The organism is Actinoplanes palleronii (assembly GCF_016862315.1).
In the GTDB taxonomy this organism is placed as follows: domain Bacteria; phylum Actinomycetota; class Actinomycetes; order Mycobacteriales; family Micromonosporaceae; genus Actinoplanes; species Actinoplanes palleronii.
This window is the reverse complement of record NZ_BOMS01000019.1, coordinates 1-57,221: the sequence shown is the minus strand read 5'-3', so window position 1 is coordinate 57,221 and position 57,221 is coordinate 1. Positions and strand designations below refer to the sequence as shown.

The 57,221-nt window shown below is 71.8% G+C and carries 52 protein-coding genes, 1 tRNA gene and 1 pseudogene (1 of these 54 running past the window's edge); 26 read left to right on the top strand and 28 right to left on the bottom strand.

Annotated features, from left to right (window positions below):
- The 4 genes from atpB to glyA form a co-directional block, all read right to left on the bottom strand.
- Positions 1-742: the 5' portion of a F0F1 ATP synthase subunit A gene (gene atpB, locus Apa02nite_RS07925; protein WP_203824477.1), read on the bottom strand. 47 nt of this gene lie to the left of the window's left edge; 742 of the gene's 789 nt are visible here — the first part of the coding sequence; the start codon lies at positions 740-742; the stop codon falls past the left edge of the window.
- Between the two features lie 15 nt (positions 743-757).
- Positions 758-991, bottom strand: coding sequence for an AtpZ/AtpI family protein (locus tag Apa02nite_RS07920; protein ID WP_203824476.1), 234 nt, complete (start codon positions 989-991; stop codon positions 758-760).
- 210 nt (positions 992-1,201) lie between these two features.
- Entirely contained in the window at positions 1,202-1,684 is a 483-nt protein-coding gene (locus Apa02nite_RS07915; RefSeq protein WP_203824475.1) for a hypothetical protein, read from the bottom strand.
- Complete coding sequence (glyA, locus tag Apa02nite_RS07910; RefSeq protein ID WP_203824474.1) at positions 1,681-2,970, bottom strand: serine hydroxymethyltransferase; 1,290 nt, start codon at positions 2,968-2,970, stop codon at positions 1,681-1,683. The genes Apa02nite_RS07915 and glyA overlap by 4 nt, the downstream gene beginning before the upstream one ends.
- 83 nt (positions 2,971-3,053) lie before the next feature.
- Between glyA and Apa02nite_RS07905 the strand changes: the two genes are divergently transcribed.
- Both Apa02nite_RS07905 and Apa02nite_RS07900 read left to right on the top strand, forming a co-directional pair.
- Positions 3,054-4,520, top strand: coding sequence for an SDR family oxidoreductase (locus Apa02nite_RS07905; protein ID WP_203824473.1), 1,467 nt, complete (start codon positions 3,054-3,056; stop codon positions 4,518-4,520).
- Positions 4,521-4,623: 103 nt separating this feature from the next.
- Positions 4,624-5,007 carry a RidA family protein gene (locus tag Apa02nite_RS07900; protein WP_067685826.1) on the top strand — a complete coding sequence of 128 codons (384 nt, stop codon included), beginning with the start codon at positions 4,624-4,626 and terminating at the stop codon, positions 5,005-5,007.
- 283 nt (positions 5,008-5,290) lie between these two features.
- Here Apa02nite_RS07900 and Apa02nite_RS07895 read toward each other — a convergent pair whose 3' ends face one another.
- From Apa02nite_RS07895 to prmC, 4 genes are read right to left on the bottom strand one after another with little or no spacing between them, the layout of a single operon-like run.
- Entirely contained in the window at positions 5,291-6,259 is a 969-nt protein-coding gene (locus Apa02nite_RS07895; protein WP_203824472.1) for an L-threonylcarbamoyladenylate synthase, read from the bottom strand.
- A 17-nt stretch (positions 6,260-6,276) separates the two neighbouring features.
- Complete coding sequence (locus tag Apa02nite_RS07890; RefSeq protein WP_203824471.1) at positions 6,277-6,870, bottom strand: arsenate reductase/protein-tyrosine-phosphatase family protein; 594 nt, start codon at positions 6,868-6,870, stop codon at positions 6,277-6,279.
- A 1-nt stretch (position 6,871) separates the two neighbouring features.
- Positions 6,872-7,516 carry an L-threonylcarbamoyladenylate synthase gene (locus Apa02nite_RS07885; RefSeq protein ID WP_203824492.1) on the bottom strand — a complete coding sequence of 215 codons (645 nt, stop codon included), beginning with the start codon at positions 7,514-7,516 and terminating at the stop codon, positions 6,872-6,874.
- A 36-nt stretch (positions 7,517-7,552) separates the two neighbouring features.
- On the bottom strand, positions 7,553-8,425 hold the full coding sequence (prmC, locus tag Apa02nite_RS07880; protein WP_203824470.1) for a peptide chain release factor N(5)-glutamine methyltransferase: 873 nt from the start codon (positions 8,423-8,425) through the stop codon (positions 7,553-7,555).
- A gap of 84 nt (positions 8,426-8,509) precedes the next feature.
- Here prmC and Apa02nite_RS07875 point away from each other — a divergent pair, with 84 nt between their 5' ends.
- Genes Apa02nite_RS07875 through Apa02nite_RS07860 form a run of 4 tightly spaced genes read left to right on the top strand, consistent with a single transcriptional unit; the run spans position 8,510 to position 13,897 of the window.
- Complete coding sequence (locus Apa02nite_RS07875; RefSeq protein WP_203824469.1) at positions 8,510-10,006, top strand: GGDEF domain-containing protein; 1,497 nt, start codon at positions 8,510-8,512, stop codon at positions 10,004-10,006.
- Position 10,007: 1 nt separating this feature from the next.
- Complete coding sequence (locus tag Apa02nite_RS07870; protein ID WP_203824468.1) at positions 10,008-11,285, top strand: outer membrane protein assembly factor BamB family protein; 1,278 nt, start codon at positions 10,008-10,010, stop codon at positions 11,283-11,285.
- Complete coding sequence (locus Apa02nite_RS07865) at positions 11,282-12,592, top strand: outer membrane protein assembly factor BamB family protein (protein WP_203824467.1); 1,311 nt, start codon at positions 11,282-11,284, stop codon at positions 12,590-12,592. The genes Apa02nite_RS07870 and Apa02nite_RS07865 overlap by 4 nt, the downstream gene beginning before the upstream one ends.
- Before the next feature lie 3 nt (positions 12,593-12,595).
- Complete coding sequence (locus Apa02nite_RS07860; protein ID WP_203824466.1) at positions 12,596-13,897, top strand: outer membrane protein assembly factor BamB family protein; 1,302 nt, start codon at positions 12,596-12,598, stop codon at positions 13,895-13,897.
- Here Apa02nite_RS07860 and prfA read toward each other — a convergent pair.
- On the bottom strand, positions 13,881-14,972 hold the full coding sequence (gene prfA, locus Apa02nite_RS07855) for a peptide chain release factor 1 (RefSeq protein WP_067685840.1): 1,092 nt from the start codon (positions 14,970-14,972) through the stop codon (positions 13,881-13,883). The two genes, Apa02nite_RS07860 and prfA, sit on opposite strands and share 17 nt — an antisense overlap.
- A 111-nt stretch (positions 14,973-15,083) precedes the next feature.
- Entirely contained in the window at positions 15,084-15,308 is a 225-nt protein-coding gene (gene rpmE, locus Apa02nite_RS07850) for a 50S ribosomal protein L31 (protein ID WP_067685842.1), read from the bottom strand.
- Between the two features lie 199 nt (positions 15,309-15,507).
- Here rpmE and Apa02nite_RS07845 point away from each other — a divergent pair, with 199 nt between their 5' ends.
- The 3 genes from Apa02nite_RS07845 to Apa02nite_RS07835 are packed head-to-tail and all read left to right on the top strand — an operon-like array spanning position 15,508 to position 18,110.
- On the top strand, positions 15,508-16,584 hold the full coding sequence (locus tag Apa02nite_RS07845) for an RNA ligase (RefSeq protein WP_203824465.1): 1,077 nt from the start codon (positions 15,508-15,510) through the stop codon (positions 16,582-16,584).
- Positions 16,581-17,477, top strand: a complete 897-nt coding sequence (locus Apa02nite_RS07840; RefSeq protein WP_067685847.1) for a phosphatase domain-containing protein — start codon at positions 16,581-16,583, stop codon at positions 17,475-17,477. The genes Apa02nite_RS07845 and Apa02nite_RS07840 overlap by 4 nt, the downstream gene beginning before the upstream one ends.
- A gap of 12 nt (positions 17,478-17,489) precedes the next feature.
- A complete protein-coding gene (locus Apa02nite_RS07835; protein ID WP_203824464.1) occupies positions 17,490-18,110 on the top strand; it encodes an RNA ligase family protein in 621 nt (206 codons plus the stop codon).
- 285 nt (positions 18,111-18,395) lie between these two features.
- Here Apa02nite_RS07835 and Apa02nite_RS07830 read toward each other — a convergent pair whose 3' ends face one another.
- From Apa02nite_RS07830 to Apa02nite_RS07810, 5 genes are all read right to left on the bottom strand, one after another.
- Positions 18,396-19,565: a nitric oxide synthase oxygenase gene (locus Apa02nite_RS07830; protein ID WP_203824463.1), complete on the bottom strand. Its 1,170-nt coding sequence runs from the start codon at positions 19,563-19,565 to the stop codon at positions 18,396-18,398.
- 133 nt (positions 19,566-19,698) lie between these two features.
- Entirely contained in the window at positions 19,699-21,903 is a 2,205-nt protein-coding gene (gene rho, locus Apa02nite_RS07825) for a transcription termination factor Rho (protein ID WP_203824462.1), read from the bottom strand.
- 295 nt (positions 21,904-22,198) lie between these two features.
- Positions 22,199-23,143 carry a homoserine kinase gene (thrB, locus tag Apa02nite_RS07820; RefSeq protein ID WP_067685855.1) on the bottom strand — a complete coding sequence of 315 codons (945 nt, stop codon included), beginning with the start codon at positions 23,141-23,143 and terminating at the stop codon, positions 22,199-22,201.
- 25 nt (positions 23,144-23,168) lie between these two features.
- Positions 23,169-24,419, bottom strand: a complete 1,251-nt coding sequence (locus Apa02nite_RS07815) for an MFS transporter (protein WP_203824461.1) — start codon at positions 24,417-24,419, stop codon at positions 23,169-23,171.
- Positions 24,420-24,514: 95 nt separating this feature from the next.
- Positions 24,515-27,763 (bottom strand): efflux RND transporter permease subunit, encoded by a 3,249-nt coding sequence (locus tag Apa02nite_RS07810; RefSeq protein ID WP_203824460.1) that lies wholly within the window; start codon positions 27,761-27,763, stop codon positions 24,515-24,517.
- A gap of 255 nt (positions 27,764-28,018) precedes the next feature.
- Here Apa02nite_RS07810 and Apa02nite_RS07805 point away from each other — a divergent pair, with 255 nt between their 5' ends.
- On the top strand, positions 28,019-28,447 hold the full coding sequence (locus tag Apa02nite_RS07805; RefSeq protein ID WP_203824459.1) for a MarR family transcriptional regulator: 429 nt from the start codon (positions 28,019-28,021) through the stop codon (positions 28,445-28,447).
- Here the strand turns inward: Apa02nite_RS07805 and thrC are convergent.
- From thrC to argS, 4 genes are all read right to left on the bottom strand, one after another.
- Complete coding sequence (gene thrC, locus Apa02nite_RS07800) at positions 28,433-29,482, bottom strand: threonine synthase (protein ID WP_203824458.1); 1,050 nt, start codon at positions 29,480-29,482, stop codon at positions 28,433-28,435. The genes Apa02nite_RS07805 and thrC overlap by 15 nt on opposite strands.
- A 106-nt stretch (positions 29,483-29,588) precedes the next feature.
- Positions 29,589-30,920: a homoserine dehydrogenase gene (locus Apa02nite_RS07795; RefSeq protein WP_203824457.1), complete on the bottom strand. Its 1,332-nt coding sequence runs from the start codon at positions 30,918-30,920 to the stop codon at positions 29,589-29,591.
- Entirely contained in the window at positions 30,917-32,302 is a 1,386-nt protein-coding gene (lysA, locus tag Apa02nite_RS07790) for a diaminopimelate decarboxylase (RefSeq protein ID WP_203824456.1), read from the bottom strand. Before lysA ends, Apa02nite_RS07795 begins: the two co-directional genes overlap by 4 nt.
- Positions 32,303-32,304: 2 nt before the next feature.
- Entirely contained in the window at positions 32,305-33,966 is a 1,662-nt protein-coding gene (gene argS / locus Apa02nite_RS07785; RefSeq protein WP_203824455.1) for an arginine--tRNA ligase, read from the bottom strand.
- Positions 33,967-34,052: 86 nt separating this feature from the next.
- Here argS and Apa02nite_RS07780 point away from each other — a divergent pair, with 86 nt between their 5' ends.
- The 4 genes and pseudogenes from Apa02nite_RS07780 to Apa02nite_RS07765 all read left to right on the top strand — a co-directional run.
- A complete protein-coding gene (locus Apa02nite_RS07780; protein ID WP_203824454.1) occupies positions 34,053-34,847 on the top strand; it encodes a thioredoxin-like domain-containing protein in 795 nt (264 codons plus the stop codon).
- The gene (locus Apa02nite_RS07775; RefSeq protein ID WP_203824453.1) at positions 34,847-35,500 is read left to right on the top strand and encodes a DUF305 domain-containing protein; all 654 of its coding nucleotides are present in this window, start codon (positions 34,847-34,849) and stop codon (positions 35,498-35,500) included. The genes Apa02nite_RS07780 and Apa02nite_RS07775 overlap by 1 nt, the downstream gene beginning before the upstream one ends.
- Positions 35,501-35,566: 66 nt before the next feature.
- A tRNA-Arg gene (locus tag Apa02nite_RS07770) sits at positions 35,567-35,638 on the top strand.
- Positions 35,639-36,201: 563 nt separating this feature from the next.
- Positions 36,202-36,954: pseudogene (locus Apa02nite_RS07765) on the top strand (TNT domain-containing protein); the annotation flags it as partial.
- A 76-nt stretch (positions 36,955-37,030) separates the two neighbouring features.
- Here Apa02nite_RS07765 and lepB read toward each other — a convergent pair.
- Together lepB and valS are read right to left on the bottom strand one after the other, a co-directional pair.
- Positions 37,031-37,636: a signal peptidase I gene (gene lepB / locus Apa02nite_RS07760; protein WP_239164179.1), complete on the bottom strand. Its 606-nt coding sequence runs from the start codon at positions 37,634-37,636 to the stop codon at positions 37,031-37,033.
- A gap of 62 nt (positions 37,637-37,698) precedes the next feature.
- The gene (gene valS / locus Apa02nite_RS07755) at positions 37,699-40,218 is read right to left on the bottom strand and encodes a valine--tRNA ligase (protein WP_203824490.1); all 2,520 of its coding nucleotides are present in this window, start codon (positions 40,216-40,218) and stop codon (positions 37,699-37,701) included.
- 139 nt (positions 40,219-40,357) lie between these two features.
- Here valS and Apa02nite_RS07750 point away from each other — a divergent pair, with 139 nt between their 5' ends.
- Positions 40,358-42,112, top strand: coding sequence for an FAD-binding dehydrogenase (locus tag Apa02nite_RS07750; RefSeq protein ID WP_203824451.1), 1,755 nt, complete (start codon positions 40,358-40,360; stop codon positions 42,110-42,112).
- Positions 42,113-42,203: 91 nt separating this feature from the next.
- Entirely contained in the window at positions 42,204-43,220 is a 1,017-nt protein-coding gene (locus Apa02nite_RS07745) for a glycoside hydrolase family 18 protein (RefSeq protein ID WP_239164178.1), read from the top strand.
- Here Apa02nite_RS07745 and Apa02nite_RS07740 read toward each other — a convergent pair.
- On the bottom strand, positions 43,217-43,420 hold the full coding sequence (locus tag Apa02nite_RS07740) for a hypothetical protein (RefSeq protein ID WP_203824450.1): 204 nt from the start codon (positions 43,418-43,420) through the stop codon (positions 43,217-43,219). The two genes, Apa02nite_RS07745 and Apa02nite_RS07740, sit on opposite strands and share 4 nt — an antisense overlap.
- Before the next feature lie 22 nt (positions 43,421-43,442).
- Positions 43,443-44,207 (bottom strand): isocitrate lyase/PEP mutase family protein, encoded by a 765-nt coding sequence (locus tag Apa02nite_RS07735; RefSeq protein ID WP_203824449.1) that lies wholly within the window; start codon positions 44,205-44,207, stop codon positions 43,443-43,445.
- Positions 44,208-44,265: 58 nt separating this feature from the next.
- On the opposite strand from Apa02nite_RS07735, the gene Apa02nite_RS07730 reads away from it, so the two are divergent.
- A complete protein-coding gene (locus Apa02nite_RS07730; RefSeq protein WP_203824448.1) occupies positions 44,266-45,228 on the top strand; it encodes an ArsR/SmtB family transcription factor in 963 nt (320 codons plus the stop codon).
- Between the two features lie 108 nt (positions 45,229-45,336).
- Here the strand turns inward: Apa02nite_RS07730 and Apa02nite_RS07725 are convergent, their stop codons facing one another.
- The gene (locus Apa02nite_RS07725; protein WP_203824447.1) at positions 45,337-46,863 is read right to left on the bottom strand and encodes a serine/threonine-protein kinase; all 1,527 of its coding nucleotides are present in this window, start codon (positions 46,861-46,863) and stop codon (positions 45,337-45,339) included.
- A 125-nt stretch (positions 46,864-46,988) separates the two neighbouring features.
- Here Apa02nite_RS07725 and Apa02nite_RS07720 point away from each other — a divergent pair, with 125 nt between their 5' ends.
- Entirely contained in the window at positions 46,989-48,632 is a 1,644-nt protein-coding gene (locus Apa02nite_RS07720; RefSeq protein ID WP_203824446.1) for a CocE/NonD family hydrolase, read from the top strand.
- Positions 48,629-49,087 (top strand): hypothetical protein, encoded by a 459-nt coding sequence (locus Apa02nite_RS07715; protein ID WP_203824445.1) that lies wholly within the window; start codon positions 48,629-48,631, stop codon positions 49,085-49,087. Before Apa02nite_RS07720 ends, Apa02nite_RS07715 begins: the two co-directional genes overlap by 4 nt.
- A gap of 1 nt (position 49,088) precedes the next feature.
- Here Apa02nite_RS07715 and Apa02nite_RS07710 read toward each other — a convergent pair whose 3' ends face one another.
- On the bottom strand, positions 49,089-49,415 hold the full coding sequence (locus Apa02nite_RS07710; protein WP_203824444.1) for a winged helix-turn-helix transcriptional regulator: 327 nt from the start codon (positions 49,413-49,415) through the stop codon (positions 49,089-49,091).
- Positions 49,416-49,484: 69 nt separating this feature from the next.
- Here Apa02nite_RS07710 and Apa02nite_RS07705 point away from each other — a divergent pair, with 69 nt between their 5' ends.
- From Apa02nite_RS07705 to Apa02nite_RS07695, 3 genes are read left to right on the top strand one after another with little or no spacing between them, the layout of a single operon-like run.
- Complete coding sequence (locus Apa02nite_RS07705) at positions 49,485-50,294, top strand: alpha/beta hydrolase (RefSeq protein WP_203824443.1); 810 nt, start codon at positions 49,485-49,487, stop codon at positions 50,292-50,294.
- 42 nt (positions 50,295-50,336) lie between these two features.
- Entirely contained in the window at positions 50,337-50,981 is a 645-nt protein-coding gene (locus tag Apa02nite_RS07700; protein WP_203824442.1) for a TetR/AcrR family transcriptional regulator, read from the top strand.
- A gap of 7 nt (positions 50,982-50,988) precedes the next feature.
- The gene (locus Apa02nite_RS07695; RefSeq protein ID WP_203824441.1) at positions 50,989-52,560 is read left to right on the top strand and encodes an MDR family MFS transporter; all 1,572 of its coding nucleotides are present in this window, start codon (positions 50,989-50,991) and stop codon (positions 52,558-52,560) included.
- Positions 52,561-52,611: 51 nt separating this feature from the next.
- Here Apa02nite_RS07695 and Apa02nite_RS07690 read toward each other — a convergent pair whose 3' ends face one another.
- The gene (locus Apa02nite_RS07690; protein WP_067685901.1) at positions 52,612-52,968 is read right to left on the bottom strand and encodes an STAS domain-containing protein; all 357 of its coding nucleotides are present in this window, start codon (positions 52,966-52,968) and stop codon (positions 52,612-52,614) included.
- A gap of 288 nt (positions 52,969-53,256) precedes the next feature.
- Here Apa02nite_RS07690 and Apa02nite_RS07685 point away from each other — a divergent pair, with 288 nt between their 5' ends.
- Entirely contained in the window at positions 53,257-54,231 is a 975-nt protein-coding gene (locus Apa02nite_RS07685; RefSeq protein WP_203824440.1) for a helix-turn-helix transcriptional regulator, read from the top strand.
- 54 nt (positions 54,232-54,285) lie between these two features.
- On the opposite strand, the gene Apa02nite_RS07680 is transcribed toward Apa02nite_RS07685, so the two are convergent.
- Entirely contained in the window at positions 54,286-54,642 is a 357-nt protein-coding gene (locus Apa02nite_RS07680) for a hypothetical protein (RefSeq protein ID WP_203824439.1), read from the bottom strand.
- 372 nt (positions 54,643-55,014) lie between these two features.
- Between Apa02nite_RS07680 and Apa02nite_RS07675 the strand changes: the two genes are divergently transcribed.
- Entirely contained in the window at positions 55,015-55,197 is a 183-nt protein-coding gene (locus Apa02nite_RS07675) for a hypothetical protein (RefSeq protein ID WP_067685907.1), read from the top strand.
- 48 nt (positions 55,198-55,245) lie between these two features.
- Here the strand turns inward: Apa02nite_RS07675 and Apa02nite_RS07670 are convergent, their stop codons facing one another.
- Positions 55,246-56,142, bottom strand: coding sequence for a Gfo/Idh/MocA family protein (locus Apa02nite_RS07670; RefSeq protein WP_203824438.1), 897 nt, complete (start codon positions 56,140-56,142; stop codon positions 55,246-55,248).
- A gap of 79 nt (positions 56,143-56,221) precedes the next feature.
- Between Apa02nite_RS07670 and Apa02nite_RS07665 the strand changes: the two genes are divergently transcribed.
- Positions 56,222-56,590, top strand: a complete 369-nt coding sequence (locus Apa02nite_RS07665; RefSeq protein ID WP_067685911.1) for a hypothetical protein — start codon at positions 56,222-56,224, stop codon at positions 56,588-56,590.
- A gap of 256 nt (positions 56,591-56,846) precedes the next feature.
- Positions 56,847-57,218, top strand: a complete 372-nt coding sequence (locus Apa02nite_RS07660; RefSeq protein ID WP_239164176.1) for a hypothetical protein — start codon at positions 56,847-56,849, stop codon at positions 57,216-57,218.
- Positions 57,219-57,221 lie beyond the last annotated feature (3 nt).

The window sequence follows — 57,221 nt, the reverse complement described above, 5'->3', positions numbered from 1 at the left end:
CGGTGAAGACGTATGCCTGGAGGCAGATCACCAGGAACTCGAGGAACGTCAGCGCGATCGTCAGGATCCAGGACAGGATCGAGACCGGCGCGAGCAGCGCGTTCGCGTTGATCATCGCGAAGCCGCCGAGCGTGAACACCAGCAGCAGCATGTGGCCGGCGAACATGTTGGCGAACAGACGGACGGCCAGCGAGAACGGCCGCACCAGGAAGTTCGAGAAGAACTCGATCGGGATCAGCAGCGGCAGGATGAACCACGGCGCCGGCGGAATGAGCGAGTTCTTGACGTACTTCACGAAACCGTGCTGCCGGATGCCGACGTAGATGAACATCACGTAGCTGATCACCGCGAGAATCGCCGGGAACGCGATGTGCGAGTTCGGCGAGATCTGGATCAGCGGCACGATACCGAAGAAGTTCATGAAAATGACGAAGCAGAAAAGCGTCGTCAGATACGGAGCGAAGTTGACGCCGCGGGGCCCGATCATCTCGACCGCGATGTTGTTCCGCACGAAGCCGTAGACGCTTTCCGCGAACCACTGCTTCTTGGACGGCACCAACTGGGGCTTCCGGTACGTGACCAGGAAGAACACAATGATCAGCGCAACCGCCACCCAGGCGAGAACCGTGATCTTGGTGAACCAGTAATTGTTCTCCGCGCCCCACGGCAGGATGCTGGGCAGGTAGAAGTCCTCGACGCTGGGCGGGAACTCTGCCGCGAGGACCGTCGACTGAACGATCACCTGGGCCCTTTCCTGTCAGGCGCCGAGCCGGCGCACGATGAGGTACACACCTAAGCCGATCCCGAGGACTGCGCCGATACCGGCGAAAATACCCTGGGTTCCGACATAGCGGTCGATCAGCCAGCCGATTCCACCCCACACCAACATGCCCGCGATGAGGTATGTGACAGCCGTCATGCCCGCGCCCGTATCGGGCGGGGGGCTGCCGTCGTCACCGCGTTTGTCGGGGGGAGGTTCTTGGCCGGTCATGACGGCCCGAACGATATCAGCAGGAAACACGAGGCTAAGCGGGACCCCCCGCACAACCGTAGTTGTCCAGGCGTCAGGGGTCTCGCAGCTGGAAGGACACGGTACTCCTGTCCTGCCATCGCGGAACACGGCACGGGCGGACACATCACCGGTTCGGGGTATTCCCCCGGCCAAACGTGCGCTGGCCAGGGGTGATGCACGTGGCTCAGGTCACCGGCGGAGCGTCTGGCGTGTCACCCACCACGCCTGCACGCCGGTCCACACCACCACGCCGGCGACGATGCCCAGGCCGAGAGCGTCCTTGCCCGACCAATCGGACGAAACGCCGAACGCAAGAATAACGCCGAGCAACGAGAATTTGACGACATACGTCAGCATTCCGATCGGCAGGACGAGGGCCGGGCGAACGGTGTCCACCACCGCCACGACCAGGGTCGTCAGGCTGTAGCTGACCGTGACCATCAGCACGCCGCCGGCCGCGGCGAGCGCGGCGACCGGGCCGGAGACCAGGAAGCCCACCGAAGCGGCGCACAACAGCAGCGCGAACGAGACGACGGTGAGGAACCCGAGGTGCTCGACCCGCCAGCGGGGGTCCTTCGGCAACGGCGGCAGGTCGGGCAGCGGGAGGTCGTCGTCCGTCTCCGGGACCCGCCCCGAACTCTGCTCAGCCGCCGCGGGCGATACGCCGCTCAAGCCAGAACCTCCTGCTCCTGATAGAAGGGGAAGCGCCGCACCAGGCCGGTCACCTCCTCGCCGATACCGGCCAGCCGGGACGTCCCGGCGGCGGTCTGCGGATCGCACCGCACCGCCAGCCCGATCAGCTCCGCGATCCGGCGCATCTCGTCCTCCCGCATCCCCTGCGAGGTGACACTCGGTGCGCCGACCCGGATCCCGGACGCCACGGCGGGTTTCTCCGGGTCGTACGGAATGACGTTCTTGTTGAGTGCGATCCCGGCGGCGGCGCAGCGCGCCTCCGCCTCCCGGCCGCTGACGCCCACCTCGCGCAGATCCAGCAGGGCGAGGTGCGTGTCGGTGCCACCGGTGACCGGGCGCATCCCCTCGGCGGTCAGCCAGCTGGCCAGCGCCTGAGCGTTACGCACGGTCTGGTGAGCGTACTCCTGGAAGGCCGGGGTGCCCGCCTCGCGGAGGGCCACCGCCTTGGCCGCGACCGCGTGCATCATCGGGCCGCCCTGCGCGAACGGGAAGACCGCCTTGTCCACCCGCTGGGCCAGTTCCTCGCGGCAGAGGATCATGCCGCCCCGGGGCCCGCGCAGCGCCTTGTGGGTGGTGCAGGTGACCACGTCGGCGTACGGCACCGGCGACGGCACCGCCCGCCCGGCCACCAGGCCGATGAAGTGCGCCGCGTCGACCAGCAGGTACGCGCCCACCTCGTCGGCGATCTCCCGGAACCGGGCGAAGTCGATCAGACGCGGGTACGACGTCGCGCCACAGATGATCAGTTTCGGCCGGTGCGCGAGAGCCAGGTCCCGCACCTCGTCGTAGTCGATCAGCTCGGTGTCCGGCGCCACCCGGTAGGCGATCGGGTGGAACCACTTGCCGGAGAAGTTCGCCCGGCTGCCGTGGGTCAGGTGCCCGCCGTGCGGCAGCCCCATCGCCAGCACCGGGTCGCCCGGCTCGGCCAGCGCGGCGTACGCGGCCAGGTTCGCCGACGCGCCGGAGTGCGGCTGCACGTTCGCGTGGTCGGCGCCGAAGAGCTCCCGGGCCCGCTCGACCGCCAGTTCCTCGGCCCGGTCGGCCTGGGCGCACCCGCCGTAGTAGCGGTGCCCCGGATAACCCTCGGCGTACTTGTTGGCCAGCGTCGACCCGAGCGCCGCCAGCACGGCCGGCGAGGTGAAGCTCTCGCTGGCGATCAGCGTCAGGGTGTCGCGCTGGCGGGCCAGCTCGTCCAGCAGCACATCAGCGATCTCCGGATCATCGCGTTCCAACGCGCCGAAATCCGGACCCCAGAACGTCCTCACCTGGGCCCTCCCCCGTGCTTGTCGAACGCGGCCGGATCGAGCATATGGCTGAATCACCCCCGTTCGGGGCACAGTCTGAAGTTATGCAATGTCTTGTCACCGGCGCGACCGGCTACATCGGGGGACGGCTGGCGCCCCGGCTGGTCGATGCCGGCCACCAGGTCCGTTGCCTGTCCCGGAGCGCGGCCCGGCTGCGCGACGTGCCCTGGGCCGATCAGGTGGAGATCGTCGAGGGCGACCTGTCCGACCCGGCCACCCTGCGCCCGGCCTTCGACGGCGTCGAGGTCGCCTACTTCCTGATGCACTCGCTCGGCCAGAAGGACTTCGAGCGCCGCGACCGGGAGGCGGCCGCGAACTTCGCCACCGCGGCCCGGGCCGCCGGGGTCCGCCGGATCATCTACCTGGGCGGCCCCGAGCCGCCGCCCGGCGACCGCCCGTCACCGCACCTGCGCTCACGCGCCGAGGTGGCCCGGATCCTGCTGGCCAGCGGCGTGCCGACGGTGGTGCTGCGCGCCCCGGTGATCATCGGTTCCGGCTCGGCCTCGTTCGAGATGCTGCGCCACCTGACCGAGCGGCTGCCCGCGATGGTCACCCCGCGCTGGGTCTTCAACCGGATCCAGCCGATCGCGGTCCGCGACGTGCTGCACTACCTGATCGGCGCGGCCGGGCTGCCGCCGGACGTGCACCGCGGCTTCGACATCGGCGGCCCCGACGTGCTCAGCTACGCGACCATGATGCAGCGGTACGCCGCGGTCGCCGGGCTCCCTCGCCGGGTCATCCTGCCCACCCGGGTGCTCAGCCCGTGGCTCTCCGCGCACTGGGTCGGCCTGGTCACCCCGGTGCCGAACGCGATCGCCCGGCCCCTGGTGGCCAGCCTGGTGCACGAGGCGGTGGCCCGGGAGAACGACCTGGCCGCCCTGCTGCCCGGCCCGCCTCCGACCGATTTCGATCAGGCGGTGCGGCTGGCGCTCGGCAAGATCCGTGACGCGAACGTGGAGACCCGCTGGTCCACCGCGTCCGGCCGGGACGCCGCCGCCGAGCCGCTGCCCAGCGACCCGGACTGGTCCGGCGGCAGCGTCTACACCGACGAGCGGACCCGTCCCGTGCACGCGCCGGCCGACCGGCTGTGGCGGGTGATCGAGGGCGTCGGCGGCGACAACGGCTGGTATTCGTTCCCCTTGGCCTGGTCGGTGCGCGGCTGGCTGGACCGGCTGGTCGGCGGCGTCGGGCTGCGCCGCGGCCGCCGGGACCGGCACCGGCTGCGGGTCGGCGAGGCGCTGGACTGGTGGCGGGTCGAGGAGATCGTGCCCGGCGAGTTGCTGCGGCTGCGCGCCGAGATGCGGGTGCCCGGCCGCGCCTGGCTGGAGATGCGCGCCGAACCGGACGGCGCCGGCGGCTCGGTCTACCGCCAGCGCGCGGTGTTCCTGCCCCGCGGCCTGGCCGGCCACCTCTACTGGGCCACGGTCCTGCCCTTCCACGGCGTCGTCTTCAACGGCATGGCCCGCAACATCGCCCGCGGCGCCGAGTCGACCCCCACCACGAGCGTGTGACGTTACGGTGCGCTCCGCACCACAACTCCCCACGCTCAGCACCGCCGCGCCCAGTGTGTGAAATTGCGGCGCGCTCCGCACCACAACTCCCCACGCTGGCCTCATGACCGAACGACGCTCGATCCTCAGCGGGTCCGCCTACGAGGACGATTACGGCTACGCCCGGGCGGTGGTCGCCGGCGACCACGTCTACGTCTCCGGCACGACCGGTTTCGACTACGCCACGATGACCATCGCGGACGACCCGGCGGAGCAGGCCGCGCAGACCCTGCGCACCATTGCGACCGCGCTGGCCGAGGCCGGCTGCACGCTCGCCGACGTGGTCCGGGTCCGCTACCTGCTCCCCGACCCGGCCGACTTCGAGGCGTGCGCCCCGGTGCTGCGCGCGGCGTTCGGCGACGTCCGCCCGGCCGCCACCATGCAGGTCTGCGGCCTGCTCGACCCCCGCATGCGCATCGAGATCGAAGTCGACGCTCTCCGCCGCTGACGACCGAGGCGTCCCCGCCGGATCCGCATCCTTTTCCGGTACGAGTACGGAGCGCCCGTCCGCAGGCTACGAGCCACGCTCACTGATGGTCTCGCGCCACACCGCGGCACTCCGGGCCCGGCCGCGCCCCCGGGCATTGGCTGGCTCCCAGGGGTGTCTCCGCAGCGCGGAGACACCCCTGGGGACCAGCCGAAAAGCGGGAGCCGCGCTGCGGCCGGGCACTGCGGCGACCTCGCGCGCCCCCGCGGCGGTCTCGTTTCGGGCGCGGGCCGGGCGGCGCGGGTCAGGCGGCGGCGCGGGTGAGGCGGTCGCGGACGGCGAGCCAGTCCTCCGTGTGCGGGGGTTCCTGGATCAGGATGGTGGCGGCGCCGGCGTCGTCCAGGCGGTGCAGCGCGGCGTAGAGGTCCGCCGCGTACTCCCGCGGGTCGGCGGAGAGGATCTCGACGGTTCCGGAGCTGTCGGTCGCGGGCTGACCTTCGTACGTCAAAGTCGCCAACGGCGCCGGCAACCCGGACCGATCCGCCTGCCGCAAGTCCCGCATCAGCACGACCTTGGCGCGCGGGGCGTAGTGCCGCCGGCTCATCCCGGGCGACGGCCGGGCCGTGCCGTCCGCGGCCTCCGCGTCGCGCACAGCGATCGACCCGGTCACGTCCCGCAGCGCGCGCAGGCTCAGCGCGCCCGGGCGCAGCAGCGTCGGCACCTCGGTGGTCAGGTCCAGCACCGTCGACTCGATGCCCCACGAGCACGGGCCGCCGTCCAGCACCAGCGGCACGTCGGGCAGGCTGCGGATCACGTGCTCGGCGGTGGTCGGTGAGATCGACTCGGAGCGGTTCGCGCTGGGGGCGGCGAGCGGCAGGCCGGACGCCTCGAGCAGGCGCAGCGCCACCTCGTGCGCCGGGATCCGGATCGCGATGGTGTCGTTGTCGGCGCCGACACCGGCCAGGTGCGCGGCCCGGCGGACGACCAGGGTCAGCGGACCCGGCCAGAAGCGGGCGGCCAGCTCGTCGGCGACGGCGGGCCACGCGGCGGCCAGCTCGCGGGCGGCCGGGACCGAGGCGACGTGCACGATCAGCGGGTTCCAGCTGGGCCGGTTCTTCAGCCGGTAGATCTCGCCGATCGCCCCCGGGGAGAACGCGTCGGCGCCGAGGCCGTAGACGGTCTCGGTGGGAAAGGCGACGACCGAGCCGGCACGCAGGATCTCCACGGCGCGCCCGATACCTACGGCGTCCGGTGCGATGACACGAGGATTCACGGAAGCGACAACAGGGTTCACGGAAGCAACAACGTGGCGAGCGGGACCGTGGTGTCCTCGATCTCCTCACCGACCCGCTGGAACGTCTGGTCGCCACGGCCCCACGGGTCGTCGAGATCGTCGCTGATCAGCGGGGTCTCGCCGGCGCGCAGCCGGTGCACCGCCGCGACGATGGCCGTGCCGCGCTCCTGCACCGCGTCGGGTTTCGCCTCGGCGGCGGGCAGCGCGGCCGCGTCGACCCCGTTGAGCAGCCGGCCGAACTCGCCGAGCACAAACGTGCGGGCGGCGGCCTCCGGGCGCAGCGCGACCACGTAGTCGTACTGGTCGGCGGTGGCGGTGAGGATCAGGTCGGCCTCGTCGATGAAGCCGCCGCGCAGCTTGCGGGCCTCGAAGCCGTCGGTCGAGCCACGCCGGGCGCGGACCTGGCGGGCCGCCGGCGGGTTCATCTCCTCGCCCTCGTGCCAGCCGCCGGTGCCGGCGCTGACACTGCGGACGAGCGGCTCGGTCGCGTCGCCGGCGCGGTCCCGGACCGCCCGGGCGAGCAGGCGCTCGGCCATCGGGGACCGGCAGATGTTGCCCATGCAGACGTGCAGAACGGTGAACGGCGCCACCTCAGGCCTGCCCCTCGACCAGCTCGGGCACCACGTCGCGGAGTTTCTCCACCGGGATCGAGCCGGTCCGCAGGACCCGCGGCACGTCACCGGTCACGTCGACGACGGTGCTGGGCCACGGATCGCTGGCCGGGCCGGCCTCCAGATAGACGCGCACCGAATACTCCAGCTGCTCGCGGGCTTCCTCGGCGGTCAGCGGCGACGGCGAGCCGAGCTTGTTGGCGGTGGTCACCGCCATCGGGCCGACCTCGCGCAGCACCTCGAGGGCGACCGGGTGCAACGGCATCCGGACCGCGATCACCCCGCCGGTGTCGCCGAGATCCCACTGCAGGCTCGGCGAGTGCTCCACGATGATGGTCAGCGCGCCCGGCCAGAACGCGTCGGCCAGCTCCCGGGCGGCCCGGGGCAGCGAGTAGACCAGACCGTCGAGCGTGTGGCGGGAGCCGACCAGCACCGGCGGCGGCACCCGGCGGTCGGAGCCGCGGGCATGGTGCAGCTGGGTGATCGCATGCGAGGTGAACGCGTCGGCACCCACCCCGTACACCGTGTCGGTGGGGATCACCACGAGCTCACCGCTCTTGGCCGCCTCGACGGCCGCGGCGATCCCGCGATCACGATCGGCGATGGCCGCGCAGTCGTAGAGCATCACGGGATGCAGTCTGCCATGTGACTACCTGATAGTTCACTGGCGGCGGGCGGTCGCGTACCTCGGGCGGCCGGTGAGGTCGTCGTGGGCGGTCACCTCGGTGAACCGGCCGTCCGCGCGGAGCAGCGCGGGCACCGCCGCGCCGTGCACGTCGTCGTGTTCGATACCGACCCATCCGCCCGGTTTGAGCAGGGCGGCCGCGAGCGCGATCACCGGGCGGATCACCGACAGCCCGTCGGCGCCGCCGAAGACCGCGTCGGCCGGGTCGTGATCGGACACCTCGGGCGGGACCGGGGTGCCGACCGGGACGTACGGCGGGTTGCAGAGCAGCACGTCCACCTGTCCGCGCAGCTCAGCCAGCAGATCAGGGTCGGTCACGTCGGCCTCGAGCACCTCGACCGTGTCATGTCCCGTGGCGTTGCGCCGCAGCCACGGCAGCGCCTCCGGCGAGCGTTCCACCGCGATCACCCGCCCGGCCGGCGACTCGTCGGCGACCGAGAGCGCGATCGCGCCGCTGCCGCTGCACAGGTCGACCACCGTCGCCCCCGGCACGGTCCGCTCGATGCCCCAGCCGGCCAGCAGCTCGGTCTCCGGGCGGGGCACGAAGACACCGTCGCCGACCGCGAGTTCCAGATGGCGGAACGCCGCTGTGCCAACCAGGTGCTGCAACGGCACCCGCTTCGCCCGCCCGGCGACCAGCTCCCGGAACCGGCCGGCCTCCTCGGCCCGGATGGTGTCGACGAGCACCAGCCGGCCCCGTGGCACGTCCAGGACGTGTGCGGCAAGCCATTCGGCGTCGACACGGGGCGACGACACCCCGGCCGCCGCGAGTTCGGCGGCCGCCGATGCCAGCTCCGGAGCCAGCCGGGTCCGATCCGGACGGTCTCGGGGGTGTTCGTCACGCGCCATCACGGCATAATCATGAGACGTCGCGCACGCCGGGGATCGGCCGGGTCACCCAGCGAGCGCGCCGTAGGCCGTGGGAGGCGCCTGGTGGGTTGGTTGGACCAGCTCGCGGAACATGTCGATGATCTGCATCGGGCTGGGCAGCTGCAGCAGGACGGACGCTCGGCGCAGGCCCTGCCCATCCTGGACGCCGTGCTGGCCACCAGCTCCGATCCGACCACCCGGGCGTACTCGCTCGTGCAGCGCTTCGGTGCGCTGATCAACCTGGGCCGGGTGGCGGAGCTGGCGGCCGCGATGGCCGCCGCCGCCGAGGCGGTCCGTGAGGTGCCCGACCCCTACCTGCGCGGCCAGATGCACGCGTTCGCCGCCCTCGGCGCGCACCTGCAGAGCAACCTGGACCGCGGGGTGACCCACCTGGTGCAGGCGTCCCGGGCGCTGGCCGCGGTGCCGGAGGGTGACGCGGAGACCGCCTGGGGCTGGCACGACCTGGCCATGGCGTACTCATATCTGGGTTTTCACGGTCAGGCGCTGACCGCTATCGAGCAGGCCCGCGAGGTCGGCGCGAGCGCCGGGCTCACCCCGGAGGTGTTCGCCGCTCCCGGCATCCGGCTGCGCAACGCGGTCTCGCTCGACCACCAGGGCGACACCGACGGCTGCCTGCGGGTGCTGCGCGACATCGACGCCGAGCTCTCCCGGTACGTCGCCACCGACCAGCTGCGCCCCGGCAGCCGCGCCGTCTACGGCTATGCCCTGGCCCGCCGCGCCGCCCTGGGCGAGCCCACCGAGGCCGACGCCGCGAAGTGGCTGACCGGCGGCGGCGACAGCGTGCGCACCCGCGACCTGCGGCATCTCGGCGCGGTCTGCCTGACCATCGCGGCCGGCAAACCGGAGCGGGCGCTGACCATGCTGGAGGCGATCCCGGTCTCGGCCGAGGTGCTCGGCGCCCCGGAGCCTGCCCGTTTACGCAGCATCTGCCACGCCAGCGCCGGTGACCACGCCGCCGCGCACGCCGCCGACCGGTACGCGTTCCGCCTCGCCGCCCAGCGCATCGACCAGCTCCGCGACGGCTACCTGGACGGCGTCGCGGCCCGTCTGGACGCCCAGGAGACCCAGCGCGACCCGCACCGGTACGGCGACGAGACCCTCGTCGACCCGCTCACCGGCCTGCCCAACCGCCGCCAGCTGGAGCACTACGTCGACGGGCTGCTGGCCCGGGGCGAGCGCGCCGCCGTCGGGGTCTGCGACATCGTCGGCTTCACCACGGTCAACATGCGGCACGGCCGGCACTGCGGCGACCTGGTCCTGCAGCGGATCGCCGGCGTGCTGGCCCGGGTGATGCGCCGCGGCGACTTCGCGGCCCGGTTCGCCGGTGACGAGTTCGTCTTGGTGCTGCCGGGCGCCGGCCCGCAGCACGCGGCCGAGGTGTCCCGCCGGATCAGCGCCGCCGCAGCCGCGGAGAACTGGCAGGTCCTGGTGCCGGGCACCCCGATCGCGCTGGCGGCCGGCTGGTCCGAGGTGGGCACCAAGGGCCGCGGGCTGAGCGCCGCCCTGGCCGCCGCCGCGGCGATCCGCAAGCCGACCTGAGATGGCGGTGATCGAGCTGGGCGAGCCGGCCCCGGTCACCGACGAGCCCACCGCACCGCACCGGTGGCGGCCCCGCCCCTGGCTGATCACCGCCGTGGCCCTGCTCTGCGTCGTCGCGCTGACCGGTTCGGCCCGGCCCCACGGCGGCCGGCCGGGCCGGATCCTCTGGTCCGCGCCGATCGCCGCCGAGGACCAGATCACCGTCGCCGGCGACGCCGTCCTCCAGCAGCGCACCGGCTGGACCTCCGAGCTGACCGTGTACGACCTGGCCACCGGCGCCCTGCGCTGGCGCACCGGCGACGCCCCGCTGACCCGGGTGCTGCCCTCCCCCGCGGACGCCGTGGTGCTCGTCGTCGACGACCAGGGTGTGGCGACCCCGAACCGGGACGGCGGCACCGTCACCGCGCGGCGCAGCGCCGACGGCGCCACGGTCTGGCAGCAGCCCGGAACGGTGCTGACCGCCGACGCCGGGCTCGCGCTGATCGCCGACCACGACACCCGGGGCTGGGTGATCCGGTTGCGCCAGGTCCGGGTCGCCGACGGCGCCGCGCTCTGGCGCCGTTCGATCGCGCCGGCCCGGGACGTGCTGGTCGAACCCACCCGGGACGGCCACTTCGGCCGGGTGCTCACCGTGACGAACGGGCGGATCGACCTCTACCGGTGGGCCGACGGTGTCCCGTCCGCCTCCGGCCGGGTCACCCTGGCCCCCGACAGCCTGCTGAGCGCCGTGCACGGCCGGCTCCGCGCCGACCGGTACGCCACCGCCGGGATCACCTCCACCTGGTACGACCTGACCGACTTCCGGCAGCTCGGCACGATCGACGCCGGCACCGTGCCGGCCGTCGAGTGCGGCCCGCTGGTCTGCCGGGCCGGGCCGGCCTCGGTGACCGCCACCGAGGCGGGCACCGGGCGGGAGGTGTGGCGGCGCACCGACGTGGCCGGTTTCGCGCTTGTCACCGCGGACCGGCTGCTGCTGATCGCGACCGACGGCTCGACCCGCACCCTCGTCGACCCGGCGACCGGCCGCGCGCTGGCCACCCACGTGCCGGGTGAGGCTGTCGCCAACGACACCGTCCGGGACTCGGTGCTGCTGCTGCACGACACCCGGTCGCCGGCCGGGCGCAGCGCCGCGGTGCGGCTCGACCTGACCACCGGAGCGTGGCGCACGCTCGGCCTGCTGCCGTCGATCCGCGATCCGCGCCGGTGCGTCGGCACCGCGGCCGGGCTGCTGCTGTGCCAGGACAACAACCGGATGCTGGTGGCTACAGTGCCGGTATGAGCGTCATCGACCTCGGCGAGGTGCGGGCCCACGAGCCCGCCGAGCACCCGGTCGCCGAGCCGCTGCCGCTGCGCGGGTTCCGCCGTGCCGCGGTCGCGGTCGTCGCGATCGCCTGCGCGCTCACCCTGGGTGCCGCGGCGCCGGTGCCGCCCCCGCTGGTCCGCGACGTCTGGTCGACGGCCGGCCCGCGGGACGGCGCGATGCTGGTCGGCACGGACACCGTCTATCTCACCGGCAGCCAGGGCGAGATCACCGCGCACGACCTGGCCACCGGGACGGTCCGGTGGAGCCGGACGCTGGACGCCGGCGGAGGGCCGAGCGAGGAGGTGGCCGGCCTGCTGCTGGTCCTCGGCTCGCTGAAGACCGTCATGCTCACCGGCGAGGATCAGAGCTCCACGCTGATGTGGTCGGACGGCGTGATCATGCTGGACCCGGCCACCGGCGCCGAGCGATGGCGCGGTCCCGGCGACCAGCTGGCGTCGACGCCCGACACGATGCTGCTGGCCGACCGGGGCGACGACGGGGAGGCCCGGGCCATGCGGCTGGTCACGACCCGCACCGGCGACGTGCTCTGGACACGGCCGCTGGCACACGCCGCGGACGCGCAGATCCACTACGACGACGGCCGGCCCGCGCGGATCGTCACCACCGCACCCGACGAGATCAACATCTATCGGTACGCCGACGGCGCGCCGCTGGCCCACCGCGGGTTCACCTGGACCGACGACACCCGGCCGGAGAGCGCCCGGGCCACGATCGCCGGTGACCGGATCGTGGTGACCTGGACCGACCGGCGGGGCTCCACCGTCACCGCGTTCCGGCCGGACGACCTGGACACCCCGCTCTGGAGCCTGCGCACCCTCCGCTATGCCCTGGTCACCCCGTGCGGACCGGTGGTCTGCCTCGCCGAGGGCGCCGAGGTGTCCGGCCTCGACCCGGCCACCGGCGCGTCCCGCTGGCAGCTGCCCGGGCCGGCCGGCATCAACGAGGCCGGCACCGGCCGGCTGCTCGCCTACACCGACCGCGACCCGCCGTCGGAGACCCTGGTGGACGCGACCACCGGCCGGGTGCTCGGCGACAGCGCGACCGGCTGGCAGATGAACCGCACCGACCCGGCCGCCCGGATCCTGCTGCGCGCCGGCCGGGACGACCCGGACCAGGTCGTGATCAGCCGGATGGACCTGGAGACCGGCCGGGTCGCCGTGCTCGGCACGGTCGGCTCCGCCGAGTGGCACGACTGCGGCAGCACCGCGCGTTTCCTGGTCTGCCGGCGCGGGGACCGCGTCGTGGCCACCGCGATCGGCTGACCCGTGGCCACCATCGAGCTCGGCGATCTCAGCGAGCGCACCGCCACACCCGGCGCGGCGCCGGAGCTGCGCGCCGACCGCCTGCTCACCCGGGTGGTCGCCGCCGGTCTCGCGGTGCTCTGCGCGGCCGGCCTGACCGGCTCCGGGCCGCCCGCTCCGCCCCGCGTCCACGAGCTGTGGTCGATACCGGTACGCGACGGCGACTACCCGTACCTGTCCGGCGACGCGGCACTGCTCTCCCGGGTCACCGACGCGGGCGCCGAGCTCACCTCGTACGACCTGGGCACCGGCCGGGTCCGCTGGGCCACGCTGACCGGCCCGGAGTCGAACTGGCTGATCCCGGACGACGACGCGCACCGGATCTACGTGGCCGACGGCGCCCGGACCTACACCGCCGGCAGCAGCTCGACCGGGTACGCCACCAGCACCGTGGTGCTGGACAGCGGCACCGGGGCGGTCCGCTGGCGGCACACCGGGCAGGCGCTGGCCGCCTCGGGTGGGACCGCCCTGTTCGCCGACTGGGACGAGCAGGCCCGGGTGGTCGGGCTGCACCTGCTCCGGGCCGCGGACGGCACCCCGGTCTGGGAGCACCCGATCGCACCGGCCTCGCTCGTGCTGCCCCCGCCCGACGCGCCGGGGACCGGTGACCTCATCGCGATCACCCCGTCCGGCACGATGACCGCGCTGCGGTACGCCGACGGGGTCCCGCTCGCCACCCGCAAGGTCGGCGCCCGGGACCAGCCGCCCTGGATGGCCCTGGTCCGCGACGGCCGGTTCTACGACATCGTGCCCGGCACGACCACCTCGGTGACCGCGTACCGGTCGGACACCCTGGCCGAGCTGTGGCGGATCACCTGGCCGGACAGCGACGTCATCCTGAACGACTGCCACCCGGTGCTCTGCACGCTGCACGCCGGCCTGCTGGCCGGGCTGGACCCGGCGACCGGCCGGGCGCGGTGGCAGCTGCCGCAGGCCGACGCGTACCCGATCGGCGGCGGGCGCCTGCTGATCACCCGTCCGGACACCAGCAGCTCGACGGTGGTGGACGCCGCGACCGGCACGGCGATCGGCCCGCAGATCCCGGGCAGCGTGCTCGGCGGTGAACGCCCCGGCGGCGAGCTGGTGGTGACCCGCGCCGCCGGGTACCCGGAGTTGCGTACCGCGGTCTCGCTGCTCGACCCGGCGACCGGCCGGACCCGGCTGATCGGCTCGATGCCCGGCATCACCACCGGCTGCGAGACGGTCCGGCGCTACCTGGTCTGCGGCCGGGAGAACAACCGGCTGACCGTCACTGACGCCGGCTGAGCTCGGTCTCCCCGGCCAGCCGGGCCTCGCGGTCCGCGGCGCCCAGCGCGTCCAGCACCCCGTCCAGCTCACCGCCGAGCACCAGGTCGAGGTTGTACGCCGTGTAGCCGATCCGGTGGTCGGTGATCCGGTTCTGCGGGAAGTTGTACGTCCGCACCCGCTCCGAGCGGTCCACCGTACGGACCTGGGCCTTGCGCGCGTCACCGGCGACCGCGTCGGCGGCCTCCTGCAGCTGGACCAGCAGCCGGGAGCGCAGGATGCGCATCGCCGACTCCTTGTTCTGCAGCTGGCTCTTCTCGTTCTGGCAGCTCACCACGGTGCCGGTGGGCAGGTGGGTGATCCGGACCGCGGAGTCGGTGGTGTTGACCGACTGGCCACCCGGCCCGGACGAGCGGTACACGTCGATCCGCAGGTCGCCGGGCTCGATGTGCACCTCGACGTCCTCGGCCTCGGGCAGCACCAGCACGCCGGCCGCCGAGGTGTGGATCCGGCCCTGCGACTCGGTGACCGGGACGCGCTGCACCCGGTGCACGCCGCCCTCCCACTTCATCCGGGACCAGACGCCGTGACCGCCGGCCGGCACGCCCTTGGTCTTCACCGCGACCGAGATGTCCTTGACGCCGCCGAGGTCCGACTCCTGCAGGTCGATCACCTCGACCACCCAGCCGTGGCGCTCCGCGTACCGGGTGTACATCCGCAGCAGATCGCTGGCGAACAGCGCGGACTCCTGGCCGCCCTCGCCCGCCTTGATCTCGACGATCACGTCCTTGGCGTCGTTCGGGTCGCGCGGCATGAGCATCTCGCCGAGCTTCTCCTCCAGCGCCGGGAGGACGGCGGCGACCGCCTCGACCTCGCTCGCGAACGCCGGGTCCTCGGCGGCCAGCTCCTTGGCGGCGGCCAGGTCGGCGCGCGCGGCCTCCAGCTCGGCGTGCGCGGTGTAGAGCGGCGCGAGCTCGGCGAATCGCCGGCCGACCCGGCGGACCAGTGCCTGGTCAGCGTGGATGGCCGGGTCCTCCATCCGCTTCTCCAGATCGGCGTACTCGTCGAGAAGCGCGGTCAGGCGGTCGGTGCTCATCGGTCTCTCCAGTCAGCGAAAAGCGAACCACACGCCTCTCCAAGTCTGGAAAAGCGGACCACACGCGAACGGCGCCCGCCCCGGATTCCGGGACGGGCGCCGTTGAAGCAGTTACTTCTTCTTCGCGGCGTTGACCTTGGCGTACTTCGCCTGGAACTTCGCAACCCGGCCCGCGGTGTCGAGAACGCGCTGCTTGCCGGTGTAGAACGGGTGGCAGGCGCTGCAGGTCTCGACGCGGATCTCGTCGCCCTTGGCGGTGCTGCGGGTGGAGAAGGTGCTGCCGCAGGAGCAGATGACCTCGGTGGTCGTGTACTCCGGGTGGATTCCGCTCTTCATGTCTACTCGGTCCCTCTCGATGAAACGGGCCGCCGGGTCGCCTTCCGCGGATGGGAAGACGTGAACCGGAACCCCTACTGGCCGATGTACCAGTCTGCCATGCCCCCTGTACCGGCCGGAAATCAGGAGGTGCAAACGGTTTCGTGGTCGATAACGTGAGCGCTCCGCCGGTAATTCCCGCACCCGAAAGGCACCTGTCATGACGCTGCTCCACGACGTCTTCGATCCGGCCGCGCTGGCCGAGGCGATCGACAGCGGGCTGGTCCGGCTGCAGCGTCATCCGAGCCTGCCGTTGACGGTCTACAACTACACCGAGGCCTGCCAGTACACCGGCTCATGGAGCCCGGTCACGCTGGCCTGCCGGGGTCTCATCGCGGACGCCGACGGGCGGATCGTGGCACGTGCCTTCGACAAATTCTTTAATCACACCGAGCCGCAGGCGCCCGCACTCGACCCGTCCGCGCAGGTCACGGTGACCGACAAGGCGGACGGCAGCCTTGGTGTGATCTATCACGACGGCTCCGGCTTCGCCGTCGCGACGCGGGGGTCGTTCGCCTCCGACCAGGCGATCCATGCGACCGCACTGTTGCGTACGCGGTACGCGTCGTTCGTGCCGCCGGCCGGGACGACCGTGCTCGTGGAGATCATCTACCCGGGCAACCGGATCGTCGTCGACTACCAGGGGCTCGACGACCTGGTGCTGCTCGGCGCGGTGGACATCGCCACCGGGCGGTCCTACGGTCCGGCCGCTGTCCCGGGCTGGCCGGGTCCGGTGGTCGAGACGTTCGGGTACGCGACGCTGGCCGAGGCGCTCGCCGCTCCCCCGCGCGACGGGCGGGAGGGGCTGGTCGTGCACTTCACCGAGGCCGATCAGCGCGTGAAGATCAAGTACGCGGACTACGTGCGGCTGCACCGGCTGGTGACCGGGCTCACCGCTCGTACCGTGTGGGAGCTCCTGGCCAACGGTCAGAACCTGGACGCCCTGCTCGAGCCGCTCCCGGACGAGTTCCACGTCTGGGCCCGGGGCATCGCCGACGGCCTGACCGCCGAGGTGGACGCGCGGGCCGCCGCGGTCGAGGTGGCCTACGCCGAGCTCGTCGCCGGGCTGCCCGACGGGTGGGGCCGCAAGGAGTTCGCGCTCGCGGCGGTGCGCACGCCGCACCGGGGCGAGTTGTTCCAGCGCCTGGACGGTCATGATTACCGTCCGGGTCTGTGGCAGCGGGTGCGGCCGCCGGGTGACGCGGTCCGGGCCGCTGGTGGAGGAGCCGAGGAATGACACGACTTTTGATCACGCGGGGCCTGCCCGCGTCCGGGAAGACCACGTTCGCCCGCAAGCTGCAGCCGGGCGTGGTCCGGGTCAACCGCGACGACCTGCGGCGGATGCTGCACGGGCAGCGGTTGTTCACCCAGTGGGCCGAGGCGCAGGTGACGAACGCGCAGCGGGCCGCGGTCGAGGCGCTGCTGCGCGCCCGGGCGTCGGTGATCGTCGACGACACGAACCTGCGGGCCAAGGTGGTCCGGGAGTGGGCCGAGATGGCCGCCCGGTTCGGCGCGTCGTTCGAGGTGCACGACTTCACCGACGTGCCGCTGGAGGAGTGCCTGCGGCGCGACGCCGACCGGCCGGAGGACGAACGGGTCGGCGAGGACGGCATCCGCCGGATGCACGAGCGCTATCTGGCTGGGAAGAACACCCCGCTGCCGGTGCCGTTCGTGGACCCGGGTGGGCCCGGGGTGGTCTACCAGGCCGACCCGGAGCTGCCGCCGGTGGTGCTGGTGGACATCGACGGGACTGTCGCGCTGATGGCCGGGCGCAGCCCGTACGACTGGAGCCGGGTCGGTGAGGACGCCCCCAATCCGTCGGTGATCGCGGCGGTGCGGGCGATGCACGCGGCCGGGCACGCCATCGTCTTCTGCTCCGGGCGGGACGCGGTGTGCCGGGAGGAGACCGAGGCGTGGCTGGAGCTGTTCGTCGGCGTGCCGTACGAGGCTCTGTTCATGCGACCGGAAGGGGACAGCCGCAAGGACTCGATCGTCAAGCGGGAGATCTTCGATACCGAGATCCGGGACCGGTGGCGGGTCGTCGGGGTTTTCGACGACCGCCAGCAGGTGGTACGTATGTGGCGTGCGCTCGGCCTGACGGTGTTCCAGGTGGCGGAAGGGGACTTCTGAGGTGGGTGTCAGGTGAGGAAGTATCCGCGGACGTTCCATCTGCCCGATTCCCCGGGCGCCTCCGACGATGACCGGATCCAATCGGATCTGTCGTGGCTGGACGGCGAGCTCGTGGTGACCGAGAAGATGGACGGCGGGAACCTCACCTTCACCCGGGACGCGATGTACGCCCGCTCCCCCGACTCCGGCACGCACCCGTGGGACCGGCCGGCGAAGGCGTTGTGGGCGATGACGGCGTACCGGATCCCGGACGCCTGGCGGGTCTGCGGCGAGTCCATGTGGGCCCGCCGCAGCGTCGCCTACGCGGATCTGCCCGGCGTCTTCCTGGTCTTCGGCATCTGGGACGAGACCGACACGCTGCTGGGCTGGGACGACACCGTCGACTGGGCGCGGCGGCTGGAGCTGCCGATGGTCCCGGTCCTCTACCGCGGCGGCAGCCTCAGCGAGGCCCGCGCGGCCTGGCCGGGCATGCGCGACACGGACTCCTCGGAGGGTTTTGTGGTCCGCGCGGCCGGCCGCATCCCGGCCGCCGAGTTCGAGCGCCAGGTGCTCAAGTGGGTCCGCGCCGACCACGTCCGCACCCCGGCCGCCTGGCGCCACCGCGACGACTTCGCTCTCAACGAGTTCGCCTGACCCATTGTGGTACGAACAGTCCGGCGCTCGTCCGTAGGCTACGAGCCGAGTCCCGCCCGTGAGGCTTCCGCGAGGCCGCGACCGCTCCGGACCATGACGCGACTTACGGTTCCGGCTGGGCCTGACGGCCCTTATCGCGATGCGATAAGGGCCGTCAGAGCCAGCTGAACAACCCGGCGGCGCGCTGCGGTCCGGTGGCGGGATCACGTCGCGCGAGACCATCACGGGACGTGGCTGGTAGCCTGCGGACGGTCGCTCCGTATTCGTACCGAATAAGGATTTTTTTCATGGGCGGTGCGGACAGCCGCGCATGCCCTCGCGGGCCAGCGACGCCGCGTCCTCGTCCAGGTAGAACGCGGGGCGCAGGTCGAGTTCCTGGTAGTAGCGGTGGAAGACCGGGGTGATGCCGCCGGACATCGGTGGCACGATCCAGCTCCAGTCGGCCGGGACCGGGCGGCCGGCCTTCTCCTCGTTGCTGAGGTGCTTGAGGAAGCGCCGTGACTCGGTGTGGTGGTCGCTCATCTTGACGCCGGCCTGCTCGAAGCTGTGCAGGACCGCGATGTTCAACTCGACCAGCGCGCGGTCGCGCCACAGGGTGGACTCGCGGGTGGTGTCCAGGCCCATCCGGGCCGCGATGATCGGGATCATGTCGTAGCGATCGGGATCGGACAGGTTGCGCGCGCCGATCTCGGTGCCCATGTACCAGCCGTTGAACGGCGCCAGCGGGTAGTGCACGCCGCCGACGGTGAGCCGCATGTTGGCGATCGCCGGGACGGCGTGCCAGCGCAGTCCCAGCTCGGTGAACCAGGCGTAGTCGGGGTGGCCGATCGGCACCTCGCGGATGGCGCGCTCGGGCAGCTCGTAGAGCCGGATCCCGTCCGCCGGGGTCTCGATCACCAGGGGCAGCACGTCGTACGCCTCACCCTTGCCCTGCCAGCCGAACGCCCGGACCGCGGTGGTGAACTCGCGCAGCCGGGGATCGCCGACCGCCTCGCCGCTCTCGGTGCGGTAGCCGGCGTACCGGATCAGCTGCTCGTTCCACACCCGGGCGTACGGCTGACCCGGCCGGGCCGGCGCGAAAATGCTGATCACCGGCCGGATCTGGGTCTCCCCGGCGGTCTGCAGGTGCTGCACCAGCAGCGAGTAGATCTCGTCGGCGGTCCTGGCCCGGCGCCGGTCCAGCACGTGCAGGCTGCGCCAGTAGAGCCGGCCGATGCACCGGCCGGCGTTGCGCCAGGCCATCCGGGCGCCGTGGGTCAGCTCATCGGGAGTGTGCACGTAGGTGCCGGTCGCGGCGATCTGCGCGCGGATGATGGCCAGCCGCGGCTCGACCGGCCCGAGACGGGGGTTCTCGGTGTAGCAGCGGCGCAGGAAGTCCTCCGCCTCACCCGGGTCGACCGGCGCGTCGGGATCCCACGTCTCGGTGGGATGGTCCCGGTAACCAGGCACGATCATCGGGAGCCTCCGGATTATTGAGGGATGGGGATACCGGAGGTTCGCACGACCCCGTACGGGGCGAATCAGACAACGTGTGCGACAAAGACGACGAGCCCCACCCGATCGGGTGGGGCTCGTCGTTTTCGGGTGTTTATTCGCCAGGCGTCGACTTGGCGATCTGCATCAGGAACTCGATGTTGGTCCGGGTCTGCTTGAGCCGGTCCATCAACAGGTCCAGGGCAGCGCCGGACTCCAGCGAGCTGAGCACCTTGCGGAGCTTGTGGATGATCGCCAGCTCCTCCTTGCCCAGAAGGATCTCTTCCTTACGGGTGCTGGAGGCGGAGACGTCCACGGCCGGGAAGACCCGCTTGTCGGCGATCTTCCGGTCCAGCTTGAGCTCGGCGTTACCCGTGCCCTTGAACTCCTCGAAGATCACCGTGTCCATCATCGACCCGGTCTCGACCAGCGCGGTCGCGAGGATGGTGAGCGAGCCACCGTTCTCGATGTTGCGCGCCGCGCCGAGGAACCGCTTCGGCGGGTAGAGCGCGGTCGAGTCGATACCACCCGACATGATCCGGCCGGAGGCCGGCGCGGCCAGGTTGTACGACCGGCCCAGCCGGGTCACCGAGTCGAGCAGCACGACGACGTCGTGGCCCAGCTCGACCAGCCGCTTGGCCCGCTCGATGGCGAGCTCGGCGACCGTGGTGTGGTCCTGCGGCGGACGGTCGAACGTGGCCGCGATGACCTCGCCCTTCACCGTGCGCTGCATGTCGGTGACCTCTTCGGGCCGCTCGTCGACCAGCACCACCATCAGGTGGCACTCCGGGTTGTTGTGGGTGATCGCGTTCGCGAGGGCCTGCAGCACCATCGTCTTACCCGCCTTGGGCGGAGAGACGATCAGCGCGCGCTGACCCTTACCGATCGGCATCACCAGGTCGATGATGCGGGTGGTGAGGATGTGCGGCTCGGTCTCCAGCCGCAGACGCTCCTGCGGGTAGAGCGGGGTGAGCTTGTAGAACTCGGGACGGCGACGGGCCTCGTCGGGCTCCATCCCGTTGATGGTGTCCAGCCGGACCAGCGGGTTGTACTTGTCCCGACGCTGGTCGCCGCTGCCGCCGTCACGCGGGGCGGAGCGCACCGCGCCGGTGACCGCGTCGCCGCGGCGCAGGCCGTACTTCTTGACCTGCGACATGGACACGTAGACGTCGTTCGGGCCGGAGAGGTAGCCGGTGGTCCGGACGAACGCGTAGTTGTCCAGCACGTCCAGGATGCCGGCCACCGGGACGAGCACCTCGTCCTCGGAGACGTGCGGCTCGCGGCCGCCACCGTCGCGCTGGCCGCCGTCCCGCTGGCCACCCTCGCGCGGGCTGGTGCTGTCCCGCGGGTCGTCACGGTCACGACCGCGACGACGGTCCCGGAAACGGCTGCGCCGGCTCCGGCGGCCACCCTCGCCGTCAGCGTCGTCGTCGTCGTGAGCCTGCTCGGTGCGCGGGCCCCGGTCGTTGGTCCGGTCGTTGGTCCGGTCCGGACGCTCGCCGCGCTCGGGCCGGTCCGACCGCTCGGTCCGCTCGCCGTCACGCGGGGTGCGCTCGGAACGGTCGGTCCGGTCGGTCCGCTCGCCGTCGCGCGGGGTGCGCTCGGAACGCTCGATCCGCTCGCCGTCACGCGGCGTGCGCTCGGAACGATCGGTGCGCTCGGGCCGGTCGGTGCGCTCGGGCCGGTCGGTCCGCTCGCTGTCGCGCGGCGCGCGCTCGGTGCGCTGCCGGTCGCGGTTGCGGTCGCCCCGCTCGGGACGCTCGCTCCGCTCGGCACGCTCGGTGGTGTCGGCCGGGGCCGTCTCGGTCACCGCGGCGACCGGCGCGGCGGCGACCGGAGCGGCCTCCGCAACAGCCGTCTCCCGAGGAGCCGTCTCACGGGGGGTGGTGTCACGGGCCCGCTCGCGGCTGCGCCGGGACGGACGCTCGGTCACCGGCGCGGCCTCGGCGGCCGGGGCGGTCTCGACCGGAGCGGCCGGGGCGGCCACGGGCTGCGGCGTCTCGGCCGGGGCCGGCTGAACCGGAGCCACCTGGGCCGGGGCGGGCTGCACCGCGGCGGCAGCGGCGGTCCGCGGACGTGGGGCCGGCTCAGCGGCGGCCGAACCGCCGCTCTGCCGCTCGGTGATCGCGGTGATCAGCTCGCCCTTGCGCATCCGGGCCGTGCCGGAGATGCCCAGGGACGCGGCGAGGCTCTGCAACTCGGGCAGCAGCATCGCGGACAGCCCGGTGCCGGCGCGGCGGCGCTTCGTGGCGGTCGCGGTGGTGCCGGCGCCGTCAGCGACGTCAGAAACACCCGACGTCACGTCGGTGGTGTCGCTCAATGGATTCCTTCCGTCGGAAAAACCCGAGATCACCCGGAACTGCAGCCTGGGCCGGGTGCCCTCGGAACCCGCTTCGCAACAGCGGTGCGGGAGTTCATGCAGCACGGCAGCTCGACGGTTTCCCTGCCCACCAGACTTTGACGGGTAGGTCTCGGCGAGTGCAGCGATCTATGGACTGCTGCCCGGCGTATGCCTTGCTGAGAATTGAGACGGGCCTGGACGGCCCAGAAATCTCGGGGGTGCGCCGAACCGCAGAGATCGCTTGCTTCGCGGCTGTGCTAGGTCTAGAGCGTAATCAACTCTTGCGACCTGCGGCAACAGGACCCCGCTCGGCGTGTTCCACCATACCCCCTTTCACAACAGCACCGGCGCCGTCCACGCCCAGCACTTCGGCGCGCCAATCCGCGCCGGGGTGGAAATCGCCCGGGACCTCGGTCAATGCGAGCACGGTCGGTCCCGCGCCACTCACCACGGCCGCGACACCCACCGACCGCAGCGCCGCGACCAGCGAGGTCGTGCCCGGCATGCCGGGCGCACGGTACCCCTGGTGCAGCCGGTCCTCGGTGGCCGGGAACAACAGCGCCGGATCACTCGTCAGGGCGTGGCTCAGCAGGGCGGCCCGGCCGGCGTTGAAGGCGGCGTCCCGGTGCGGCACCTCGGACGGCAGCGCGGCGCGCGCGGTGGCGGTATAACCCCGCTCGGACGGGATGAAAACCGTCGGGCGCACGCCCCCGGCCGGCGCCAGCTTCACCGCTCGCGCGCCGCCGGGCTCGGTCCAGGCCACGGTGAACCCGCCGAGCAGGCACGGCGCCACGTTGTCCGGATGTCCCTCGATGCGCGCCGCGATCCGCAGCGCGGCCGCCTCGTCGATCAGCTCCAGACCGCCTTTGACCAGGCCACGAGCCAGTTGTACGCCGCCGACGATGGCCGCCGACGAGCTGCCCAGCCCGCGCGCCTGCGGGATCCGGTTGACGCAGCGCACGGCCAGGCCGGGCGGGCGCTCGCCGAACTCGTCGAAAGTGGCCAGCATGGCCCGCACCACCAGGTGCCCGGCGTCGGTCGGCAGCTCACCAGCGCCCTGACCGCTGATCTCGACGGTGAACCCGGACGCGGTCACGCTCGCGGTCAGGTCGTCGTACAGGGTCAGCGCGAGACCCAGCGCGTCGAAGCCCGGACCCAGATTCGCACTGGTCGCCGGGGTGCTGACGGAAACCGGATCGGTGGCGAAGGTCAGGCCCATCGCCACATGCTATGGCTTGATCATCTCAGGGTGATTGCCGCGCCCCGGGAATCTCATTCCCGGACGCCGACCGGCGCGCCAGCCCCCGGGTCGCCAGCCACCAGCCGGCCGCGTAGAGCACCGTGATCAGGCCGCACACCGCCAGCACGGCCCGCTGGGACACGTGGTCGACGACCGCGCCGGCACCCAGCTGGCTGATCGAGATGGCGAGCGTCGCCAGCATCATGTCGGTGGCGAACACCCGCCCGCGCAGCCGGTCCGGCACCTCGGCCTGCAGCGCGTAGTTGGAGAGCACCCAGTTGGTGCCGCCGGCGAAGTGCGCGACGAAGACCAGCAGCAGGACCAGCGGGAACCAGCTGGTGAAGGCGACACCGAGGTAGCCGAGGCCGTACAGGCTCATCGACAGGGCCAGGCCGGTGAACAGCCAGGCCGGGCGGGCCAGCACCGGGCGCATCACCATCGGGCCGACCAGCGCGCCGAGGCCGCGGACCGCGAAGAGCAGACCGGCGCCCAGCTCACCGGCGCCGTGCGCGGCGGCGATCAGCGGGAACACGGTCAGCACCCCGTTGCCCAGGCCGACCGCCGACTTCACGGTGACCAGCGCCCGCAGCCGGGGACGGATCACGATGTACCGCAGCGCCTCCCGCAGGGCGTGCCCGGTCTCCGGCCGCTCGGCGTCCGCGGCGCGCTCGGCCTGCAGCGGGCGGCGGACCAGCGCGGTGAGCAGGCTCGCGATCAGCAGGCCGGCCGCGGTCACGGTGAAGCTGACGTACGGGCCGAACAGGCTGCTCACCACGCCGCCGAGCGACGCGCCGAGGATCGTCATGGTGCCCCACGCCGAGCCGGAGATCGCGTTCGCGGCGGGCAGGTCGGCCGGGTCCACCACGTTCGGCAGCGCCGCCGAGCTGGCCGGCTGGTAGAACGCCTTGGCGACGGCCATCGCACCGATCGCGATCAGGGCGAGCGGCGCGGTGGCCGCCGACCGCACCGCGAAGAGCAGCAACACCGCGGCGAACGACGCCAGGTTCGCCACGATCAGGATCTTCCGCCGGTCCAGCCGGTCGGCGATCGTCCCGGTGTAGGGGAGCAGCAGCGCGTTGATCCCGGTGTCCACGGCCAGCACCAGACCGCCCCAGAACCCGTGGCCGGTGAGCTCGGGCAGCAACACCAGCAACGGCACCATCACGAACCAGTCCGCGCCGAAGACCACCAGCTCAGCGGTGAACAGACGGCGGAAATCACGATTCCGGGTAAGGACCGAGAACGTTGCTGGCACGTACCGGAATGTAGTCGTACCCCGGAAAAGGCCGATGCCCGGCCGCCGGGGCCGGGCATCGCTTCCTTATTTCTTGCTTAGTTTTTCGGTACGCCCTACTCCTGCACCGGCTTGGCCGGCCCCTTGGGCATCTTGAGCACCTCGAACTGATCGGTGTAGCCCCGCAGCGCGCCGCTGGAAGCGGGCTCGACCGGCACCGTCGACGCCACCGGGGCGTCGTCCGGCACGGTCACCGGCTCGGCCGTCGGCTCGGCCGGCGTGACCGGCTTGCCGCCCTTGGCCAGCCGCTTGGCCTCGCGCTTGGCCCGGCGACGCTCCTTGCGGTTCTCCACCAGCGTGTAGAGCGCGGGCACCAGCACCAGGGTGAGCAGCGTCGAGCTGACCAGACCACCGATCACCACGATGGCCAGCGGCTGGGAGATGAAGCCGCCCTCGCCGGTGAGACCCAGCGCCATCGGGATGAGCGCGAAGATCGTCGCGATGGCGGTCATCAGGATCGGCCGCAGCCGGTGCCGGCCGCCCTCGACCACCGCTTCCTGGACACCCATGCCGGCCGCCCGGTAGTGGTTGATCAGGTCCATCAGCACGATCGCGTTGGTGACCACGATGCCGACCAGCATCAGCACCCCGATCAGGGCCGGCACACCGAGCGGGGTGCCGGTCGCCAGCAGCAGGCCGATCGCGCCGGTCGCCGCGAACGGGATGGAGACCAGCAGGATGATCGGCTGCACGATGCTGCGGAACGTCGCCACCATGATGATGAAGACGATCGCGATGGCCGCCAGCACGGCGAGGCCGAGCTGCGCGAACGCCTCCTGCTGGTCGGCGCTGACGCCACCGACCGTGTACGAGGCGCCGGCCGGCAGGTCGAGCGCGTCCAGCTTCTCGGTCAGATCCGTGTTGACCTTGCTGAGGTTGGAGCCGGTCACCGCGCCGGTCACCGTGGCGGTGCGGTTGCCGTCCACCCGGGTGACCTGCTCCGGGCCGTTGACCTGCTTGACCTCGGCCACCTTGCTCAGCGGCACGGTGCCCTTGGCGGTGGTCAGCGGCACGTTCTTCAGCGCGTCCGGGTCGGTCGGCGCGGCGCCGAACGAGATGACCACGTCCTCGCTGGCCCCGTCGATCGCGACGGTGCCGGCCGGGGCGGACCGGAACAGGCCGGCCACGGTCTGGCCGATCTGCGCCTCGGTGAGACCGGCCTCGGCGGCGGCCTTGCGGTTCACCACCACGTCCAGGCGCGGCACGCTGGCGGCCAGCGTGGTGTCCACGTCGCTGACTCCGCCGATCCCGGTCATCGCGGTGCGGACCTGCTCGGTCGCGGCGGTCAGCACGTCGTTGTCGGCCGCGGTGACCTCGACGGAGAGCTGGCTGCTGCCCAGCCCGGAGCTGTCCTGACCGATCTTGATCTCACCGGCGTCGGTGAGCTTGGCGAACTCGTCGCGCAGCTGGTCGGAGACCTGCTCGGTGTCGGCGTCCTCGCTCAGCGCCACGTTGAACGTCGCGGTGGCGCCACCGCCGCCCCCGGCGAACGGGTTCGACGAGTTGCCGCCGACGGTGACCTGGTACGTCGTCACGTCGTCGCGGTCCGAGAGGATCGCCTCGACCTTCCTGGCCGCCTCGTCGGTGGCCGCCAGGCTGGTGCCGACCGGCAGCTCCTGGGAGACCGTGATGCTGTCCTGGCCGGACTGGTCCAGGAAGTTCGTCTCCAGCCGGGTGGACAGGGCGAACGTGCCGAGCAGCACCGCGATGCCGATCAGCACCGTGGTCCAGCGGCGGGTGGTGGCGAACTTGATGACCGGCAGGTATCCGCGCTGCAGCGGGCTGCGCAGCTCCTTCTCCTCGGCGGTCTTGCGGATCGCCTCGGTGTCGGCGTCGTCGGCCGGCGGCTTGAGGAACCAGAACGCCAGCACCGGCACCACGGTCAGCGCCACGAACAGCGACGCCAGCAGCGCCACCGTCACGGTGATTGCGAAGGACGAGAAGATCTGCCCGACCAGGCCGCCGACCAGGGCGATCGGGGCGAAGACGGCGACCGTGGTGAGCGTGGAGGCGACCACCGCGCCGGACACCTCGCGGACCGCGCCGAGGATGGCGTGGACCTTCTCCTCGCCGTACTCGAGATGTCGTTTGATGTTCTCCAGCACCACGATCGAGTCGTCCACCACCCGGCCCACCGCGATCGTCAGCGCGCCGAGGGTGAGCAGGTTGAGCGTGTAGTCGCCGGCCCAGAGCGCGATCAGCGCGATCAGCACCGAGAGCGGGATGGAAACCGCGGTGACGAGCGTCGAGCGGACGCTGAGCAGGAAGATCAGGATGACCACCACGGCCATCACCAGGCCGAGCAGTCCCTCGGTGGTCAGGCTCTTGATCGAGCGCTCCACGAACGGCGCCTGGTCGGTGATCACGGTGAGCTTGGCGCCGGAGTCCTTCTCCAGGTCGGCGAGCATGTCGCGGACCTGGTGCGAGATCTCCACCGGGTTGCCGTCCGGGCGCGCGGTGACCGCGATGCCCAGGCTGTCCACCCCGTCGGTGCGGGTGTACCCGTCGGCGGCCGGCAGCTTGCTCTCCACCGTGGCGACGTCGGCGAGGCGCACCGGCCCGCGAGCGCCGGTCAGGTAGACGTCCTGCAGCTGCTGCACCGTGGTGATCGGGGTGCCCACCTGCACGGTCAGCGACTTGGTGCCCTCGGTCACCGTGCCGGCCGGGATGGAGACGCCGTTGGCCTGCAGCACCGTGGTGAGCGACGCCGGGCTGACCCCGGCCGCGCCCATCTTCGCCAGGTCCGGCGTGATCACGACCTGCTTGGCCCGGGAGCCGGTGACCTGGGTGTCGCGGACGCCGGAGATGCCGTTCAGCTCCGGGACCACTGTCTCGTTGAGCTTGCTGAGCAGGGCGCTCTCGTCGCCGCCACCGGAGGCGGCGAGCACGATGGCCGGGATGTCGTCGGTGCCACCCGCGAAGACCTGAGGGTCGACGTCGGCCGGCAGCTGCGACTGGATCCGGTTGATCGAGGTGGTGACCTGGTTGACGGCGGACTCGATGTCCGTACCGAACTCGAACAGCACGACGACGCTCGTCACGTTCTCACGCGAGGTCGAGGTGACCGAGTCGATGCCGTCGATGCCCTTGACCGCATCCTCGATCGGCTTGGTGACCGTCTGCTCGACCGTCTCCGGCGAGGCGCCGGGCAGCACCGCGCTGACGAAGGCCGCCGGCAGCTCGATCGACGGAAAGAGCTGCTGTTTCAAGGACGGGATCGCATAGAGGCCGAAGCCGCTGATCACGATGGCGATCAGGGCTACCAGGCCTCGGTTGGCAAGGCTGAGCCGTGTCAGGGCTGACATGGGCGCTCCCCCGAGATAATTTCGTCCGACACTGATAGTTTGCCTGACACGAACAAATGGTTTTCGATGGGGTCCCTGCGGGGTTTGTTCGCGACGGTGGAGACGATCTGCCTCCCTACCTTGAGGCGCGCCTCAAGGTAGGTCGCGAACAAACCCCGTTGATAGGGTCCGTTACGAGGTGGACCCACCACGGCCATCGGGACGTCACATAAGGAGCGGGCGCTGAGCGAGAAAGAACAGCTCATCGCGGACATCATGGGCGCACACATCCGGATGCAGCACCTGTTCGCCGACGACCGGTCAGATCCGCTCTTCTCGTCGCATCTGACGATGTCGCAGTTGAAAATACTCTTGTTGCTGTCCCGGCACGGGACGTTGGCGGGCGGCGAACTGGCCCGCCTGGTGGGCGTCGGCGCCGCCGCACTGAGCGGCATGATCGACCGGCTCGTGGTGCAGGAACTCGTCACGCGCACGGAAGACGTGCACGATCGGCGGATCCGCCGGATCGGGCTGACGAAAGCGGGCACCGAACTCATCGACGGCATCATCACCGCCGGGGTGGCGAAACAGCGCGACCTCCTCAGCCGACTCTCAGCCGAGGAGCTCGCGGTGGTGTCTCAAGCGACGCGCCTCCTGTTGCGGGAGGCCGCGGCGATCCGGGACGAGGCGTCAGGCCAGGTCTAGCGCCTTCGCCGCGAGCAGGGCGTCGTTGGCGATCACGGTCGGCGACGGCGCCGTGGAGATCGCCCACTCCGGGTCCTTCAGGCCGTGCCCGGTGACCGTGCAGACCACCCGCGAGCCGGCCGGGATCTTCCCGGCCGCCGCCTGCTGCAGCAGACCGGCCACGCTGGCCGCGCTGCCCAGCTCGACGAAGACACCGACCTCGCGGGCCAGCAGCCGGTACGCGTTCAGGATGTCCCGGTCGGTGACCGCCGAGATCAGGCCGCCCGAGGCGTCCCGCGCGTCGAGGGCCTTGGTCCAGCTCGCCGGGTTGCCGATCCGGATCGCGGTGGCGATCGTGGACGGCTGCTCGACCACCTTGCCGTTCACGATCGGTGCGGCGCCGGAGGCCTGGAAGCCGTACATCTTCGGCAGCCGGGTGCTGTTGCCGGCCTCCTTGTCCTCCTGGTAGCCCATCCAGTACGCGGAGATGTTGCCGGCGTTGCCGACCGGCAGGCAGTGGATGTCCGGCGCGTCGCCGAGCGCCTCGACGATCTCGAAGGCCGCGGTCTTCTGCCCGTGCAGCCGGAAGATGTTCACCGAGTTGACCAGGGAGACCGGGTAGTCCTGGGAGAGCTTCGAGGCGAGCGCCAGGCAGTCGTCGAAGTTGCCGTCGACCTGCAGCAGCCGGGCCCCGTGCACCAGGGCCTGCGCCAGCTTGCCGAGCGCGATCTTGCCCTGCGGCACCAGCACCGCGCAGGCGATCCCGGCGCGGGCCGCATAGGCCGCGGCGGACGCCGACGTGTTGCCGGTGGAGGCGCAGATGATCGCCTTGGAACCCTCCTCGACCGCCTTGGAGACGGCCATGGTCATGCCGCGGTCCTTGAACGAGCCGGTCGGGTTCGCGCCCTCCACCTTGAGGTAGACGTCCGCGCCGACCCGCTGGGACAGCACCGGCGCCGGCACCAGCGGTGTGTTGCCCTCGTGCAACGTGACCACCGGGGTGGCCTCGGTCACCGGAAGGCGGTCCCGGTACGCCTCGATCAGACCCCGCCACATGGTCGTACTCCTCACTCCAGCTGGGCAATCGCGCACAGCGTGCCCCAGTAATCCGATCTTTGGGACCGGAAGTCCATTATTCAGGACGGCGCCCCACGCGGCGGTCCTAGCCCGCCCCGCCCTCGACCCGCAGCACACTGGCGATGGACCGGACGATGTCCAGCCCGGCCAGCGCCTCGACGGTAGCCGCCAGAGCGGCGTCCGGGGCGCTGTGGGTCACGATGACCAGTTTCGCGTCATCCGCCCGGCCGGACTGCCGGACCGTGGCGATCGAGACCTCGTGCTGGGCGAAGACCCCGGCCACGGTGGCCAGCACGCCCGGGCGCTCGGCCACGTCGAGGCTGATGTGGTACCGGGTCAGCGACTCGCCGATCGGGCGGACCCGCAGCTTGGCGTAGTTGCTCTCGCTCGGGGCGCGGGTCCCGCTGATCTTGTTGCGGGCCGCCGCCACGATGTCGCCGAGGACCGCGCTGGCGGTCGGCCGGCCACCGGCGCCACGGCCGTAGAACATCAGCGGACCGGCCGCCTCGGCCTCGACGAAGACCGCGTTGAACGCGTCGCCGACACCGGCCAGCGGGTGGGTCAGCGGGATCATCGCCGGGTGGACCCGGACCGACACCGTCTCGTCGCCGTCCGGGCCGGAGCCGCGCTGCGCGATGCAGAGCAGCTTGATCGTGCAGCCCATCTCCTTGGCGCTGGCCATGTCGCCGGCCGTCACCCCGGTCATCCCCTCGCGGAACACGTCCGCCGCGGTGACCCGGGTGTGGAACGCCAGCGAGGCCAGGATCGCGGCCTTCGCGGCGGCGTCGAAGCCCTCCACGTCGGCGGTCGGGTCGGCCTCGGCGTACCCCAGCTCGGTGGCCTCCTCGAGCGCCTCGTTGAAGCCGGCGCCGGTGGACGCCATCGAGGAGAGGATGAAGTTGGTGGTGCCGTTCACGATGCCGGTCACCGCGGTGACCCGGTCACCGTGCAACGACTCGCGCAGCGGGCGCAGCAGCGGGATCGCGCCGGCCACCGCGGCCTCGTAGTACAGGTCGGCACCGCCCTGGGCGGCCGCGTCGTGCAGGGTGCCGCCGTCCTCGGCGAGCAGCGCCTTGTTCGCGGTGACCACGCTCTTGCCCGCGTGCAGCGCCTCGACCAGCCAGGTGCGCGCCGTGTCGATGCCGCCGACCACCTCGATCACGATGTCCACGTCGTCGCGCTTGATCAGGCCGAGCGCGTCCGAGGTGAACAGGGCCGGGTCGATCGGCAGGTCGCCGCGCTCGCGGCCGAGCCGCCGCACCGCGATGCCGACCAGCTCCAGCGGTGCGCCGATCCGGGCGGTCAGGTCGTCGGCCTGCTCGTGCAGCAGCCGGACCACTTCAGTGCCGACCGTGCCGCAGCCGAGAAGGGCGAGACGGACTGCTGGCTTTTCAGTCAGCTCAGTTGCTGGGCTCATCCAACATCCAATGCAAGCAGGTCGTCCTCGGTCTCGCGCCGCACGATGACGCGGGCAGCGCCGTCGCGCACCGCCACCACGGGCGGCCGAGGAACGTGGTTGTAGTTGCTGGCCATGCTCCGGCAATAGGCGCCGGTACCCGGCACCGCAACAAGATCTCCGGGCTGCACGTCAGCGGGCAGGAATTCATCCTTCACGACGATGTCCCCGGACTCACAATGTTTTCCCACCACGCGGGCGAGCATCGGCTCCGCGATGGAGCTCCGGTTGGCCAGAGTGGCCGAGTAGGACGCGTCGTAGAGCGCGGTCCGGATGTTGTCGCTCATCCCGCCGTCGACACTCACGTACGTCCGGATCCCGTCGACGTCCTTGACCGTGCCGACCTCGTAGAGGGTGAACACGGCCGGCCCCACGATGGCCCGGCCCGGCTCGATCGACAGGCGCGGCACCCGCAACGCGGCCATCTCGCACTCCGACTCGACGATCTTGTTGATCCGCTTGGCCAGATCGCCGGGCGTGGCGGGGTCGTCCTGCGTGGTGTACGCGATACCGAACCCGCCGCCCAGGTCCAGCTCCGGCAGCTCCACCCCGCGCGCGTCCCGGACCTGCGCCTGCAGCTCCAGGATCCGCCGGGCGGCCACCTCGAACCCGCTGGTGTCGAAGATCTGCGAACCGATGTGCGAGTGCAGCCCGCGCAGGTCGAGCACACCCTCGTCGAGGATCTGCGCGCAGGCCGCGAACGCCGCGCCACCGGCCAGCGAGAAACCGAACTTCTGGTCCTCGTGCGCGGTCGCGATGAACTCGTGGGTGTGCGCCTCGACGCCGACGGTGACCCGGACCAGCACACCCGGCCGCTTGTTCAGCTCGCGGGACAGCTCGGAGAGCCGGACGATCTCGTCGAACGAGTCGACGATGATCCGGCCGACCCCGGCGTCCAGCGCGCGGCGCAGCTCGGACTGCGACTTGTTGTTGCCGTGGAAGCCCAGCCGCTCCGGCGGGAACCCGGCCGCGAGGGCCACCGCCAGCTCGCCGCCCGAGCACACGTCGAGGAAGAGGCCCTCCTCCTCGACGATCCGGACGACCGCCTTGCAGAGGAACGACTTGCCGGCGTAGTAGACGTCCGCGCCGGCGAAGGCGGCCGCGAAGTCACGGCAGCGGGCCCGCAGGTCCTCCTCGTCGAGCAGGTAGGCCGGGGTGCCGTAGTCGGCGGCCAGCTCGGTGACGCTCACGCCGCCGATCACCAGGGGCCCGGCGTCGCCGCGGGTCACGGTCCGCGGCCAGAGTTCCGGCATCAGGGCGTTGACATCTTCCGGGGTACGGAGCCACGCCGGACCACGGTTGCCGAGGTCGCCGTGCAGTGCCCCGGCCTCATGTGCGCGCATGGCTACATCTTCTCCGGGGCCGAGACGCCGAGCAGGTCCAAACCGTTCGCGATCACCGTACGGGTGGCCTCGGCCAGCCACAGCCGGGCCAGGTTCACCGCGGCGACCGGCTCGTCGCCCTTCGGCACCACCTGGCAGGCGTCGTAGAACCGGTGCCAGTCGGTGGCGACCCGCTCCTCCAGGTAGACCGCGATCCGGTGCGGCTCGCGCAGCTCGGCCGCGGTGGCCACCACGGCCGGGAACTGGCCGAGCGTCTTGAGCAGGCTGTTCTCCCGCTCGTGGGCGAGCAGCGACGGGTCGAAGTCGTCACCCCGGGTGATCTTCTTCTCCGCGGCGTTGCGCAGGATCGAGGAGATCCGGGCGTGCGCGTACTGCACGTAGAAGACCGGGTTGTCGCTGGAGTGCTTGGTGATCTCCTCGATGTCCAGGGTCAGCATCGAGTCGGTGGAGGACCGGGCCAGCGAGTACCGCGCGGCGTCCACGCCGACCGCGTCGACGAGCTCGTCCAGCGTGATGATGTTGCCGGCCCGCTTGGACAGCCGCACCGGCTGACCGGCGCGGACCAGGTTCACCAGCTGGCCGATCAGGATCTCGATGTTCTGCTTCGGGTCGTCGCCGGCGCACGCCGCGATCGCCTTGAGCCGGCCGATGTAGCCGTGGTGGTCCGCGCCGAGCAGGTAGATGCACTTGTCGAAGCCGCGCTCGCGCTTGTTGATGTAGTACGCCGCGTCGGCCGCGAAGTAGGTCTTCTCGCCGTTGGACCGGATCAGCACCCGGTCCTTGTCGTCGGTGAAGTCGGTGGTGCGCAGCCAGACCGCGCCGCCGTCGTCGAAGATGTGCCCCTGCTTGCGCAGCTCGGCGATGGCGTGCTCGACCGCGCCGCCCTCGTGCAGCTCCTTCTCGGAGAACCACACGTCGAAGTGCACGCCGAAGCGCTCCAGGCTCTCCCGGATCTCCTTGAGCATCAGCTGGTAGCCGAGCGACCAGAACTCCGGCAGCGCGGTCTCGGCCGGCTGACCGGCCAGCAACGGGTCCGCGCTGAGAATCCGCTGGGCGATCTCGCCGATGTAGTCGCCGCCGTACCCGTCCTCGGGGGCCGGCTCACCGTTCGCGGCGGCGTACAGCGACCGGGCGAACCGGTCGACCTGGGCACCCGCGTCGTTGATGTAGTACTCGCTGGTCACCTCGGCGCCGGCGGCGGTCAGCACCCGGCGCAGCGAGTCACCGACCGCGGCCCACCGGGTGTGCCCCAGGTGGATCGGGCCGGTCGGGTTCGCCGAGACGAACTCCAGGTTGATCCGCTGACCGGTGAGCTGGGTGTTCCGGCCGTACGCGGCGCCGGCCTCGACCACCAGGCGGGCGATCGCGCCGGTCACGGCGGCGTCCAGCCGGATGTTCAGGAAGCCCGGCCCGGCGATCTCCACCGTCTTGATCCCGTCGCGGCGGCCCAGCTCCTCGGCGAGCGCGGCGGCCAGCTCGCGTGGCGCCACACCGACCTTCTTGCCCAGCTGCAGGGCGAGCGTGGAGGCGTAGTCGCCGTGCTCGGGGTTGCGGGGCCGCTCCAGCGCCGTGGTCGCGGGCAGCGCGGCCAGGTCCAGGCCACGCGTCTCGAATACGGCACGAGCAGCTGAGAGAACGGTGTCAGCAAGGTTGGCGGGAGTCACTGGGCCATGCTATCGGGGGTAGACTTCAGCGTTCGGCGGCCACCCGAGCCCCGCCCTTCCCCTTTTTGACGAATCGACGAGGCGCGATGAGTATGAGCACGCCGGGGCCCGAACGGGTCCCGTCCACCGTGAAGGTCGGCAAGACCACCGGTCAGGGTAAGCCGCCGACCGGCAAACCCGGGGCCAATCGGCCGAACGCCACCAAGCCGGGCGGCAAGGGCCGCAAGCCGATCGCCCCGGTCAAGGTCGCAGGCGGCCGCAACTGGGGCCCGATCGCCGTGGCGGGCCTGGTCGTCGTGATCGCCGGCGGCATCATCGGGTACGGCGTGTACGCCTCGGTGCAGGGCTCCCGCGACTGGACCGACAAGGTGGCCGAGATCCAGGGCGTGGTCAACTACCGCGCGCAGAAGAACGCGCTGATCGACGACCGCACCCACAAGGCCGGTCCGCTGACGTATGTGACGAGTCCCCCGGTCGGCGGCGCGCACAACCAGACCTGGCAGAACTGCCAGGGCGACGTGTACACCGCGCCGATCGCCAACGAGCACGCGGTGCACAGCCTCGAGCACGGCGCGGTCTGGATCACGTACAAGCAGGGTCTGGCCGCCGACCAGGTCGCCACCCTGCAGAAGAAGGTGGAGGGCAAGGACTACATGTTGATGTCCCCCTACGCCGGACTCGACAAGAACGTCTCCGTCCAGGTCTGGGGCTACCAGCTCAAGACCGACGACGTGAACGACTCGCGGATCGACACGTTCATCTCCGCGGCCCGGGTCAAGGCCTCGATGGAGCCCGGCGCGGCCTGCTCCAGCGGCAACACCACCTCCGACCCGGTCAGCGCGGCCGTCAGCGACGGCGCCAGCTCGGACACCGGCAGCTGATGAGCTCGGACACCACCTCCCTGGACGCCGCGCCGGCGTCCGGGGAGGTTCCCGCGCGTCACCGCTTCGGGTATGCGGCGCTCGCGCTGCTGCTCGCCGGGATCGTGCTCGGCGCCGGGATCGGCCTGGTGGTCCCCCGGTTCCGGACCCCGGCCGACGACTCCGTCGAGGCGGGTTTCCTCCGCGACATGTCGACCCACCACGCGCAGGCGGTCGAGATGGCGATGGAGGCGCACGCCGACTCGATCACCCCGGCCATCGTCACGCTGTCGGCCGACATCGCCACCACCCAGCAGGCCCAGATCGGGTACATGCAGGCCTGGCTGCGCGACTGGGACCTCAGCCCGACCGGCGGCGAGCAGCCGATGGCCTGGATGCCGGACGCGGCCGGCTCGGTCGTCGACGGCCTGATGCCCGGCATGGCCACCCCCGAGCAGCTCGCCTCGCTGCGCAAGGCCACCGGCAAGGACCTGGACGTCCAGTTCCTCACCCTGATGCGGGCGCACCACCTGGGCGGCATCCACATGGCCCAGGAGGCCGAGAACCTGTCCGACAACAAGGACGTCGACTGGCTCGCCGACAGCATGGTCACCGCGCAGCAGGGCGAGATCCAGCTGATCGACGACCTGCTCAAGCAGGCCCAATCCGGCTGATCACCCGACCCGGCGACGCCGATTGGCGGTGCTTCCGGAGGTCCTGCTAGGCTTTCCAAGCACTGAGCCCCCGTAGCTCAGGGGATAGAGCGTCGCCCTCCGGAGGCGAAAGCGCAGGTTCGAATCCTGCCGGGGGCACGATTTGGCAGGCGTCGTTTGTCCGCGGAAAGCGCGGACGCGGCGCCATCGTGCTTTTCTGGCCTGGGACCCGAGCCCCAGACCCCACGCCGGGGATACCCCGGAGCCCCATCTGCTGTTCGGTCGCGGTGGTTGCCCCACTCCCGGTTGTCGGGACGACACCATCAAGCCCCATCCCGTACGCACGGGTCTGCGCCTTTCGGGGTCGCGGGGGTAGGTGATCAGTGTCAGACAGGCGGGGTGAGGGGACTGGGCGGGGCTGGCTGCGGGCGTCGCCCGGAGTGGGCGTAGGTGGCGCCGCACGGGCGGGGCAGAGCGGGCGGGAAGCTGGTCCGGGCCGGGCTGGCGCATCTGCGGAAGACACAGAAGCGGGCGGGACGGCGGCGGTTCAAGCAACCAGGCAACGACTGGCGGCTGGGGCCGAGGAGCATCAAGCATCGGCGGGTGTCCCGGCTCATGGGCAACTGGAAGCGCTACGGCGGGCAGAGCCGTGACGACTTCCTGAACACCCACGGGGACAGCGGCAAGGGCAGCTGGAAATACCCTGACCACCGTTCGAGCAGCGGGCGTTGCCACCGAGCAACTTGGGACAACCTCCCGGCGACCGTGCGCCGCACGGCTACCACCGATACGAGGTGCGGCGGGCGTTCAATGTGGAGAGCGGCTCGATCGCCCCGGCGTTCGGCCAGCCCGGCGGTGGGATCCAGCACGTCCGGCAGAGCCTCATCGTCGCGCTCCGGGCCGCGGGCGTACCCGACGGCGAGTTCTACGAGGTACCGGGACTGGTTCGGCTGGCCCGGGATCAGGGCGCCTATCTGCTCCTGGAACACCGGGACGACCGTTGGGTGGTCGGGAACCGGGAGCGATCGCTGGAGTGGGTTCACGGCGAGTACACCTCCGAGGCAGAGGCTGCCCGCAATTTCTACGATCGGCTGCGGGAGGTCCGGGAGTTCACCCGCCACCCCCGCCCGCCGGACCCGAACGTGCCCCGGTTGTCCCGCAAGGAACTGGCCGCGGATACCGAACGGGTCAAACGAGAAGCGGCGCGACTGAACGCGGAACGAGAGCTGGTCTTCGAGGGGCCGGAGCCGGCCGTGTTCGGCGACGCCGACGAGGCCGTGGCAGCCGAGCGCAGCAAGCGGCTCACCGAGCTCGTCGACTTCGGGATGGACGAGGCGGCGCAGCGGGGTGCGGTGACCAGCATCGAGTTCCACCTCCGTCCCGGTGACGTGGTGGACCGGTTCGGGGCGGAGAGCGGCTCCTACCTGTTCCCGGACGGCGTGGGCCTGCTGCGCCCGGTCGTCGAACAGGCGTGAGGGTCCTCGATGGACACCGCTGAACAGATCACCCCCCGGGCTGGTCCGGCAGCGGACGTCCGGGCAGGCCGGGTCGTCAGGGGATGGCGTCGAAGGTGGACGGGACTGACAGGGAGCGCCACCGGGACGACGGCCAGTAGATGGCGAAGGCCCGCCCGGCCACCCGGTCCACCGGGATGGTGCCCTGGTCGCTGTCCATGTGGGCGCGGGAGTCGGCCGAGTCCGAGCGGTGGTCGCCCATCATGAACATCCGGCCCGCCGGGACGGTCACGTCGAACTCCTCGTCGGACGGCGCGTCGCCGGGGAACAGGTAGTCCTCGGCCAGGGCGTGCCCGTTCACGGTGATCCGCTTGTCGGCGTCGCAGCAGACCACCCGGTCGCCGCCGATGCCGATCACCCGCTTGATGTACTCCTGCTCGCTGGGGCCGATGCCCCAGCCGACCGGCGGTTCGAAGACCACGATCTCGCCGCGCGCCGGGTCCCGGAACCGGTAGACCGCCTTGTTCACCAGGACCTTGTCGTTCAGGAGAAGCGTGTTCTCCATCGATCCGGACGGGATGTAGAAGGTCTGCACCAGGAAGGTGCGCACCCCGGCGGCGACCACTACCGCCACGATGAGCAGCACCAGGAACTCGAACGGCTTCGACCGCGGGAAGCGGCGAGCGTTGATCTTGTCGGGCACGGGCGGAGCGTACCGCAGCGGACACGCTGAGGAGGGGCACGAAGGCCCCTCCCCGGTGTCAACTAGGCAAGACGGACCTCGGCGAGCACCGTCTCACCGACCGCCTCGACGGTCACCTCGCGGACCACGCCGGCTGCCTGCACGTCCGGCCTGACCAGGCCGAAGGCGAGCACGTCGGCCTCCGGTCCGCGCACCGTCAGGTGGGCCACCTCGGTACGCATCGACTGCTTGGCCTCGGACTTCGCCTTGCGCACCAGGCCGAGCACGGTGCCGGCCAGGCCGAGCAGCGTGGCCGGGGCCGCCGGGTCCAGTGCCGGCGCGAGTTCGCCGGCGGACGGCCACGCGGCGCGGTGCACCGAACCGTCCTGCCACCAGGACCAGGCCTCCTCGGCGACGAACGGCAGCGCCGGCGCGAACAGCCGCAGCAACGTCCGCAGGGCGAGCGCCAGCGCGGCGTGTGCCGATCGGGTGGCCGGGTCGGCCGGGTCGGCGTACGCCCGCTCCTTGACCAGCTCCAGGTAGTCGTCGCAGAACGTCCAGAAGAACTGCTCGGTGCGTTCCAGGGCGCGCGCGTAGTCGTACCCCTCGAAGTGCCTGGTGGCGTCAGCCACGACGGCCTCGAGACCGGCGAGCATGGCGCGGTCCAGCGGTTCGGTGACGGCAGCGGCCTCGAGATCGGCGGCGACGCCGAACCGGAGCACGAACTTCGTCGCGTTGAGGATCTTGATGGCGAGCCGGCGGCCGACCTTCATCTGGCCGGTGTCGAACGCGGTGTCGGTGCCCGGGCGGCCGCTGACCGCCCAGTAGCGGACCGCGTCCGAGCCGTACTCCTCCAGCAGCGCCATCGGGGTGACGGTGTTGCCCTTGGACTTCGACATCTTCTTGCGGTCCGGGTCGAGGATCCAGCCGGAGAGCAGCGCGGTGCGCCACGGCAGGCTGTCGAACTCCTGGTGGGCGCGGAGCACCGTGGCGAACAGCCAGGTACGGATGATCTCGTGGGCCTGCGGGCGCAGGTCCATCGGGAAGACCCGCTCGAACAGGTCGTCGTCCAGGCCCCACCGGCCGGCGATCTCCGGGGTGAGCGACGAGGTGGCCCAGGTGTCCATCACGTCCGGGTCGCCGGTGAAGCCGCCCGGCTTGTCGCGCTGGTCCTCGGTGAAGCCGGGCGGGGTGTCGCTGCTCGGGTCGACCGGCAGCGTGGTCGCGGTGATCGGCGCGGCGTGGTCCGGCTCACCGGCCGCGTCGAGGGGGTACCAGATCGGGAACGGCACGCCGAAGAACCGCTGCCGGCTGATCACCCAGTCACCGGCCAGGCCCTCCACCCAGCTCTCGTACCGGTTCCGCATGAACTCCGGTGACCAGGTCATCTCGCGGCCCCGCGCGAGCAGGGCAGCGCGCAGCGCGGCGTCCCGGCCGCCGTTGCGGATGTACCACTGCCGGGTCGTGACGATCTCGAGCGGCTTGTCGCCCCTTTCGTAGAACTTCACCTGCTGTGTGGTCGGCCGGGGTTCGCCGTCCAGCGCGCCGGCGGCCCGCAGCAGCTCGACCATCTTCTCCTTCGCCGAGAACGCGGTCTTCCCGGCGAGCTCGGCGTAAGGCCCGGCCGGCACGTCCGAGGGCGGCTGGGCCAGCAGGCGGCCGTCCCGGCCCATCACCGGGCGGGTCGTCAGGTCCAGCTCACGCCACCAGATCACGTCGGTGAGGTCGCCGAACGTGCAGATCATCGCGATGCCGGAGCCCTTGTCCGGCTGGGCCAGCGGGTGCGCCCGGATCGGCACCTGGACGCCGAACACCGGCGTGGTGGCATACGTGCCGAACAGCTTCTGGTACCGCTCGTCGCCGGGATGCGCGACGAGCGCCACGCAGGCCGGGAGCAGTTCGGGCCGGGTGGTCTCGATGTACGTGGTCCCGCCGCCGGGCAGGCCGAACGCGAGCCGGTAGTACGCACCCTGCCGTTCCCGGTCCTCCAACTCGGCCTGTGCCACCGCCGTCCGGAACGTGACGTCCCAGAGCGTCGGCGCGTCCGCGAGGTACGCCTCACCACGCTCCAGGTTGCGCAGGAACGCCCGCTGCGAGACCGCCCGGCTGGTGTCGTCGATCGTGCTGTACTGCAGCGACCAGTCCACGGACAGCCCGACCTGGCGCCACACGTCCTCGAACGCCTGCTCGTCGATCGCGGTCAGCCGCTGGCACAGCTCGACGAAGTTGCGCCGGGAGATCGGCAGCGGCCGGCTCGGCACCGTCGAGGGCGGCGTGAAGTCCGGGTCGTACGGCAGCGACGGGTCGCACTGCACGCCGTAGTGGTTCTGCACCCGGCGCTCGGTCGGCAGCCCGTTGTCGTCCCAGCCCATCGGGTAGAACACCTCGCGGCCGGTCATCCGCTGGTAGCGGGCGATCGCGTCGGCGTGGGTGAACGAGAACACGTGCCCGACGTGCAGCGACCCGCTGACCGTCGGCGGCGGGGTGTCGATCGAGAAGACCCGCGATCGGGGCGCCGTCCGGTCGAACGTGTAGGTGCCGTTCCGGGCCCATACCTCGCGCCATTTCCGCTCGAGGCCGTCGAGGGTGATCTTCTCTGGCACGGATCTCATCTCGGTCACCGGAAAACCGTACGCAACAGCGCCGGTCGACAACGACCGAGTTTCGCTTTGGTCCCCAGCGACTACCGCGCGGGATGACCGTCTTGTTTACATCAGAGCCCAGGAAAAGCGAGGAGGGCTCATGAATCGCCGCACCGTACTTGCTGCGTCCACGGCCGGGGCGGCTCTGGCCGCCACCGGGGCGACACCGGCGTTCGGCGCCGCCGCGGCAGCCGACGCGGACGCCATCGTGATCGGGCACGGGCTGGCCGGGCTGGTCGCCACGTCCGAGTTGGTGGCGGCCGGGCGCAAGGTGCTGCTGCTGGACCAGGAGCCGGAGGCGAGCCTCGGCGGGCAGGCCTGGTGGTCGTTCGGCGGGCTGTTCCTGGTCAACTCGGTCGAGCAGGGGCTGATGGGCGTCAAGGACTCGTACGACCTGGCCTGGCAGGACTGGCTGGGCACGGCCGGGTTCGACCGCGGGATCGACGACCCGGCCGGGCAGGACTACTGGGCGTACAAGTGGGCGCAGGCGTACGTGCAGTTCGCGTCCGGCGAGAAGCGCTCCTGGCTGGCCGGGCTCGGGCTGCAGTGGTTCCCGGCAGTGGGCTGGGCGGAGCGCGGCGGTGGCCTGGCCGACGGCCACGGCAACTCGGTGCCGCGCTTCCACGTGACCTGGGGCACCGGACCGGCCATCGTCGAGCCGTTCGAGAAGAAGGTGCGTGCCGGGGTGGCGGCCGGCAAGGTGGTCTTCAAGTTCCGGCACCGGGTGGACGAGGTGGTCGTCACGAACGGGGCGGTCACCGGCGTGCGCGGGGCGGTGCTGGAGGCCAGCACGGCCGCTCGCGGGACGCCGTCCTCCCGTACCGTGATCGGTGATTTTGATCTGAAGGCGCCGATCGTGATCGTCACGTCCGGCGGGATCGGCGCGAACCAGGACCTGATCCGGCAGAACTGGCCGGCCCGGCTCGGCCCCGCGCCCAAGTCGATGATCACCGGCGTTCCGGCGCACGTGGACGGCCGGATGCTGTCGATCACCGCGCAGGCCGGCGGGCGGATCGTGAACCCGGACCGGATGTGGCACTACACCGAGGGCCTGCGCAACTACGCGCCGATCTGGCCGAACCACGGCATCCGGATCCTGCCCGGGCCGTCCTCGATGTGGCTCGACGCCAAGGGCAAGCGGTTCGGCGCGCCGGACATGCCGGGCTACGACACCCTGCACACGCTCGGCTCGATCACCGCGTCCGGATATGACTACTCCTGGTTCGTCACCACCCAGAAGATCGTCGACAAGGAGTTCGCGCTCTCCGGCTCGGAGCAGAACCCGGATCTGACCGGTAAGAACCTGTGGCTGCTGCTGTCCCGGATCTGGCAGACCCCGGAGCCGATCCAGAAGTTCCAGAAGTACGGGGTGGACTTCGTGCAGGCCGCGACGCTGCCCGAGCTGGTGGCCGGGATGAACCGGCTGGCCGGCAACAACCTGCTCGACCCGGCCGCGGTGAAACGGCAGGTCGACGCGCGGGACCGGGAGATCGACAACGCGTACAGCAAGGACGCCCAGGTGATGGGGATCCGCAACGCGCTGGACTATCTCGGTGACCAGATCAGCCGGACCGCCTCGATCCACAAGCTGCTGGACACGAGCGCCGGGCCGCTGGTCGCGGTGCGTCTCAACATCCTCACCCGCAAGACCCTCGGCGGGCTGCAGACCGACCTGTCCGGCCGGGTGCTGAACGCCGCCGGCGCGGCGATCCCGGGCCTCTACGCGGCCGGCGAGGTGGCCGGTTTCGGCGGTGGCGGGGTGCACGGGTACCGGTCGCTGGAGGGCACGTTCCTGGGCGGCTGCCTCTTCTCCGGCCGCCAGGCGGGCAAGGCCGCGGCCGCCGCATCTGCCTGACCTGCCGGGGTGCCGGGCCGGGGGTCACCCCTCGGCCCGGTGCGCCGTTGTTGCGGCTTCATGCGGCTTTTGTCGGTGGGATAGTGCTGACGTGCTCCCCCACCGCCTCCCCGCCCTGACTGTCGTCCTCCTGTTGCTGGTCAGTGGCTGTTCGGGAGATGACGACAAGGGCACGAGTCCCGCCGCCAGCACCGGCCCGGCACCGACCGGGACCGCGCAGAGCGCCCCCGCCATCCCCCCGACCGTCAAGGTCTCCCCCTACCTCGACGTCACCAGCAGCAGCGCCGACCTGGACGCGGTCGCCGCCGCCACCGGGCAGACCGACTTCACCGTCGCGTTCCTGCTGGCCGGCAACGGCACGTGCACCCCGGCCTGGGACGGCAGGACCGCGCTCGACGACACCACGGTCACCGCCCAGATCGACAAGATCGCCGCACTGGGCGGCGAGGTGACCGTGGCCAGCGGCGGCGCGACCGGCAGCTACCTGGAGAGTGTCTGCACCCCGGAGCAGCTGGTCACCGCGTACGGATCGGCCCTGGACGCGGCCGGCGCCAACCGCCTGGACGTGGACATCGAGCAGGAGGTCCCGCTGGACGCGCTGGCCGAGGCGCTCGCCGCCCTGCAGAAGGAGCGCGGCACCGCGATCACGCTGACCCTCCCGGTCGAGGGCACCACCGACGGCCTCACCGACGACGGCCTGGCGCTGCTGCGGAACGCCGAGGCGGCCGGGGTCGAGGTCACCGTGAACGCGATGACGATGAACTTCAGCGCGGCCGGCGGCGGGTGGGGCCGGGCCATGACCCTCGCCGCCGAGGCGGTCCACGCCGACCTGGCCACCGTGTGGCCGGACCGGGACGACGACGACCGCTACGCCATGCTCGGCGTCACCCCGATGATCGGCGTGAACAACACCGGCGGCACCACCACGACCGCGGACGCGGCATACCTGCTCGACTGGGCCGGGCAGAAGGGGCTGGGCTTCGTCCGGTTCTGGTCAGTGAACCGGGACAACGGCGACTGCGACGACGGCTCGGTGGACGCCGCCTGCAGCGGGATCACCCAGACGAGGTACCAGTTCACCGGCCAGTTCCACGACTTCGCCGGCTAGCCGGCCGCGGCGGAGGCGCTCACCGACGCCGACGGGGTGGGTGCGGCGGACACCGTGGCCCGGACGGCGAGGGACGCGTCGGAGGCCCGCACCAGGCCGGCACCCACCACGCCCATGTAGAGCGCCGCGAACAGGGTCACCAGGAAACCGGCGACGCCGAGCAGTCGCCGGCGCCTCCCGGTCGCGTCAACGAAGATCATCTGCCGATTCTGGGAGCCGACCCTACGATTGGACTTTGTGCAGGCTGAGGGTGTTCATCCGGCCGTACTCGACGGCGCCGGCCAGCTCCTGGTAGGTGCCCGCGCCGAAGATCTCCCGGGCCGCCCGGTCGACGAGCCCGTACGCCGCCTGCGCCACCGACGACCCCAGGCTGATCCGGGCCACACCGAGCTTCGCCAGCTCGCCGATCGACGGCGCGCCCGGCCCGGTCATCACGTTGAGCGGCCCCGGGATCGCCGCGACCAGCTCGGTGATCACCGCAGGGTCGGTCACCCCGGGCACGAAGATCCCGTCCGCGCCGGCGTCCAGATAGGCCCGGGCCCGGCTGATCGCCTCGGCCACGTCACCGAGCCCGAACAGCAGCGTGTCGATCCGGGCGTTCAGGAAGACCTCCGGTGCCGCCTGGTGCGCCGCGGTCAGCCGGGCGACCTGCTCGGCCGCGGACCGGGAACCGTCCTCGACGTTGACACCGGCGACACCGGCCGCGGCCATCGCCTTCAGGGTGCCGGCCGGGTCGCCGTAACCGGACTCGACGTCGACGGTGACCGGCACCGAGACCGCCGCGACCACCCGGCGGGCCAGCTCGGCGGCCAGGTCACGACCGAGCGCGTCACCGTCCGGCGCACCCAGGCTCCAGGCCACCCCGGCGCTGGTGGTGGCGATGGCAGCGGCGCCGGCCGCCTCGACGATCCGGGCGCTGGCCGCGTCCCACGCGTTGACCAGGACGAGCGGGGAACCGGGCTGATGCAGAGAACGGAAGTCAGTCACACCGGAAGTCTTCCCGGGCGGGCCGCACGGACGCAGCTATTTAGCGGAGACTAAAACCATGGTCGCGATCGCCACCTCCCGCATCAGGTTCGCCGTGTCCGGCCTGTGGGAGGTGCTGGCCAGCCTGCGCGTGCTGCACGATCGGGGCGTTCCGTCCGTACATCAGAAATGGGCGGCCCGGACCCGCCCCGGACCGCAAGGCCTGCTCGCCGCCCTGATCCCGCCGACCGGGGGTTATGCCCCGGATTTCCTCACGCCGCCGCCGACCGGCCCGGACCCCGGCCTCGACGCCGAGTTGGCGGTCCTGCGCGCCACCAGCGACGACGTGGTCCGCGCGCACCTCGACCTGATGTCCGGTTCACCCGGCCCCGAGGTGCGGCGGCTGCACGCCGATCCGCGCGACGGCCTGGCCCGGCTCGCCGACGAGATCGCCGCCTACTGGCGGTCCGCGATCGCACCGGACTGGCCGCGGATCCACGCCCTGCTCGACGCGGACGTCCGCCGCCGCGCCCACCGGCTGGCCACCGACGGCGCTCCCGCCGTCCTCGCCGACCTGCACGACCGGGTCCACTGGCGGGACGGCACGCTGCTCGTCGACCAGCGCCACTGCACCGCCCCGGACGTGCCGGACGCCGGTGACCTGGTGCTGATCCCGTCGGTCTTCGCCTGGCCGTCGGTGCTCACCGTCTCGTCCTGGGGCACACCGCAACTCGCCTACCCGGCCGCCGGCGTGGCCACCCTGTGGGAAGAACCGTCCCGCCCGCCGGACGCGCTGAGCGCCCTGCTCGGCACCGGCCGCGCCCGCATCCTGGCCGCCCTGTCCGGCCCGCTCTCCACCACCGAGCTGGCCCGCCGCACCGGCATCACCGCCGGTGGCATCTCCCAGCACCTGCGGATCCTCCGCGCGGCCGGCCTGATCGCCACCCACCGCGACCGCCGCCACCTGCTCAACTCCCGCACCCCCGCCGCGGAGACGCTGCTGGCCGCGGCGGGGGCCGCGCACACCGGGTCCCGCCCGTGAGGCCCCGCGAGGCCCCTGCCCACCCCGGACCGCAGCGCGCCCCCGGGTCCTGGCTGGCTGTCAGGGGTGCCTCCGCGCTGCGGAGGCACCCCTGAGGACCAGCTGGGGTCAGAGGGGGAGGACCACCGCGCTGGGTTTGCCCGAGAGGCAGGTCACGGACATGCGGTAGCGGCTGAGGTCGGCGGCGAAGACCACCGAGGCGGTCAGCCCCGGGCCGGGGTCGGCGCGTTCCACCTCGAAACCCTCGGCCGGCTCCCAGTCGATCAGCTTGGCGTTGCCGGACTCGCAGACCGCGTAGACCGCGCCGCCCTTCGACTCCAGCAGGGTGCCCGGGTCGGCCGGCGCGGACGAGCTCGGCGGCGCGCTGGCACTCGGGTTCGCCGAGGCCGCCGCCGACGAGGGCGCGGCCGGGGAGATCGCCGCGGAGGCGGTGACGCTGATCGGCACGCCGCTGTTCAGCGCGGCCGGGTGCCGTGAGTTCCGGGAGGCCGCCGGGGTCGGTGAGGCACCGGCCGACCGGGTCGCCCCGGGCGCCACCTCCACGATGTCGCCGCTGGCGGCCGGCGCGACGTCGTCGACCGGTGCGGCCACCGGCTCGTGCGAGCGGGTCGCCCAGAGCGTGGCCACCACCACCGCCAGCGCGGCCAGGGCCGCGCCGACCAGCAGGAGTTTGCGCCGGCTGTCCGGCATCCCGCCGGCCGACGGCACCGCGGGCCGCATCCCGGGGACGATCGCCTCGGTCTGTTCGTCGAACCGGGTCGGCGACAGCGCGGTGGTGAGTTCCGGATCGGCCTCCGGCGCCGCGGGGCGGATCGAGGCGGCCTCCGCGGCGTCGCCGAGCACCGCGGACACCTCGGCCGCGTCCGGCCGGTCCGCGCACTCCTTGGCCAGGCAGCGGTCGACCAGGTCGGCGACCGCGGCCGGCACCCCGGGCAGCCGGGGCATCGGCGTCGGCTCGAGGTAGATGTGCGCGCTGAGCATCTGCGTGGTGGTCTCCACCGTCCACGGCGAGTCGTCGGTGAGCAGGCGGTAGAGCAGCACGCCGAGCGCGTACACGTCGGAGGCCGGCTCGATCGCGCCGCCGGTGAGGCGTTCCGGCGCCAGGTAGGCGGGCGTGCCGAGCAGGCCCTCCTCCGGTTCGGCCGGTCCGGCCGCGGCGGCGATGCCGAAGTCCACCACCTTCGCGCCGGACGGCGGCACCATCACGTTCGCCAGTTTGATGTCCCGGTGGACCAGGCCGTCCTCGTGCGCGGCGGCGAGGGCCGCGGCCACCTCGCCGCAGATCCGGAATACCCGGCGGGGCGGGAGCGGCGCATGCGATTGCAGCTGTTGCAGCGTCGGCCCGTTGATCAATTCCATGACGACGTACGGCACCGGAGTGGATTCGCCCTCGACCGATTCGCCGAAGTCGTAGATCTGCGCGATGTTCGGGTGCGACAACGTCGCGGCGGCTCGCGCCTCGTGCAGGATCCGCGACCGGAAACGCTCGTCGCCGGCGTAGCTCCCGGCCAGCACCTTCACCGCCACCGTACGGTTCAGCACCTCATCGGTGGCGCGCCAGACCACGGCCATCCCGCCCCGGCCGAGTTCGTTCAGCAGGCGGTACCGGCCCCCGAGTTTGTCTCCCTCGTCCACGCGACGCAGTTTGCCGAAATACCGGCCGATTCGCACATCGGCAATCCCGCGAATGCCATTCATCTTTCACCTTCGCCGGGCCACCGATATCGTCGGTTCTCCCGCATGCGACAAAGGGGGCCGGTATGGCGATCTCGAAACGGCAGCGGCTGGGCGACGCGATGCTGAGCCGGCTCCTCGGCCAGTCGCCGGCCCTGCACGAGTACACGGTGGAGCAGGTCCGGACCCCGATGCGGGACGGTGTGCGACTGCTCGGCGACCACTTCGGCCCGGTCGCCGACGAGCCGCGGGGCACCGTGCTGATCCGCACCCCGTACGGTCGCGGTCTGCCCACGTCGGCGCTGAACGGCCGGCTGCTCGCGGCCCGCGGCTACCACGTGCTGTTGCAGAGCGTGCGCGGCACGTTCGGCTCCGAGGGCACTTTCCGGCCGATGGCGCAGGAGGCCGAGGACGGTCAGGACACCGTCGCCTGGCTGCGCGACCAGCCCTGGTTCGACGGCCGGCTGGCCACTCTCGGGGCCTCCTACCTGGGCTGGACCCAGTGGGCGCTGCTGCAGGACCCACCGCCGGAGTTGCGCGCCGCGGTGGTCTACGTCGGCCCGCACGACTTCCGCGAGGCGGTCTACGGAACCGGCTCGTTCACCCTCGGTGACTTCCTCGGCTGGAGTGATCAGATCGTCCATCAGGAGGACGGCGGCCTGCGCCGGGTGCTGAGCATGGCCACCGCCGGGCGCCGGTTGAGGCCCGCGCTGGGCGGGTTGCCGCTGGCCTCGGCGGCCGAGCCGGTGCTGCGCGGGCGCGCCCCGTGGTACGCCGACTGGGTCGGCCACCCGGACGGCGACGACCCGTGGTGGGAGCCGTACCGGGCCGGCGCCGCGCTGACCGGGGTGACCGCTCCGGTGCTGCTGATCGGCGGCTGGCAGGACCTGTTCCTGGACCAGACCCTGGAACAGTACAAAACCCTGCAAGCCCGCGGCGTCGACGTCGCCCTGACCGTCGGCCCGTGGACACATCTGCAGGTGGGACTGCACGCGGCCGGTCTGGTCGCCCGGGAAAGCGCGGCCTGGCTCGATCAGCACCTGGCCGGTGGGGCCGCGGCCCGCAAGTCACCCGTACGAGTGCACCGGACCGGCGAGCGCGCCTGGCACGACCTGCCCGAGTGGCCGCCGCCGTCCGACCCGGTCGTCTTCCACCTGCGGGCCGGGCACCGGCTGACCATCACGGCGCCGGACGGTCCGGAGGGTGTCGCCGAGTTCCGCTACGACCCGGCCGACCCGACCCCGTCGGTGGGTGGCCGCACCCTGACCGGTTCGATGGGCGTGAAGGACAACCGGGCCTTGGAGGCGCGGGCGGACGTGCTGGTCTTCAGCACCGATCCGCTGCCCACCGCGGTCGACGTGATCGGCGCGCCGGTGCTGGAGCTGACCGTGGCGGTGGACAACCCGTACGCCGACGTCTTCGCCCGGCTCTGCGACGCCGACCCGCACGGCCACTCGCACAACGTCACCGACCGGCACCTGCGCCTCGACCCGGACGTGCCGGCCGGCCAGGAACAGCGGCTGACACTCACCCTGGATCCGTGCTTCCACCGGCTGCTCGCCGGGCACCGGCTGCGCCTGCAGGTCTCCGGCGGCGCGTTCCCGCGGTTCGCCCGCAATCCGGGCACCGGCGGCGCGGGGCTGGCCGCCACCCGGCACACCGTCACGGTCGCGGCGTCCCGGCTCACCGTGCCGGTGGCGACGGCACCACCGGATAGGGTCCCGGGATGACTGAGAGCTGGCGGCATCTGCCCCCACCGGCCCGCCCGGTCGCGGCGGCCACCACGGCGGCCGTCACCGCGGTCCGGAGCGGTTCCCGGGACGACTTCGAGGAGGCCGTCGCCGGCCTGGCCGCGTTGGAGGCGACGCACACCGGCCTGATCCTCGGCACCACGCTGCGGCTGCTGCTGGAGGACGGCAACCCGGACGGGTTGACGGCTGACGACGTACGGGAAACTCTCGGATCCTGTGTGCGCACCCACCCGGAAGCGAACCCGCAGGTCGTGCTGTGGCTGCTGGCCGGAGCGCTCGGCGTGCTGGACGAGGACGGCGACGAGGCGCCGAAACCGGAGGCGCTGGCGCGCAACGCCGCGCTGCTGATCACTGACCTGCTGGCCGGGCGTGACCTGAGCCCGTGGCTCACCGCCGCGCTCACGGAGATCCAGCACACCCAGCTGAACGACTGAGCTAGCCGTGCTCGCGGGCCCAGTCGCAGATCGCGGCGAGCGGCTCGCGCAGGGTGCGGCCGAGCGCGGTCAGCTCGTATTCGACGTGCTGCGGCGGGTCGGGCTTGTGGACCCGGCGCAGCACCAGGCCGTCCGCCTCCATCCCGCGCAGCGTCTCGGTGAGCATCTTCGGGGTGATCCCGGGGATCCGCCGGCGCAGCCGGGCCGGCCGTTGCGCCCCGTCGGCCAGCGCGTAGATCAGCAGCACCCGCCACTTCACCGCGAGCCGTTCCAGGGCCTGCCGCGTGACACAGCCCTCCTCCAGCACGTCCGGTACGACCAGATCCACGCTCCACCCCCATGGGTACCCGAAAGTGCCTTCTTCTCCCGCGCCGCCCCGGCAGCCTAGCGTCGGGCCGTGACCGAGACAGTGACGTTCTTCAGCGAGGGACTGCAACTCGCCGGGGTGCTGCGTACCGCCCCAGGCCGTCGTGCCGCCGTGCTCACCGGCCCCTTCACCGGGGTCAAGGAGCAGGTGGTGGCCGAGTACGCGGAGCGCCTCACCGCGGCCGGCATCACCACCCTGGCCTTCGACCACCGCGGCCACGGCGCCAGCGAGGGCCGACCCGGACACGAGGACAGCCAGGGCAAACTGGCCGACCTGCGGGCCGCCGTCGGCCTGCTCGACGGGTACGACCGGGCAGTCGTCGGCATCTGCCTCGGCGCCGGTTACGCGATGCGCGCCGCCGCCACCGACCCCCGGGTCCGCGCGGTGGCCGGGATCGCCGGCGCGTACAACAGCCCCGCGTGGTTCGCCGAGCGGATGGGCCTGGCGGCCTACCGGGACGCGCTGGCCGGCATGCTGGCCCGGTACGACGAGGAGATCCCCGCGGTCGCACCGGACGGCGAGGCGGCGATGCCGGGTGAGGAGCCGTTGTCGTACTACGGCAAGTGGATCGGCTCCCCCGGCTGGCCGAACCGGGTCACCCGGGGCTCGCTGCACAGCCTCATGACGCTCGACGTGCTGGGCGTACGCCCGCTGCTGCCGCCGAGCCTGATCGTGCACGGCAGGGTGGACGACTACTGCTCGCCGGAGCTGGCCGAGGCGATGCACGCCGACGAGACGCTGTGGCTGGACTGCACCCGCCACGTGGATCTGTACGACGTGGACCCGTACGTCGGCCGGGCGGTTTCGGCCACGGTGGACTTCCTGGAACGCCATCTGTAAAAACTTTACAGTCTCTGCAAAGTTTCGCGTAACCTCCCCGGCGTGAACCGGGACCACAAGCGGCGGCAGACCCGCCTCGCCCTGATCAGCGCCGCGCTCCGGCTCGCCGACGAGCGCGGCGCTGACCGTGTCACGGTCGACGAGATCAGCGAGGCCGCGGGCGTCTCCCCGCGCACGTTCTTCAACTACTTCGCCTCCAAGGACGACGCCCTGGTCGGCGACCCCCTGGAGGGCTGCGCCGACCCGCGGGAGCTGATGCTCGCCGCCCCGCCCGGCCCGGCCCTGAGCGCCGTCGAGGCGGCGCTCGCCCCGGCGATCCGGCAGATCCAGGACGACCGGGAACTGTGGCTGCTCCGATTCCGGGTGATCACCAACAATCCGCAGCTGCTCCCCCGGCTGGCCGCCATCGCCGCGACCGCCGAGCAGGAGATGGCCGCCGCGATCGCGGGACGGCTCGGGCTGCCGCCGGAGCACGCGTTCCCGCCGGTGCTGGCCGCGGTCACCGGTGCCGCGCTGCGGGTCGCGCTGATGCGGTGGGCTGCCGGAACCGAGCTGCCCGGCGTACCCAAGACCGCCGGAGGCGCGAGGACAACCGCGACCGATCCGGCAACGTCTCTCGCCGACCACCTGCATGAGGCCTTCGGCCTGGTCGCCGCCGGCCTGAAAGATCCCACCCCCACCCCCTGAGGAAGCGATGACCGCCCAACCCACCGCCGACGAAACCACCGAACCCACCGACGGCCGGATGACCCATCGCGAGGTCGTCCAGGCGCTGTCCGGCCTGATGCTGGGCATGTTCGTCAGCATCCTGGCGTCCACGGTGGTCGCCAACGCCCTGCCGACGATCATCGCCGAGCTGGGTGGCAGCCAGTCCGTCTACACCTGGATCGTCACCACCGAGCTGCTCGCGATGACCGCCACCGTCCCGCTCTGGGGCAAGATGGCCGACCTCTACAGCAAGAAACTGCTGATCCAGCTCTCGCTCGGCCTGTTCGTGCTCGGCTCGCTGATCGCCGGCCTGGCCCCGAACGTCGAGATCCTGCTGCTCAGCCGGATCGCCCAGGGCGTCGGCGCGGGCGGTATGTCGGCCCTCGCGATGATCGTGATGGCCGCGATGATCCCGCCGCGCGAACTGGGCCGGTACTCCGGGCTGTTCGGCGCGGTCTTCGGCGTCGCCACCATCGCCGGCCCGCTGATCGGCGGCGTCCTGGTGGACACGTCCTGGCTGGGCTGGCGCTGGTGCTTCCTGATCGGGGTGCCGTTCTCGGTCGCCGCGATCGCGATGCTGCAGAAGACCCTGCACCTGCCGGTGACCCGGCGCGCCGTGACCATCGACTGGCTGGGCGCGCTGCTGATCACGGCCGGGGTGAGCACGCTGCTGATCTGGTCCACGCTGGCCGGTCAGCACTTCGCCTGGGCGTCGGTGCAGACCGTCGCGTTCGTGGCCGGCGGGGTGCTGCTGCTGGCCCTGGCGGTGTGGGTGGAGTCCCGCGCGGCCGAGCCGATCATCCCGCTCGGCATCTTCCGGCACCGGACGGTCAGCCTCACCATCATCGCGAGCGTGCTGGTCGGCGTCGCGTTGTTCGGCGGCACGGTGTTCCTGTCGCAGTACTTCCAGTTCTCGCTGGGCAAGTCGCCGACGGTGGCCGGCCTGATGAGCCTGCCGATGATCTTCGGTCTGCTGGTCTCGTCCACGATCGCCGGTCAGCTGATCACCAAGTACGGCAGGTGGAAGAGGTACCTGGTGGCCGGCGCGGTCGTGATGACCGGCGGGATGCTGCTGCTGAGCACGATCGGCGCCACCACCTCGGTCCCGCTGATCTCGCTCTACATGGCGGTGCTCGGCGTCGGCGTCGGCATGCTGATGCAGAACCTGGTGCTGGCCGCGCAGAACGACGTGCCGGCCAGCGAGCTCGGCGCCACCACCTCGGCGCTGACGTTCTTCCGCAGCATGGGCGGCTCGATCGGGGTCAGTGCGCTGGGCGCGGTGCTGGCCGGCAAGGTCACCTCGCTGTTCAGCGAGAAGTTCGGCACGGCCGCCACCGGCGGCACCGCCAAGGTGCCCGACCTGACCACGCTGCCGCCCGAGGTGCTGACCGTGGTCCGGGAGATCTACGGAACGGCGACCGCGCACCTGTTCCTGATCGGCGCGCCGATCGCGTTCCTGGCGATCGTCGCGGTGGCCTTCATCAAGGAGAAGCCGCTGTCCACGCTCTCCGGTGACGAGCGGGCGGCCCAGGAGCAGGCCGCGGCGCCACCGCACTGAACGTAAACGGCCGGGGCGCGTCCGCGCCCCGGCCGAAAAAACGTGGCTGGATCAGGACGGGCGCAGGCCCACCGACGTGCGCGGTGACGGCGGCTCGGCGCAGCCCAGCAGCCCGACCAGCCCGGAGACCCAGAGTTGCCGGTACACCGTGGCACTGGGGTGGCTGACCACCAGCTTGATGCCGCTGGCGGCGGCGGTGTGGAAACAGGCCACCAGGATGCCGATCCCGATGCTGTCGATCAGCATCACGCGCTGCAGGTCCAGACAGATCTTGCTGGCCGTCATGGTGGTCAGCACGTCGTTGACGGCGTCCCGCATGACGTGGGCGTTGTCCAAGTCGATCTCGCCGCTCGGGGCGATCTCGACGGTGCCGTCGGCCAGCTGGCGGGTCGTGATCGGCAGATACACAGCTGCCCTCTTCCTGGCCTCGGAGGGTCCGACGCCGACTTGCCGCGGGACATGACACGCCGACCCGGATACAAAGGTCGTACGTCACGCGGCGTTCGCTGGGAGACGCCACAGGAACCCGCGTTCCTACAACAATCCGCTGGTCTGCAAGTTACGCCACGTAGGCGCGGAACGCCAGAGTAGTTCATATGGCCGGAATGTGCTGGAACGGTCACTGTGTGACGACCACGTTGACTGTCCACTGACCCTGGCCGAATACTCACCGTATGCGATGGAGCAACGGAATGCATGCGTGACCCGGTGGCCCCGGGGACTGTCCACTCTGACAGCACCGGCGGCCAGGCGGCTCGTGACGTGCTGAATCGTTTCTATCATCCGGTGACGCTGGGCGAACCGGAGAGCGCCGAGAGCGTGATCCAGGTCAATGTGATCCAACTCGGACCCCTTACCGTCGGCCATTTCCGCTTCACCGGCCGGGCGACACTCGTCGCGACCGAAGGGGACGCCTATCACGTGACCTTGCCGACCGCGGGGCGCGTGACAGCCCGGCGCAACGGCCACGAGGTCACCGCCGGACCGTCCACCGCGGTCACCTTCCGCCCCGGCGATCCGGTCTACCTTCGACCGCAGGCGCCGTCCGCCGAGCTCGACGTCCGCATCGACCGCTGCGCCCTGGAGAGTGAACTGGCCGCCCTGCTGGGTCACCCGGTCGAGGGACCGATCGACCTCCCGGCCGCTTTTGATCTGACCGGCGGCCCGGCGCACAGCTGGAGCCGGCTGATCCGGCTGATGCACGACGAACTGGACCACGAGGCCAGCCTGATCTTCCGGCCGCTGGTCGCCGAGCACCTGTGCAGCAGCGTGCTGAGCGGGCTGCTGCTCAGCGTCCCGCACCGCTACCACGCCGAGCTGGTCGCGCCGGCCACCGCCGGGCCGCCCCGGGCGATCCGCCGGGCCCTGGACGCCATCGACGCCGAGCCGGACCGGGCGTTCACGGTCGCCGACCTGGCCCGGATCGCGCGGATGAGCGTGCGCTCGCTGCAGGAGGGCTTCCGCCGGCACCTCGGCTGCACGCCGATGGCATACCTGCACCAGACCCGGCTCACCCGGGCGCACGAGACGCTGCGCCGGGCCGACCCGGCGATGGTCACCGTCGCGGCGGTGGCCCATCGCTGGGGCTTCGCCCACCTGGGCCGCTTCGCCTCGGCCTACCGGACGCGCTTCGGGGTGTCGCCGTCCGACACGTTGCGCCGGACGGCGTGAGCGTCACTCCCCGGGATCACACCGGCGCCGCTGCGGCACCTCGCGGAGCGACCGTCACTCCCCGGGATCACACCGGCGCGGCTGCGGCACCTCGTTGACCCGGCGGGCGGCGGGGGCGTGTCCCCGGCGCGCGCCGAACAGATGACCACGCGGTGGCACCCAGTCGCGCCACTCGCCCAGCGCCGGTGGCACCGCGGCCGCGTCGCCGTCACCGGCGCCCCGCTGCTCGTGCAGATAGCCCTGGACCCGGGACGCGGACGCCGCGCCGTTCACGGCGAGCTGCCGCATGATCCGCAGGGTCTCCTCGTCCGGGCCGGGGTCCGCGGGGTCCTGGTTCAGCAGCGCCGCCAGCCCCGCCAGGGCCCGCACCACCTCGCCGGCGTCGCGTTCGGCGTCCCAGAGGCCGGTCATACCCGGCCCACTCTCGGCACGCCCCTCCGGCCGTCGCCCGCGGCATCCCCGGCGGGCGCGGCGCCGTGCCGCTCGATCGTCCGATGGTCCGGCACTCGTCTCGCTGCGGTGCGGTGGTGCGTCATGCAGATCCGTCCCCTCACCTCACGCGCGCCGGCGGCGACCCGCAGGCCCGCGGGGCCGTTGACGGGACGTGTCGTCCCGGGCACGCATGACAGGCGAAAATGTATTCGTCTCGCTACTATGCGTCCATCCGTAACGCGCAGGTTCTGTCCAGTTAGCGCTCAGTTCGGACCACCTTGCCGCTACCCGGCGTACAGAATGGGAAACCGGGCCCCAAAACCGCCCGGACATCACCTGAAGGAGGCCGCCGTGAGCACGATCCAGAAACCGCCGGAGGACTCGCCGATCTGGCGTACCGGAGCCGAGCAACCCTGGGACCCCGAGGACCTGGCGGTGGCTCAGGGGAAGTACCCGACACCGGAGAACGTCGCCCGCGCCCGGGCCGAGCTGGAGCGCGACGGCGCCGCCGCGATCGAGCGCACCGTACCGTGACCGGGCAGGTCCCGTGGGCCGCGACGCCGCCCACGGGACCGAAAGTGATCAGCTGATCCGGACCGTCCGGCCGTCCCGGATCGACTCCTCGGCAGCTTCCAGGATCCGGGTCACCGTGACGCCGAAGTCCACGTCGAGCGCCGACGCCGCGCCACCGTCGGCGGCGGTCAGCAGCTGGTCCAGCGCCAGGCCGTAGAGCGTGACCGCGTCGAAGTCGACGGACGGCAGGGCACGGATCCCGGCCTCGCCGAAGAACTCGGTCACCGCCCGGCCCGCCGCCTCCGGCGCGTCCACCGAAAGGGTGAGCCGGCTGATCGCGCCGCCCTCGTGCCGGAGCACCAGCGCGGTCAGGTCGCGGTTGCCGGCCAGACCGGTCACCTCGGTCACCGGGCCGAGCACCGGCAGCACCAGCGACAGCGCGTGCGGGCCGACGTCCCAGAGCCCGCCGCGCTCCTTGCGCCAGGCCGAGGCGCCGAACGGGTTGTCCGGCGTGAAGATCGAACCGAGGTGGTCCACCCGGGCCTCGGTCCAGCCGCCGGTCGCCACCGCCTCGTCCAGGAACTCCGCCCACTCCGGCACGAAACGCCGGGTGAAGAAGACGACCGATGCCACCTCCCGGTCCGCGACGGCCGAGGCCAATTCAACAGCCTCTTCGGTACGCAGGGAGACCGGCTTGTCCAGCAACAGATGTTTGCCGGCGCGCGCCGCCCGGATGGCGATCGGGGCCTGCACGTCCGGCGGCAGCGCGATCGCGACCGCGTCCACCGCCGCGATCAGCTCGTCCGGGTCCGCGTACGCGCGGGTCCCGTGCTTCTCCGCCAGCTCGGCGGCCTTCTCCGGGTTCCGGCCCCAGACACCGGCCAGCTCGGCCCGTGGATGCCGGGCCAGCGCCTCGGAGTGCACCATGTGTGCCCACGGACCCGTACCGAATAATCCGAACCGCACCGGTTCGACCACCTCTCCGCTAAAGGATCTCCCGGGCCGGAAGTTACCAGCCCAGCGGCACCTCAGTAACCTGTGCCGGGTGAACGGTCCCCTCTCGACGGCGACGATCGTCGTCGCTCTCCTCCTGGCGGCGTGGTATCTGCTGCGCAGCGCGCTCGACCGCGCGCCCAGCCGCCTCGACCTGCTGACCATGGCCGCGCTCAGCGCCCTGGCCGCGGTCCTCGTGGTGGTCGCCGTGATCGGCCTCTTCGACGGCACCCGCCCGGCGGACACCGCCACGTTCGGTGGCTACCTGATCACCACGATCGCCTTCTGCCCGGCCGCGCTCTGGCTGGCCAAGCTCGAACCGACCCGCTGGGGCACCCTGATCCTCGGGGTCGGCGCGATCATTCTGCCCGTTCTGGTGCTGCGCCTGCAGCAGATCGCCGAGGTGACCCATGTCGTCTGACCCCTCCCCCGGCACCCCTCCCCCCGCAACCCCCTCTCCCGCGGCCCCCTCTCCCGCGGTGCCCTCTTCCGCCGCGCCCTCTCCCGCGGTGCCCTCTCCCGCGGTGCCCTCTCCCGCCGTGCCCTCTCCCGCCGTGCCCTCTCCCGCGGCCCCCTCTCCCGCGGTGCCCTCTCCTGCGGCCCCCTCTCCCGCGGCGCCCTCTCCCGCGGCGAAGGCTCGGCCGCGGGATGCCGCGCTCGGCACCGGTCTGGGGCGGGTGTTGCTGCTGGTCTACGGCACATTCGCGCTCTCGGCCAGCGCCCGCGCCCTGGTCCAGATCACCACGCACTTCGGCGAGGCCCCGCTGGCCTACCTGCTCTCCGGGCTGGCCGGCCTGGTCTACATCGCGGCCACCGTCGGCCTGGCGGTCGGCGGGGTCCGCGGCCGACTGATCGCCCTGGTCAGCTGCACCATCGAGCTGATCGGCGTGCTGGTCGTCGGCACCCTGAGCATCGCCGACCGGGTCGCCTTCCCGGACGCCACAGTCTGGTCCCGCTTCGGCAGCGGCTACGGCTACGTCCCCCTGGTCCTCCCGTTCATCGGCCTGTGGTGGATCTGGCGCCACAAGCCCCAGCCCACCGACTCCTGAAGT

Coding starts and splice junctions, on each gene's coding strand:
- Apa02nite_RS07865 (WP_203824467.1), top strand. CDS start 11,282: ATGAGCGTCATCGACCTCGGCGAGGTGCGGGCCCACGAGCCCGCCGAG.
- Apa02nite_RS07905 (WP_203824473.1), top strand. CDS start 3,054: ATGCAATGTCTTGTCACCGGCGCGACCGGCTACATCGGGGGACGGCTG.
- Apa02nite_RS07740 (WP_203824450.1), bottom strand. CDS start 43,420: ATGATCTTCGTTGACGCGACCGGGAGGCGCCGGCGACTGCTCGGCGTC.
- Apa02nite_RS07870 (WP_203824468.1), top strand. CDS start 10,008: ATGGCGGTGATCGAGCTGGGCGAGCCGGCCCCGGTCACCGACGAGCCC.
- prmC (WP_203824470.1), bottom strand. CDS start 8,425: ATGGCGCGTGACGAACACCCCCGAGACCGTCCGGATCGGACCCGGCTG.
- Apa02nite_RS07845 (WP_203824465.1), top strand. CDS start 15,508: ATGACGCTGCTCCACGACGTCTTCGATCCGGCCGCGCTGGCCGAGGCG.
- Apa02nite_RS07900 (WP_067685826.1), top strand. CDS start 4,624: ATGACCGAACGACGCTCGATCCTCAGCGGGTCCGCCTACGAGGACGAT.
- Apa02nite_RS07715 (WP_203824445.1), top strand. CDS start 48,629: ATGACTGAGAGCTGGCGGCATCTGCCCCCACCGGCCCGCCCGGTCGCG.
- Apa02nite_RS07780 (WP_203824454.1), top strand. CDS start 34,053: ATGAGTATGAGCACGCCGGGGCCCGAACGGGTCCCGTCCACCGTGAAG.
- rpmE (WP_067685842.1), bottom strand. CDS start 15,308: ATGAAGAGCGGAATCCACCCGGAGTACACGACCACCGAGGTCATCTGC.
- thrC (WP_203824458.1), bottom strand. CDS start 29,482: ATGTGGCGGGGTCTGATCGAGGCGTACCGGGACCGCCTTCCGGTGACC.
- Apa02nite_RS07840 (WP_067685847.1), top strand. CDS start 16,581: ATGACACGACTTTTGATCACGCGGGGCCTGCCCGCGTCCGGGAAGACC.
- Apa02nite_RS07680 (WP_203824439.1), bottom strand. CDS start 54,642: ATGACCGGCCTCTGGGACGCCGAACGCGACGCCGGCGAGGTGGTGCGG.
- thrB (WP_067685855.1), bottom strand. CDS start 23,143: ATGGGCCTGACCTTCGCCACCGATCCGGTTTCCGTCAGCACCCCGGCG.
- prfA (WP_067685840.1), bottom strand. CDS start 14,972: ATGAGCACCGACCGCCTGACCGCGCTTCTCGACGAGTACGCCGATCTG.
- lysA (WP_203824456.1), bottom strand. CDS start 32,302: ATGCGCGCACATGAGGCCGGGGCACTGCACGGCGACCTCGGCAACCGT.
- Apa02nite_RS07720 (WP_203824446.1), top strand. CDS start 46,989: ATGGCGATCTCGAAACGGCAGCGGCTGGGCGACGCGATGCTGAGCCGG.
- Apa02nite_RS07775 (WP_203824453.1), top strand. CDS start 34,847: ATGAGCTCGGACACCACCTCCCTGGACGCCGCGCCGGCGTCCGGGGAG.
- Apa02nite_RS07795 (WP_203824457.1), bottom strand. CDS start 30,920: ATGAGCCCAGCAACTGAGCTGACTGAAAAGCCAGCAGTCCGTCTCGCC.
- Apa02nite_RS07695 (WP_203824441.1), top strand. CDS start 50,989: ATGACCGCCCAACCCACCGCCGACGAAACCACCGAACCCACCGACGGC.
- Apa02nite_RS07730 (WP_203824448.1), top strand. CDS start 44,266: ATGGTCGCGATCGCCACCTCCCGCATCAGGTTCGCCGTGTCCGGCCTG.
- Apa02nite_RS07885 (WP_203824492.1), bottom strand. CDS start 7,516: ATGCTCTACGACTGCGCGGCCATCGCCGATCGTGATCGCGGGATCGCC.
- Apa02nite_RS07685 (WP_203824440.1), top strand. CDS start 53,257: ATGCGTGACCCGGTGGCCCCGGGGACTGTCCACTCTGACAGCACCGGC.
- Apa02nite_RS07805 (WP_203824459.1), top strand. CDS start 28,019: ATGGGCGCACACATCCGGATGCAGCACCTGTTCGCCGACGACCGGTCA.
- Apa02nite_RS07920 (WP_203824476.1), bottom strand. CDS start 991: ATGACCGGCCAAGAACCTCCCCCCGACAAACGCGGTGACGACGGCAGC.
- Apa02nite_RS07750 (WP_203824451.1), top strand. CDS start 40,358: ATGAATCGCCGCACCGTACTTGCTGCGTCCACGGCCGGGGCGGCTCTG.
- Apa02nite_RS07830 (WP_203824463.1), bottom strand. CDS start 19,565: ATGATCGTGCCTGGTTACCGGGACCATCCCACCGAGACGTGGGATCCC.
- Apa02nite_RS07810 (WP_203824460.1), bottom strand. CDS start 27,763: ATGTCAGCCCTGACACGGCTCAGCCTTGCCAACCGAGGCCTGGTAGCC.